The organism is Ruegeria sp. YKSF57, assembly GCF_059612585.1.
Genome location: NZ_JBXWQW010000003.1, coordinates 57,232 through 114,595 on the forward strand (window position 1 = coordinate 57,232; position 57,364 = coordinate 114,595).

Annotated in this window: 53 protein-coding genes and 1 tRNA gene (2 of these 54 running past the window's edge); 21 read left to right on the forward strand and 33 right to left on the reverse strand. The window is 60.7% G+C overall.

Annotated elements, in window-relative coordinates; translation table 11 throughout:
- Window positions 1-1,406, reverse strand: partial view of a magnesium-protoporphyrin IX monomethyl ester anaerobic oxidative cyclase gene (bchE, locus tag AC2FLX_RS01540; protein ID WP_496809993.1) — the 5' portion only. It extends 103 nt beyond the left edge of the window; 1,406 of the gene's 1,509 nt are visible here — the first part of the coding sequence; it begins with the start codon at window positions 1,404-1,406; its stop codon lies off the left edge, out of view.
- 122 nt (window positions 1,407-1,528) lie between these two features.
- Between bchE and AC2FLX_RS01545 the strand changes: the two genes are divergently transcribed.
- On the forward strand, window positions 1,529-2,146 hold the full coding sequence (locus AC2FLX_RS01545) for a (d)CMP kinase (RefSeq protein WP_496809992.1): 618 nt from the start codon (window positions 1,529-1,531) through the stop codon (window positions 2,144-2,146).
- Window positions 2,147-2,198: 52 nt separating this feature from the next.
- Here AC2FLX_RS01545 and AC2FLX_RS01550 read toward each other — a convergent pair whose 3' ends face one another.
- On the reverse strand, window positions 2,199-2,678 hold the full coding sequence (locus tag AC2FLX_RS01550; RefSeq protein ID WP_480747891.1) for a YHS domain-containing (seleno)protein: 480 nt from the start codon (window positions 2,676-2,678) through the stop codon (window positions 2,199-2,201).
- Window positions 2,679-2,898: 220 nt separating this feature from the next.
- On the opposite strand from AC2FLX_RS01550, the gene AC2FLX_RS01555 reads away from it, so the two are divergent.
- Window positions 2,899-3,429, forward strand: a complete 531-nt coding sequence (locus AC2FLX_RS01555) for a polysaccharide deacetylase family protein (RefSeq protein WP_480747890.1) — start codon at window positions 2,899-2,901, stop codon at window positions 3,427-3,429.
- Between the two features lies 1 nt (window position 3,430).
- On the opposite strand, the gene AC2FLX_RS01560 is transcribed toward AC2FLX_RS01555, so the two are convergent.
- Window positions 3,431-4,906, reverse strand: a complete 1,476-nt coding sequence (locus AC2FLX_RS01560; RefSeq protein ID WP_496809991.1) for a sulfatase family protein — start codon at window positions 4,904-4,906, stop codon at window positions 3,431-3,433.
- A 288-nt stretch (window positions 4,907-5,194) separates the two neighbouring features.
- Between AC2FLX_RS01560 and rpsA the strand changes: the two genes are divergently transcribed.
- The 5 genes from rpsA to trpB all read left to right on the forward strand — a co-directional run bounded on the left by rpsA (window position 5,195) and on the right by trpB (window position 9,850).
- Entirely contained in the window at window positions 5,195-6,871 is a 1,677-nt protein-coding gene (gene rpsA, locus AC2FLX_RS01565) for a 30S ribosomal protein S1 (RefSeq protein ID WP_480747888.1), read from the forward strand.
- Between the two features lie 271 nt (window positions 6,872-7,142).
- Window positions 7,143-7,427 carry an integration host factor subunit beta gene (ihfB, locus tag AC2FLX_RS01570; protein ID WP_480747887.1) on the forward strand — a complete coding sequence of 95 codons (285 nt, stop codon included), beginning with the start codon at window positions 7,143-7,145 and terminating at the stop codon, window positions 7,425-7,427.
- Between the two features lie 7 nt (window positions 7,428-7,434).
- Window positions 7,435-7,785 carry a lipopolysaccharide assembly protein LapA domain-containing protein gene (locus AC2FLX_RS01575; protein WP_480748086.1) on the forward strand — a complete coding sequence of 117 codons (351 nt, stop codon included), beginning with the start codon at window positions 7,435-7,437 and terminating at the stop codon, window positions 7,783-7,785.
- A 9-nt stretch (window positions 7,786-7,794) separates the two neighbouring features.
- A complete protein-coding gene (locus AC2FLX_RS01580; protein WP_496745635.1) occupies window positions 7,795-8,442 on the forward strand; it encodes a phosphoribosylanthranilate isomerase in 648 nt (215 codons plus the stop codon).
- A 160-nt stretch (window positions 8,443-8,602) separates the two neighbouring features.
- Complete coding sequence (gene trpB, locus AC2FLX_RS01585) at window positions 8,603-9,850, forward strand: tryptophan synthase subunit beta (protein WP_496745637.1); 1,248 nt, start codon at window positions 8,603-8,605, stop codon at window positions 9,848-9,850.
- A gap of 97 nt (window positions 9,851-9,947) precedes the next feature.
- Here the strand turns inward: trpB and AC2FLX_RS01590 are convergent, their stop codons facing one another.
- From AC2FLX_RS01590 to AC2FLX_RS01625, 8 genes are all read right to left on the reverse strand, one after another.
- On the reverse strand, window positions 9,948-10,322 hold the full coding sequence (locus AC2FLX_RS01590; RefSeq protein WP_496811131.1) for a DUF2237 family protein: 375 nt from the start codon (window positions 10,320-10,322) through the stop codon (window positions 9,948-9,950).
- Window positions 10,323-10,331: 9 nt separating this feature from the next.
- Complete coding sequence (locus AC2FLX_RS01595; protein WP_480747883.1) at window positions 10,332-11,495, reverse strand: serine hydrolase domain-containing protein; 1,164 nt, start codon at window positions 11,493-11,495, stop codon at window positions 10,332-10,334.
- A gap of 78 nt (window positions 11,496-11,573) precedes the next feature.
- Window positions 11,574-12,260 carry an aminoacyl-tRNA hydrolase gene (gene pth, locus AC2FLX_RS01600; protein ID WP_496811130.1) on the reverse strand — a complete coding sequence of 229 codons (687 nt, stop codon included), beginning with the start codon at window positions 12,258-12,260 and terminating at the stop codon, window positions 11,574-11,576.
- Between the two features lie 139 nt (window positions 12,261-12,399).
- The gene (locus AC2FLX_RS01605) at window positions 12,400-13,050 is read right to left on the reverse strand and encodes a 50S ribosomal protein L25/general stress protein Ctc (RefSeq protein WP_496745642.1); all 651 of its coding nucleotides are present in this window, start codon (window positions 13,048-13,050) and stop codon (window positions 12,400-12,402) included.
- A 138-nt stretch (window positions 13,051-13,188) separates the two neighbouring features.
- Window positions 13,189-13,779 (reverse strand): hypothetical protein, encoded by a 591-nt coding sequence (locus AC2FLX_RS01610; RefSeq protein ID WP_480747880.1) that lies wholly within the window; start codon window positions 13,777-13,779, stop codon window positions 13,189-13,191.
- Between the two features lie 106 nt (window positions 13,780-13,885).
- The gene (locus AC2FLX_RS01615; RefSeq protein ID WP_480747879.1) at window positions 13,886-15,052 is read right to left on the reverse strand and encodes an alpha-hydroxy acid oxidase; all 1,167 of its coding nucleotides are present in this window, start codon (window positions 15,050-15,052) and stop codon (window positions 13,886-13,888) included.
- Window positions 15,053-15,212: 160 nt separating this feature from the next.
- On the reverse strand, window positions 15,213-16,004 hold the full coding sequence (trpA, locus tag AC2FLX_RS01620) for a tryptophan synthase subunit alpha (RefSeq protein WP_496811129.1): 792 nt from the start codon (window positions 16,002-16,004) through the stop codon (window positions 15,213-15,215).
- A 79-nt stretch (window positions 16,005-16,083) separates the two neighbouring features.
- Window positions 16,084-16,569 carry an acyloxyacyl hydrolase gene (locus tag AC2FLX_RS01625; RefSeq protein WP_480747877.1) on the reverse strand — a complete coding sequence of 162 codons (486 nt, stop codon included), beginning with the start codon at window positions 16,567-16,569 and terminating at the stop codon, window positions 16,084-16,086.
- Between the two features lie 201 nt (window positions 16,570-16,770).
- Between AC2FLX_RS01625 and ychF the strand changes: the two genes are divergently transcribed.
- From ychF to AC2FLX_RS01640, 3 genes are all read left to right on the forward strand, one after another.
- Window positions 16,771-17,868, forward strand: a complete 1,098-nt coding sequence (gene ychF / locus AC2FLX_RS01630) for a redox-regulated ATPase YchF (protein WP_480747876.1) — start codon at window positions 16,771-16,773, stop codon at window positions 17,866-17,868.
- Window positions 17,869-18,043: 175 nt separating this feature from the next.
- Window positions 18,044-19,063 (forward strand): hypothetical protein, encoded by a 1,020-nt coding sequence (locus AC2FLX_RS01635; protein WP_480747875.1) that lies wholly within the window; start codon window positions 18,044-18,046, stop codon window positions 19,061-19,063.
- 179 nt (window positions 19,064-19,242) lie between these two features.
- Window positions 19,243-20,409: an amidohydrolase family protein gene (locus AC2FLX_RS01640; RefSeq protein WP_480747874.1), complete on the forward strand. Its 1,167-nt coding sequence runs from the start codon at window positions 19,243-19,245 to the stop codon at window positions 20,407-20,409.
- A 2-nt stretch (window positions 20,410-20,411) separates the two neighbouring features.
- On the opposite strand, the gene AC2FLX_RS01645 is transcribed toward AC2FLX_RS01640, so the two are convergent.
- From AC2FLX_RS01645 to AC2FLX_RS01680, 8 genes are all read right to left on the reverse strand, one after another.
- Window positions 20,412-20,837, reverse strand: a complete 426-nt coding sequence (locus AC2FLX_RS01645; RefSeq protein WP_496811128.1) for a MarR family winged helix-turn-helix transcriptional regulator — start codon at window positions 20,835-20,837, stop codon at window positions 20,412-20,414.
- Window positions 20,838-20,901: 64 nt separating this feature from the next.
- Complete coding sequence (locus tag AC2FLX_RS01650) at window positions 20,902-21,483, reverse strand: amino acid synthesis family protein (protein WP_496811127.1); 582 nt, start codon at window positions 21,481-21,483, stop codon at window positions 20,902-20,904.
- Window positions 21,480-22,061, reverse strand: coding sequence for an amino acid synthesis family protein (locus AC2FLX_RS01655; protein ID WP_496748326.1), 582 nt, complete (start codon window positions 22,059-22,061; stop codon window positions 21,480-21,482). Before AC2FLX_RS01655 ends, AC2FLX_RS01650 begins: the two co-directional genes overlap by 4 nt.
- Window positions 22,054-22,917, reverse strand: coding sequence for a UPF0280 family protein (locus AC2FLX_RS01660; RefSeq protein ID WP_496811126.1), 864 nt, complete (start codon window positions 22,915-22,917; stop codon window positions 22,054-22,056). Before AC2FLX_RS01660 ends, AC2FLX_RS01655 begins: the two co-directional genes overlap by 8 nt.
- A 1-nt stretch (window position 22,918) precedes the next feature.
- On the reverse strand, window positions 22,919-24,400 hold the full coding sequence (locus AC2FLX_RS01665) for a 6-hydroxynicotinate reductase (protein WP_496811125.1): 1,482 nt from the start codon (window positions 24,398-24,400) through the stop codon (window positions 22,919-22,921).
- Entirely contained in the window at window positions 24,390-27,140 is a 2,751-nt protein-coding gene (locus AC2FLX_RS01670) for a molybdopterin-dependent oxidoreductase (RefSeq protein WP_496811124.1), read from the reverse strand. Before AC2FLX_RS01670 ends, AC2FLX_RS01665 begins: the two co-directional genes overlap by 11 nt.
- Entirely contained in the window at window positions 27,124-27,966 is an 843-nt protein-coding gene (locus AC2FLX_RS01675) for an FAD binding domain-containing protein (RefSeq protein ID WP_480747868.1), read from the reverse strand. Before AC2FLX_RS01675 ends, AC2FLX_RS01670 begins: the two co-directional genes overlap by 17 nt.
- Before the next feature lie 93 nt (window positions 27,967-28,059).
- Window positions 28,060-29,913 (reverse strand): TPR end-of-group domain-containing protein, encoded by a 1,854-nt coding sequence (locus AC2FLX_RS01680; protein ID WP_496811123.1) that lies wholly within the window; start codon window positions 29,911-29,913, stop codon window positions 28,060-28,062.
- Between the two features lie 376 nt (window positions 29,914-30,289).
- Between AC2FLX_RS01680 and AC2FLX_RS01685 the strand changes: the two genes are divergently transcribed.
- The 5 genes from AC2FLX_RS01685 (at window position 30,290) to AC2FLX_RS01705 (ending at window position 36,785) form a co-directional block, all read left to right on the forward strand.
- Window positions 30,290-30,712: a hypothetical protein gene (locus AC2FLX_RS01685; RefSeq protein WP_496811122.1), complete on the forward strand. Its 423-nt coding sequence runs from the start codon at window positions 30,290-30,292 to the stop codon at window positions 30,710-30,712.
- Between the two features lie 103 nt (window positions 30,713-30,815).
- Window positions 30,816-31,697, forward strand: a complete 882-nt coding sequence (locus AC2FLX_RS01690) for a LysR family transcriptional regulator (RefSeq protein WP_496811121.1) — start codon at window positions 30,816-30,818, stop codon at window positions 31,695-31,697.
- A gap of 86 nt (window positions 31,698-31,783) precedes the next feature.
- Window positions 31,784-33,487: an NAD(P)H-dependent oxidoreductase subunit E gene (locus tag AC2FLX_RS01695; protein ID WP_496811120.1), complete on the forward strand. Its 1,704-nt coding sequence runs from the start codon at window positions 31,784-31,786 to the stop codon at window positions 33,485-33,487.
- Between the two features lie 14 nt (window positions 33,488-33,501).
- On the forward strand, window positions 33,502-36,282 hold the full coding sequence (gene fdhF / locus AC2FLX_RS01700) for a formate dehydrogenase subunit alpha (protein ID WP_480747862.1): 2,781 nt from the start codon (window positions 33,502-33,504) through the stop codon (window positions 36,280-36,282).
- Between the two features lie 356 nt (window positions 36,283-36,638).
- Complete coding sequence (locus AC2FLX_RS01705; protein WP_480747861.1) at window positions 36,639-36,785, forward strand: DUF3489 domain-containing protein; 147 nt, start codon at window positions 36,639-36,641, stop codon at window positions 36,783-36,785.
- A 159-nt stretch (window positions 36,786-36,944) separates the two neighbouring features.
- Here the strand turns inward: AC2FLX_RS01705 and AC2FLX_RS01710 are convergent.
- From AC2FLX_RS01710 to AC2FLX_RS01720, 3 genes are all read right to left on the reverse strand, one after another.
- Window positions 36,945-37,019, reverse strand: a tRNA-Gln gene (locus AC2FLX_RS01710).
- A gap of 90 nt (window positions 37,020-37,109) precedes the next feature.
- Entirely contained in the window at window positions 37,110-38,102 is a 993-nt protein-coding gene (locus AC2FLX_RS01715) for an NADPH:quinone reductase (protein WP_480747812.1), read from the reverse strand.
- 83 nt (window positions 38,103-38,185) lie between these two features.
- Window positions 38,186-38,674, reverse strand: a complete 489-nt coding sequence (locus AC2FLX_RS01720; protein ID WP_480748083.1) for an SH3 domain-containing protein — start codon at window positions 38,672-38,674, stop codon at window positions 38,186-38,188.
- 172 nt (window positions 38,675-38,846) lie between these two features.
- Between AC2FLX_RS01720 and AC2FLX_RS01725 the strand changes: the two genes are divergently transcribed.
- From AC2FLX_RS01725 to AC2FLX_RS01740, 4 genes are all read left to right on the forward strand, one after another.
- Entirely contained in the window at window positions 38,847-39,833 is a 987-nt protein-coding gene (locus AC2FLX_RS01725; protein ID WP_480748082.1) for a 2-hydroxyacid dehydrogenase, read from the forward strand.
- A 113-nt stretch (window positions 39,834-39,946) separates the two neighbouring features.
- Window positions 39,947-41,740: a gamma-glutamyltransferase gene (gene ggt, locus AC2FLX_RS01730; RefSeq protein ID WP_496811156.1), complete on the forward strand. Its 1,794-nt coding sequence runs from the start codon at window positions 39,947-39,949 to the stop codon at window positions 41,738-41,740.
- An 89-nt stretch (window positions 41,741-41,829) separates the two neighbouring features.
- Window positions 41,830-43,227: an FAD-binding oxidoreductase gene (locus AC2FLX_RS01735; protein WP_496748038.1), complete on the forward strand. Its 1,398-nt coding sequence runs from the start codon at window positions 41,830-41,832 to the stop codon at window positions 43,225-43,227.
- A gap of 170 nt (window positions 43,228-43,397) precedes the next feature.
- Entirely contained in the window at window positions 43,398-45,905 is a 2,508-nt protein-coding gene (locus AC2FLX_RS01740) for a GcvT family protein (protein ID WP_496811155.1), read from the forward strand.
- 175 nt (window positions 45,906-46,080) lie between these two features.
- On the opposite strand, the gene AC2FLX_RS01745 is transcribed toward AC2FLX_RS01740, so the two are convergent.
- The 8 genes from AC2FLX_RS01745 to AC2FLX_RS01780 form a co-directional block, all read right to left on the reverse strand.
- Window positions 46,081-46,854, reverse strand: a complete 774-nt coding sequence (locus tag AC2FLX_RS01745) for a VOC family protein (protein WP_496875367.1) — start codon at window positions 46,852-46,854, stop codon at window positions 46,081-46,083.
- Window positions 46,841-47,677: a ribosome small subunit-dependent GTPase A gene (rsgA, locus tag AC2FLX_RS01750; RefSeq protein ID WP_480747807.1), complete on the reverse strand. Its 837-nt coding sequence runs from the start codon at window positions 47,675-47,677 to the stop codon at window positions 46,841-46,843. Before rsgA ends, AC2FLX_RS01745 begins: the two co-directional genes overlap by 14 nt.
- A gap of 784 nt (window positions 47,678-48,461) precedes the next feature.
- Window positions 48,462-48,998, reverse strand: coding sequence for a hypothetical protein (locus AC2FLX_RS01755; protein ID WP_480747806.1), 537 nt, complete (start codon window positions 48,996-48,998; stop codon window positions 48,462-48,464).
- Between the two features lie 89 nt (window positions 48,999-49,087).
- Entirely contained in the window at window positions 49,088-49,513 is a 426-nt protein-coding gene (locus AC2FLX_RS01760) for an EF-hand domain-containing protein (protein WP_480747805.1), read from the reverse strand.
- Between the two features lie 83 nt (window positions 49,514-49,596).
- On the reverse strand, window positions 49,597-49,932 hold the full coding sequence (locus AC2FLX_RS01765; RefSeq protein WP_496748050.1) for a carboxymuconolactone decarboxylase family protein: 336 nt from the start codon (window positions 49,930-49,932) through the stop codon (window positions 49,597-49,599).
- Between the two features lie 74 nt (window positions 49,933-50,006).
- Complete coding sequence (locus AC2FLX_RS01770) at window positions 50,007-50,660, reverse strand: DUF938 domain-containing protein (protein ID WP_496811154.1); 654 nt, start codon at window positions 50,658-50,660, stop codon at window positions 50,007-50,009.
- On the reverse strand, window positions 50,657-51,730 hold the full coding sequence (locus AC2FLX_RS01775; RefSeq protein WP_496811153.1) for an NAD(P)/FAD-dependent oxidoreductase: 1,074 nt from the start codon (window positions 51,728-51,730) through the stop codon (window positions 50,657-50,659). The genes AC2FLX_RS01770 and AC2FLX_RS01775 overlap by 4 nt, the downstream gene beginning before the upstream one ends.
- The gene (locus AC2FLX_RS01780; protein ID WP_496811152.1) at window positions 51,727-52,662 is read right to left on the reverse strand and encodes an aldo/keto reductase; all 936 of its coding nucleotides are present in this window, start codon (window positions 52,660-52,662) and stop codon (window positions 51,727-51,729) included. The genes AC2FLX_RS01775 and AC2FLX_RS01780 overlap by 4 nt, the downstream gene beginning before the upstream one ends.
- Before the next feature lie 118 nt (window positions 52,663-52,780).
- On the opposite strand from AC2FLX_RS01780, the gene AC2FLX_RS01785 reads away from it, so the two are divergent.
- Together AC2FLX_RS01785 and AC2FLX_RS01790 are read left to right on the forward strand one after the other, a co-directional pair.
- A complete protein-coding gene (locus AC2FLX_RS01785) occupies window positions 52,781-53,203 on the forward strand; it encodes a hypothetical protein (protein WP_480747800.1) in 423 nt (140 codons plus the stop codon).
- On the forward strand, window positions 53,196-54,431 hold the full coding sequence (locus tag AC2FLX_RS01790) for an HlyD family secretion protein (protein ID WP_496748161.1): 1,236 nt from the start codon (window positions 53,196-53,198) through the stop codon (window positions 54,429-54,431). Before AC2FLX_RS01785 ends, AC2FLX_RS01790 begins: the two co-directional genes overlap by 8 nt.
- Window positions 54,432-54,482: 51 nt before the next feature.
- Here the strand turns inward: AC2FLX_RS01790 and AC2FLX_RS01795 are convergent, their stop codons facing one another.
- The 3 genes in view from AC2FLX_RS01795 to AC2FLX_RS01805 are tightly spaced (at most 35 nt apart) and all read right to left on the reverse strand, a layout consistent with a single transcriptional unit that may run on beyond the window.
- Entirely contained in the window at window positions 54,483-55,556 is a 1,074-nt protein-coding gene (locus AC2FLX_RS01795) for a BMP family ABC transporter substrate-binding protein (protein WP_480747798.1), read from the reverse strand.
- Between the two features lie 35 nt (window positions 55,557-55,591).
- Window positions 55,592-56,512, reverse strand: a complete 921-nt coding sequence (locus AC2FLX_RS01800) for an ABC transporter permease (RefSeq protein WP_480747797.1) — start codon at window positions 56,510-56,512, stop codon at window positions 55,592-55,594.
- 3 nt (window positions 56,513-56,515) lie between these two features.
- On the reverse strand, window positions 56,516-57,364 hold the 3' portion of the coding sequence (locus AC2FLX_RS01805; RefSeq protein WP_496748158.1) for an ABC transporter permease. 234 nt of this gene lie beyond the right edge of the window; 849 of the gene's 1,083 nt are visible here — the last part of the coding sequence; its start codon lies off the right edge, out of view; it ends in the stop codon at window positions 56,516-56,518.

Sequence of the window (57,364 nt, forward strand, 5' to 3'; positions counted from 1 at the left end):
AATACAAACTCGCGACCTTCATGAAGCAGGACACGCAACCCCATTTTCGAATACCAGCGCATCGCGTGACGCAATTCTGGATCAACCTCTCTAAATTGTCTCATCAGATGCGTCGGGCGAAGAGAGATCAGAATCTCGATGGTCTTGACCCAAAGGAAAACGCGCCAAGGCGGAACGAACGGAGTGTCCAACACCTGATGCTTGTAGTCCCAATTGCGTAGATCGGTTTCTACAACTTTTTTGTCCCTGACGTCTTCGAAAAAAGGTGTCCACCGGTGAGGGGTTGCATAGATGAACATGATTTGATCAGGGTCATACCTCAGTAATTGCCTGAACAATCGCAGGTAGTCTCTATCTCGCTCATCTGCAAAGCCCACGGCAAAGGTGCATAAGCCAATCATGCCGTGAGAACGCAACAGGCGGATCGCCTGCATGTCCTTTTGCGTATTTGCCCCCTTGTTGATCGACAACAAGGTCGCTTCGTCGGTGCTTTCCAGACCCAATAGGAACCGCAAGACACCAGCTTTTTTGTATAACGGCAACAAGTCCCTGTCCCGTACAATATCATCCGCACGAGTGGACCCGATCAACGTAACTTGTACATTCTCGGCGATCAGAGCCTCAAGAAACCTTTTCCATTGCCGGCGGGAAGAGGTCGGATTCTCGTCGGCAAGATTGACCAGTTCGACACCATGTTCACGAGCAAGCCAAGCAATTTCCTTGGCTAATTTTTCTGGATCCCGATGGCGCCACTGGGTCCAGAAACCCCTCTGTCCGCAATAGCTACAAAGATGTGGGCAACCACGCGAGAATTGAAGGATGACCGACCTGCGCCCTCCCCAATATGAGTAATCATCGAAATTGATCAGTTCCCATCCAATTCGGTTCGAGTCCAAATCATTGATCATCGGAGCGGGGCGTGTAGACACGGGCTGATTGGAGTTATCACGAAAGGCGATTCCGGCCACCTGTTCCAGATCAGTTCTCAGTTGGATTGCAGCGATCAAGTTAGAAGTGGTCTCTTCGCCTTCACCACGAACAACAAAGTCGATTTGCGGGCACTCGGATAAGACCGAACGCCAATGATACGTGGGATATACACCGCCATAAACGATGACTAGCCCCGGTTTTTGGCGCTTCAACAGCAGCGAAAGGGTTTTTACAGTCGGATGTGCGGAACTTGACCCGGAATGGCCGATCAGAACGATGTCTGGCTTGGTCTCGAGCGTACGTTCTACGCATTCATCAAAGCCTAATGGGGCAAGATCGCCGTTAATCAACGTGACGTCGTGCCCGCGGTCAATAAGTGGACCGCCAATACACAATAATCCGAACGGGGGCAGGTTTTCCTTGGGAATTCGGCTTCCAATTGCGGTATGGGGCGGGTGAAGAAGTGTAATGCGCAATTTATCAATGCTCTGCTTTTGGTTGAAACTGTTTCACCTCGTTCCAGGACTTTCAATCGGTTTTTTGCTGTCGGAAAGTTCGAACATGAACTATGCCCATGGCAGGTAGAACGGGATAGAAGATGAGCTTTACAATTGCCATCGACGGCCCCGCTGCGGCGGGAAAGGGTACGATCTCCAAGGGTGTTGCGGCACATTACGGGTTCGCGCATCTCGACACCGGGTTGCTGTATCGGGCTGTTGGACGGCGTGTGCTGACCGGTGAAGACGCTGTTGAAGCAGCGCAAACGCTGCGGCCCGAAGACTTGCGGCGCGATGATCTGCGTAGCGCGGATGTGGCCCAGGCGGCATCAAAGGTGGCAGTCATGCCCGAAGTGCGCGCAGCTTTGGTCGAATTTCAACGACACTTTTCCCGCCAAGAGGGTGGCGCCGTTCTGGATGGGCGCGACATTGGGACGGTTATCTGCCCGGGAGCTGACGTAAAGCTCTTCGTCACCGCCAGCCCCGAGGTGCGCGCCGAGCGTCGGTATATCGAGCTAACCGCGAAAGGCGAAAATATCACTCGCGAACAGGTGCTTGCGGATGTCAGGGAACGTGATGCGCGGGACATGGGGCGCAGCGAAGCGCCGATGAAACCCGCTGATGATGCCGTGCTGCTGGACACATCCGAGTTGAGCATCGAAGAGGCTCTGGAGCGCGCCATTGCGGTGATCGACAAAAAGATGCCCGCGAAAACCTAGGCTTTCGCGGGCAATTGCCGGAGTGAGTGGAACTGACACCGGCAGCGCGGGATTACAGTTCGCCCACGGCGATGTGCTTGATCTGCGCCCATTGATTGTCGGCTGTCGTTGCCGTGGCTGCCACGTCTTCGAGGAACTTCTCACGGGTTGCGGTGTTCAGGAACAGAAAGAGCTTGCCGTCAGCCAGAACATATTGATCCGGGTCGCCGTCGAATTTCTTGCCAACCGAGACACCGTAAGAGCAGAACCCGCCATGCTGCGGCAAGTAGGCTGCCGGGTTTGCCTGGAACGCGTCGAGGTTTTCTTCGGAGGTGAAATAATAGGACGCGCCGTCATATGTGGCGGAATGGGTGGCGAAGCCTTCGACCGGGTTGCCACTGGTGACCAGCGCAACCAGGTCCACACCATGCGCCGCAAGCGGGGCGCCACCTGCCGAGATGCCGTTTGAGACGTTGATCTCGTCTGCGGCAAATGCGGGTGCGGCGGCCAAGGGCAGGGCGGCGATGAGGGCGATGAGTACGAGCGATTTCATTATTGATTTTCCTTGTTGATGAATGTGTTTCCGGGCCGGTTCTGGCCGGTATGACGAAGGTAGGGACAAAAAATCGGACGTGTTATCGCAGATAGACCGCAAGACATTGCCGATCGTTCGGGAAATGGGACGATCCTGTCGTGAATTTGATCACCAAGCTTTGAATCGTTTGATCGGGCATGCCGGCCTAGACTGTACGGAAATGAACCGGAGTTCCCGAATGATCCGCCTTGCCGCCATCCTGATATGCCTTGCCAGATTCTGTGTCGCACAGGAGGAAACCGCCCCAAACACGGAACCACCCATGACTTATGAAGAACTGGGACGTATCATCTTTACGCTGGACCCGGAGGCAAAACCGCAAGGCCCCGGGTTTCAGATGATGGTCGCCGATGTTCCGGTTTTGGTGATTACCGACATAAATGCGGACCGGATGCGCGCAATGGTTCCGATCCGCAACGCGGCGGACGTATCGCCCGACGATATGCGCCGCATGATGCAGGCCAATTTCGACAGCGCCCTTGATGCCCGCTATGCCATCGCAAACGGAACCTTGTGGGCGGTGTTCATTCACCCGCTTTCCCCGCTTGAAAAGAATCAGTTTATCTCGGGCCTTGGGCAAACGGTGAATATCGCCAAGACCTATGGCACACTCTACACCGGGGGTGCTGTGCAGTTTGGCGGCGGCGACAGCAACGATCTTCAGCGCACTCTGATCGACGAACTCCTGAAAAAGGGAGAAGAACTCTGATCTACAACGCAGATCCCTCACGCAGTTTGTCCTGCTCGTCGGGCGTGGGGGTGTGGTTGAAGACAAAGGCGGTGCGACAGGCCTCTTCGCCGCCCAGTGCCTCGATCTTGCGACGTTGATCGGCAAAAGCGCGGGCGTTGACGTCGTCCGGATCGCAGATAATGCGCAAACGGCGCTCGCCTTCGGCCAGCGCGGCGCGGACGTTTGGGTCATTTTCCCCGTCCATGGCGCGGTTCACCAATTCATGCGGGTCATTTTTCAGATCAAAAAGTTGGGGCGGATGGCCGACATAGTGGACGTATTTCCACCGGTCCCAGCGCACCATGAAGGTGCCGGTCTTTGACCCGCCATCATGGTATTCGCTGAACCCGGTTCGATCCGGATCGTAAGGCGTATTGGCAATGTGGCGCAGGGATTTTCCGGGTTGGGTCACGTTGTTCTCGTCGTCAGCGATGCCACAGACCTCGCGAGCGGTTGCGGCGATATCGGTCAGGTTGGTGCAGGTAGAGACCCTGTGGCCAGCTGGCACTCCCGGCCCCGCCGCGATCATCGGGACCCCCGCGCTGGCTTCGTACATCACCTGTTTGGTCCAGAACCCCTGATCTCCCATCATGTCACCGTGATCCGAGACATAAACCACAACGGTCTTGTCAGTCTGCCCGCTGTCTTCCAGCGCCTTCAGCACACGGCCTGCGCAATCATCCATGAACGACGTCAGCCCGTAATAGGCCGCCTTGGCCTCACGTACTTTCTGTTCATCGAAATAGTCTCCGTAATTGAAGAACCCGGCAATATTTTGCAGCTCTTCGTGGTCCACCGGGCGGGCTTCATATCCTACAGGCATGTCCATTCGCGCTGGATCATAAAGCGCATACCATTCCTCGGGGCAGGTCAGGGGATAGTGTGGGCTGACCAGTGACACGAAAGCGGCCCAGGGCTGTTGATGACGATTGGGATCCTTCAGCCAGCGTTCTGCTGCGGCTGTGATATCGCGGTCATAGTCGGTATAGGTGCTTGTGCCGACACCCACATCTGCCGCCAATTCGGCGGCAGAGTCGTAGGGAGGAGGGTTTTCGCGCAACAGCCCGACAGCCCAACCTACGCCACCCACCACATGCATCGGCAGGATCTCCTGTGAAAACCCGTTGTCATCCTCGCCTGAGCGGAAGTGAAGCTTGCCAATGGAAATAACTTCTCTTCCGCAATCGCGCAGCTGTCGCATCCAACTGCGTGGCTCCCCGGCATAGGGCGTGGCGCTGTCCCAGTGGCCCGTCCTGTGCACCCAGTCGCCAGTGGCCAATGCCGCGCGGGTCGGCACACACATCGGAGAAGGGGTATAGGCCGCCTCGAACATCGTGCCCCGCGACGCAAGTACATCAAGATTTGGGGTTTGCACGAACGGATGACAGGCGCATCCCATTGCGTCCTTGCGATGCTCATCCGAAATGATGACGAGAAAGTTCAGGTTATCGGGCATTCCATTTCCTTGTTAATCGTGAAAGCATTCCGGCCAAGACACAGTGTTGCGCGACCAACCGCGTCACGAAAGCCGTTTTTGGCTTTTTCCTTGCGGGGTGCGGACAGACCCGTTATAGAGCGCGCGTCGACAAGGCGATTTGAGCCATAGAAAAAAGAGACGAGCAGGGTCGGGACAACCGGCCCTCTTTGTTTTATGGCACGAAACCGGGTCGCCTGACCAACTCCAAGACCGGCGGAGACAACCGCTCGGCCAGAAAAATCGATGTGAAAAGGAAAACAACGCCACATGGCTAACGCAACCATGGAGGAATTCGAAGCCCTCCTGAACGAAAGCTTCGAAATGGACACCCCCGAAGAGGGTTCGGTTGTCAAAGGCAAGGTTCTGGCGATCGAAGCCGGCCAGGCCATCATCGACGTAGGCTACAAGATGGAAGGCCGCGTCGATCTGAAAGAATTCGCAAATCCCGGCGAAGCCCCTGAAATCACGGTTGGCGACGAGGTCGAAGTCTTCCTGCGCGCCGCCGAAAACGCCCGCGGCGAGGCCGTCATCTCGCGCGAGATGGCCCGCCGTGAAGAGGCATGGGACCGCCTGGAAAAAGCATATGCCGACGATGCACGCGTCGAAGGCGCGATCTTTGGCCGCGTCAAAGGTGGCTTTACCGTCGACCTGGGTGGCGCAGTTGCATTCCTGCCCGGCTCGCAGGTTGATGTCCGCCCCGTGCGTGATGCCGGCCCGCTGATGGGTCTCAAGCAGCCGTTCCAGATTCTGAAGATGGACCGCCGCCGTGGCAACATCGTCGTGTCGCGCCGCGCCATCCTGGAAGAATCGCGTGCCGAACAGCGCGCTGAAGTCATCGGCAATCTGTCCGAAGGCCAGAACGTGGACGGCGTCGTCAAGAACATCACCGAATACGGTGCGTTTGTTGACCTGGGCGGTGTTGACGGGCTGCTGCACGTCACCGACATGGCGTGGCGCCGTGTTAACCACCCGTCCGAGATCCTGACGATCGGCGAAACCATCAAGGTTCAGGTCATCAAGATCAACAAGGAAACCCACCGCATCAGCCTGGGCATGAAGCAGCTGCAGGAAGATCCGTGGGATCTGGTTGGCGCCAAATACCCGCTGGGCTCGGTTCACAAAGGCCGCGTCACCAATATCACCGATTACGGCGCGTTCGTCGAACTCGAAGCTGGTGTCGAAGGTCTGGTGCACGTCTCGGAAATGTCCTGGACCAAGAAAAACGTCCATCCTGGCAAGATCGTTTCGACCAGCCAGGAAGTCGACGTTATGGTTCTGGAAATCGACGGCGCCAAGCGCCGCGTGTCCCTGGGCCTCAAGCAGACGATGCGCAACCCGTGGGAAGTGTTCGCGGAAACTCACCCCGAGGGAACTCAGGTCGAGGGCGAAGTCAAGAACATCACCGAATTCGGTCTGTTCATCGGCCTCGAAGGCGACATCGACGGCATGGTCCATTTGTCGGATCTCAGCTGGGACGAGCGTGGCGAGGATGCCATCCAGAACTATCGCAAGGGCGATGTCGTTCAGGCGGTCGTCTCGGAAGTGGATGTTGAGAAAGAGCGTATCTCGCTGTCGATCAAAGCCCTGGGTGGTGACAAGTTCGCCGAAGCCGTTGGCGGCGTGAAGCGTGGCTCGGTTATCACCGTGAACGTTACCGCGATCGAAGATGGCGGCATCGAGGTGGAATACGAAGGCATGAAGTCCTTCATCCGCCGTTCCGACCTGAGCCGTGACCGCGCCGAACAGCGCCCCGAGCGCTTCTCGGTAGGTGACAAGGTTGATGTTCGCGTCACCAACGTCGACAGCAAGACCCGTCGTCTGGGTCTGTCGATCAAGGCACGCGAGATCGCCGAAGAGAAAGAAGCCGTGGAGCAGTACGGTTCGTCGGACTCGGGCGCGTCGCTGGGCGATATCCTGGGTGCAGCGCTAAAGTCGGGCGACTAAGCCCGCAACGCCTGACGGTTATCAAATTGCGGCCCCGTGCATCTGTGCGGGGCCGTTTTTGTTGCGAATCAACGCGTTCCGTTTCTGCATGTGCAAAGGCCCCACTATCGGGAAACAGGTGTTAATTCGCTGATGGATGGCGAAAATTTGTGTTTTCGGGCCTCAAATTGAAGCGTCCGCGCAAAGACTCTGCGTTCCCCCGCCACAGGTTTTTCCCTATACTCCCAACCAAATAGAACAAAACAACCCGTGACCTGGGAGGGTATTCCGAATGATCCGTTCCGAACTGATTCAAAAAATCGCCGATGCAAACCCGCATCTTTATCAGCGTGATGTCGAGCGGATCGTGAATACTATCTTTGAAGAAGTGACTGACGCCATGGCCCGCGGCGACCGGGTTGAACTGCGCGGGTTCGGCGCGTTTTCGGTGAAAAAACGGGACGCGCGGATTGGTCGCAATCCCAGAACCGGCGAAACCGTGCAAGTGGAAGAAAAGCACGTGCCCTTCTTCAAGACCGGCAAGCTGCTTCGCGATCGATTGAACGGAAAAGCCTGAACATATGATGCGTTACATTCGCTATGCCTTTTTGGCCGCACTTGGGATCGTTTTGATTTCTGTGTCGCTGGCCAACCGGGCACCTGTCACCCTGAAACTCATCCCCGATGATCTGGCTGATCTGTTGGGTTTCAACTTTACGCTGTCGTTGCCGCTGTTTCTTGTGGTTCTGGGCGGCGTTGTTGCCGGGCTGGTGATCGGATTCATCTGGGAATGGCTGCGCGAGCACAAACACCGCCGTCAAGCCGATGTGAAGCACCGCGAAGTGCGCAAGCTTGAGCGTGAGGTCTCCAAGCTCAAGAAGCAGAAGAACGAAGGCAAGGACGAAGTTCTGGCCCTGTTAGAAGAGACCAGTTAAGGGTCATTCATGCCCGACCAAGTCAGCGTGAAAATCTGCGGTCTGACCGCGCCCGAACATGTGCGCGCCGCCGTTACGGCTGGTGCGCGCTATGTCGGCTTCGTGTTCTTCGAAAAATCGCCACGTCACCTGATGTCAGAAAAAGCGGCGAAGCTTGCCGCCGAAGTACCTGCTGGTGTGGCCAAGGTGGCATTGGTGGTAAATGCCTCGGATGAGGAACTGGACCGGATCACCGGCGCTGTGCCGCTCGACATGTTGCAGCTGCATGGCAAGGAAAGCCCCGACCGGGTGACCGAGATCAAAGGCAGGTATGGCCTGCCGGTCATGAAGGCGATCGGCATCGGGGACGAGACGGATTTGTCGCAAATTGATCTGTACTCGGATGTAGTCGACCAACTGCTTATAGACGCCAGGCCGCCGAAGAATGCGGTGTTGCCCGGCGGCAATGGACTGGCATTTGATTGGCGGCTGTTGGCGGGGCGTAAATATTGGCGGCGCCCCTGGATGCTGGCGGGTGGTCTGTCGCCCGAAAATGTGGGCGAGGCGGTGCGGATGACAGGTGCGCGTCAGGTCGATGTGTCCTCCGGGGTGGAATCTGCCCCAGGCGTCAAGGATGCGGGCCTGATTCAATCCTTTATCAAGGCAGCCCACCGTTAATACCTGCGCAAATGTCGTGACATCGGGTGTCGCTGTTTGACAACCTGATTGGCTTCATCGCCTGACAAACCCGGTTTTGGATAGCAATTCGAATTGCCTTGGCTTGCTCTCATCGCGCTGGCGCTCTAGGACAGGTAAAACCCAACAGAGGGCGCGACACATGGCAAACGATCTTTTCAATTCCTTCATGTCCGGTCCGGATGAAAACGGCCGCTTTGGTATCTTTGGCGGTCGCTTTGTCAGCGAAACCCTGATGCCGCTGATCCTGTCGCTGGAAGAGGAATATGAAAAGGCCAAGGTCGACCCCGGTTTCTGGGCCGAGATGGATGATCTCTGGGCCAACTACGTGGGCCGTCCGTCACCGCTCTATTTCGCCGAGCGACTGACCGAAGAACTTGGCGGCGCAAAGATCTATATGAAACGCGACGAATTGAACCACACCGGTGCGCACAAGATCAACAACGTGCTGGGTCAGATCATTCTGGCGCGCCGCATGGGCAAGACCCGGATCATCGCGGAAACCGGCGCGGGGCAGCACGGCGTGGCCACTGCCACGGTCTGCGCCAAGTTTGGACTGAAATGCATCGTCTATATGGGTGCGCATGATGTGCGCCGTCAGGCACCAAACGTGTTCCGCATGCGCCTGCTTGGGGCCGAAGTGATTCCGGTGACATCAGGCCGCGGCACTCTGAAAGACGCGATGAACGACGCCCTGCGCGATTGGGTGACAAACGTGCGCGATACGTTTTATTGCATCGGCACCGTGGCCGGACCACATCCCTATCCGGCGATGGTCCGCGACTTCCAGTCGATCATCGGAAAGGAAGCCAAGGAGCAGATGATGAAGGCCGAGGGCCGTCTGCCCGACACAATCATTGCCGCCATCGGTGGTGGTTCGAACGCGATGGGCCTGTTCTATCCGTTCCTCGACGACAAATCGGTCAGCATCATCGGGGTCGAGGCGGGCGGCAAAGGTGTCGACGAAAAGATGGAGCATTGCGCCTCGCTAACCGGCGGCCGTCCGGGCGTATTACACGGCAACAGAACCTATCTGCTGCAGGATGACGACGGCCAGATCCTCGAAGGTTATTCGATTTCTGCCGGTCTCGACTATCCCGGCATCGGGCCGGAGCATTCCTGGCTGCATGAGGTCGGCCGCGCCCAATATGTCTCGATCACCGACAAGGAGGCGCTTGACGCGTTCCAGCTGTGCTGTGCCACCGAAGGCATCATTCCCGCGCTGGAACCCAGCCACGCCTTGGGCCACGTGATCAAGATCGCGCCTGATCTGCCCAAGGATCACATCATCTGCATGAACATGTGTGGCCGGGGCGACAAGGATATCTTTACTGTCGCCAAATACCTGGGCTTCGATATGTCCGACACCGAAGGCCGCGACGCGGATTGATCGGTCAAACCACGCGTAATACGCGACAAATGGAACTTCGGAACCGAGGTTCCGTTTGTTTTGTCCGGGCCGTTGCTGCCTTGCGAACCCGTGATGACTACACCGGTGCCCGTTGCGCGATCAGTATCGACAGGGGCACAGTGTCCAGTGCCCGTTTGTGCGTGGCTTCCAGATTGACCCTGGGGGCACAGCCCTCGTCATAGGCTTGCAGGAACCGCGCGGCGCACAAACACCAGCTGTCGCCCGCTTTCAGCCCCGGAAAGTGGAACTCTGGCCGGGGCGTGCTCAGATCGTTGCCTACGTATTTGGAATAGGCCAGAAACTCGGCCGTCATCACTGCACACACGGTATGGCTGCCATGGTCTTCGGTGCAGGTATTGCAGACACCATCCCTGAAAAAACCCGTCAGGGGATCATCCGAACACGGGGCCAGTTCGCCGTCGAGAACGTTGATGCTTTCGCTTTTGATCATACGCCCAGTCTACAGGCTTTCAGCGATCTTGCGGAACATTTCGATATTTTCTTCGTTCACACCTTTGTCACGAAACTTGCGATCAGCTCCGGTAGTGACGATCACGACATCCCGCGCCTGATCGATATACAGGTATTGCCCGTAAACCCCACGTCCCAGAAACTCGCCTTCGTGTGCGCCGACGGGAATCCACCATTGATACCCATAGCCGATTTTTCCCGGTTCAGTGGGTGCGGTCGGAACTGTGGAGGCCTTGATCCATTCGGCGGGAACGATCTGCTGTCCGTTGTATTGCCCGTCTTGAAGGATCATCTGCCCGAATCGGGCAAAATCGCGAGTGGTAAAATTCAATCCGCCCAACACAAAGGCGGTGCCGGAACCATCGGTGATGTAATAGCCGTCATGTTCCAGCCCAAGCGGCGCGATGATCCTTTCAGCCATCAATTCGCCAATGCTGCGACCCGTTGCGCCCCGGATTACCATGCCGATGACATGGGTATCGATGGACACGTATTGCCAGGTCTCGCCCGGCTCTGCGAAGCGTTCCGTGAAGCTTGCCGTGAAATCGTCCAAAGTGCCGCCCAACGCCACCACGCGCCCCATCCGGTTGATGTCCGAGCTTTTGTCCAGATAGTCCTCATCAAACGTGACGCCGCTTGCCATATTCAGAACGTTGCGGATCGTGGTGCCGTCATAGGCGGTGTCGACCAGATCGGGCACGTATTTGGTAACCGGATCGTCGATCGAGGCAATGGCGCCTTCCTCCAGCAGAATGCCGAACAAGGCAGAGAGATAGCTTTTTGCAATTGACCAGGAAATTCGCCGGTCCTCGGCGCTGGTACCCAGATAATACTCTTCGAACCGCACCTTGCCGCCCTGCAGCACCAGCAGCGACGTCACCGCCCGTTCGTCAATCCAATTCTCCGCGCCTTGCGGCAGTTCATATTCATCGCCATGAGGCAGCTCGACAGTCGGTCCGTCGCCGCGCGGCAAAGGCGCCGTCAGAAACGCCGCATCCATATGAGAGAAATTTCCAACGATTTTTTCCTCGGAGAACAGTGAATTCACCGCCATCAGCCGCAGAATTTCTTCCCGCTTCCAAAATCCCACGACTGTAGCCGCCAGAACGAGCGCCAGCAAAACGCGGCCTAGCCATTTTCCGATATTGCGCATCTCGAATTCTCCCTCAAGTGACCATTGCATCGCCATCTTGCGCGTGAGGCAATCGCAACGTTGCGGAAGGCAGGGAACTTACCTGAACTTGTTCAGCAGCCTTTGCATCGGTGACAAAGCTTCGTCCTGCTTTTCGTCCTGCGATTCGACTTGCTGCCGTGGATCGGTCTTTGGTTTGGGTGTCGTCGACGAGCGTGGCGGTGCAGAGCGCAGAGACACCGCATTCATGAACTTGCCGCCATCTTCTTCGGCCAGATGGTGCGCCCCGTCCGATACCCCACGCAGGACGTTCTCCAACCAGTCCTGATCGGCCTTGGCAAAATCGTGCAGGACATAGCCCGACACCAGTTCCTTGCGCCCCGGATGACCGATGCCCAGACGGACGCGGTCATAGGCCGCTCCGATATGGTCATGGATCGAGCGTAGGCCATTGTGCCCTGCATGCCCGCCGCCTGCCTTGACCCGCACCTTGCCAGGGGCGAGGTCCAGTTCGTCATGCAGCACGGTCACATCTGTCGAGTCCAGCTTGTAGAAACGCATGGCCTCGCCCACCGACTGGCCCGAACGGTTCATGTAAGTTTCCGGCTTGAGCAGAATGACCTTTTCGTTGCCCAGCTGCCCCTCGGCAATCTGGCCCTGAAACTTTGACTTCCACGGCCCGAAAGCATGATCCTCGGCAATGCGATCCACCGCCATGAAACCGATATTGTGCCGGTTCCGGGCGTATTTCTGTCCCGGATTTCCCAATCCGACAAAAAGTTTCATTCCGGCACCCCACATGATTGTCGTGTTTGCCGGTCTAGATGCCCCGAAATACGTCGAGAATCCAGATCGGAAGCAGGCCAAAAGAAAACGGGGCTCCAAAGGAGCCCCGTTTCACATTCCGGATCAGTGAGTTCCGGGTTTATTCTTCGTCTTCGCCGATAACTTCAACTTTATCAGCTGCGACCTCTTCACCGTCTTCTTCGTCATCGCTCGTCGACAGACCTGTCGGGGCCGAGATGTTGGCAATCACGAAGTCACGGCTGATGGTCGGCTTGGTGCCTTCGGGCAGATCAACCGACGAAATGGTGACCACGTCGTTGATGTTCAGTCCGGACAGATCGACGGTGATCTTTTCCGGAATGTCACCGGCGGTGCACACCAGCTCCACCTCGGGGCGAACAACGGTTAGCACGCCGCCCTTCTTGATGCCGGGTGCAGCACCTTCGTTGATGAATTCGACCGGGATGAACAGGTTGATCTTGGTGGTCCGGCGCAGACGCATCAGGTCGAGGTGCGTGGGCAGGTCCTTGACAACATCGCGCTGAACGTCGCGGCAGATCACGCGTACGTCGTCGTGGCCGTCGACCTTCAGGTTGAACAGGGTCGATTTGAAGCGGCCTGCTTTCAGCATCTTCAGCAGCTTGTTGAACGGGATGTTGATCGGCAGAGGCTCTTTGTCGCCACCGAATACAATGCCCGGAACCATGCCGTCGCGGCGTGCCTGACGAGCGGCGCCCTTGCCTGTCCCCGTCCGTTCCAGAGCTTCGAGATCAGGAATCTCACCAGCCATGTTTAATCTCCAATGTTAGGGCAGGGTGCCTCCAAGGCTGTCACCCCGCATGAAGCGCTGCCCATACAGCGGATTTGCGGATTTGAAAAGGGCGATTCGGGCCGAAAGCGCCAATTGGCGGCCATTTCTCCGCCGCGATCACTCCAGGGGGCGTAAATATCCCCCGGCTTCGCGCAGTCGATCAAAAAGCGCGAAATCTCGGGCGTGTACCTTGCGCAAGCTTTGTTCGGCCTCGTCGGACAATGGCGTTGGAACAAAGGGCGAGACGTTGCGGACGGGAAATTCGATGTCTTCGTGAAACCGGTCAGAGAAAAATGTCTGAATCCGTTCGTGTTCGTCATAGTCGAACAGGTGGTGGACCGGGACGCTCTCATCTTTGAGCATCAGATAGTGGGATTGGTTGCGGATCGCGGCAAAAACGGGTTGCGGGTCTTGCGTCGTTCCAATGGCAAAGGATTCGAAGCTGATGTTCTTAAGAGTCCTTGGGTTTTCAGGGTCCGTCAACCGTGACCTATAGCGATACCAGCTTCGGATGTACTCGATTGGATCGCGCATCAAGGCCACGATTTCGGGTCGGGCACCGCTGAACTGGCGCAAAAACGGCGCGACGCTGTTTTGATATTGCGCGGCTGTCGTGTGTTTTCGCATATTTGCAAAGACAATATCGGCATGAGTTCTCAGCGCCGCCTCTATGGCGGTCGTACCGGTTTTCGGCACTGCGAGAAACACGAGGTTCTGTTTCAGATAGACTTGCAGGACGGGTTGCCTTGTATTTTTTGCCGAATATCCTGTGGTTTATCCGGATTGTCAAAACAGGGGCAGGATCGCCAATCCGTCACGCCTGCCAGCGCCCACCGAAGTCCTCGGGTATCAGCAGGTTGTGGCGCCCAAGCGCCGCTACTGATTTTTCACCGCACAGCGCCATGGTCGTGTCCAGCTCCTTCCGGATCACTTCCAGCGCGGTGCTCACCCCTTTTTGGCCCATGGCGCCCAGACCATAGACGAAAGCCCGCCCGATATAGGTACCCCTGGCCCCCAAAGCCAAAGCCTTGAGCACGTCCTGACCCGAACGGATACCACTGTCCAGATGCACTTCGATATCGCTTCCGACTGCATCCATGATTTCCGGTAGAACGCGAATCGAACTCAATGCGCCATCCAACTGGCGTCCGCCATGGTTTGATACAACTATGGCATCGGCCCCGATCTTTGCGGCCATTTTGGCATCCTCGGCATCCAAGATACCCTTAAGGATCACCTTGCCGCCCCATTGCTCCATCAGCTTCTCGACCTTGCCCCAGTCGAGGCTTGGGTCGAATTGTTCCGCAGTCCACGCACCCAGTGACGAGGTGTCGGATATGCCGTGCACATGGCCCACGATGTTGCCAAACTCGCGCCGCTTGGCGCCCAGCATCTCGATACCCCATGCCCATTTCGTCATCAGGTTCGCGATGGTTTTCGCGGTCAGTTTCGGCGGAGCTGACAGGCCGTTCTTCAGATCCTTGTGCCGCTGACCGAGAATTTGCAGATCCAGCGTGATTACCAGCGCCGAGCATTTGGCATCCTTGGCCCGCTGGATCAGACGGCGGACATAGTCCTCGTCCTTCATCGTATAAAGCTGAAACCAGAAGGGCGTGGAGGTGTATTCGGCCACGTCCTCGATCGAGTTGATCGACATGGTGGACAGGGTGAATGGTACACCGAATTCTTCCGCTGCCTTTGCCGCCTTCATCTCGCCGTCTGCATGCTGCATCCCGGTTAACCCGACCGGAGCCAGTGCAACCGGCATCGTAACGTCCTGCCCGATCATCTGTGACGCGATGGATCGGCCCGACATGTCAACCGCCACGCGCTGGCGCAGCCGGATCTGCTCGAAATCCGAGGAGTTCTCTCGGAACGTCTGCTCTGTCCAGCTGCCACTTTCGGCATAGTCATAAAACATCCGTGGCACACGGCGCTCATAGATACGTCTAAGGTCGTCGATATTGGTGATGACGGGCATCCGTCCAAACTCCCGGTGAGGTGGTAAAAAGTTTTTACCAATTTATCTCTCCGCGCGCAATACACCCATGTGCGCAGGAATGACGCAGCATAAACGGCACGAATAAACAGACACCCGGCAAGGTGTCCGTACATGATTTATCAGTCAGAAAAATGCCGTGTCAGACCGAGTGCGCCCCGTCTGCCAGCGATTTGACGAACGCCAGTACGTCAGCAACTGGCTTTCCCGCCCCGATCTGGCCGACGATGGCAGAGCCCACAACTGCGCCATCCGCAATAGATGCGATTGCACGCGATTTTTCCGGCGTATTGATGCCAAAGCCGACGATAACCGGCAGGCCGGTCGCCGACTTGATCCGTGCCACTTCGGGGCCAACATCGCCAGCCTCGGCCTCGGCGGCACCGGTGATGCCTGTAATCGAAACGTAATAGACGAAACCGGAGGTGTTCTGCAGCACACGCGGCAGGCGCTTGTCGTCCGTGGTGGGGGTCGCAAGCCGAATGAAATTCAAACCGGCTTTTTGCGCGGGAATGCACAGCTCGTCATCTTCCTCGGGCGGAAGGTCCACGACGATCAGGCCGTCGATCCCGGCAGACCTGGCTTTTTCCAGAAAGGCATCGACGCCGCAACTGTAGATCGGATTGTAATAACCCATCAGCACGATCGGCGTCGTATCGTCGGTTTCGCGAAAACTGCGCGCCAGCTCCAGCGTCTTGTCCAGCGTCATGCCGCCGTCCAGCGCCCGCTGACCAGCTGCCTGAATGGTCGGTCCGTCCGCCATTGGATCGGTAAAGGGAAGTCCCAGTTCGATCACATCGACGCCCGCACCCGGCAGCCCCTTGACCACCTGCAGCGAGGTTTCATAGTCGGGATCACCCGCCATGATATAGGCGACAAAGGCTTTCTTGCCCTCGGCTTTCAGGGCAGCGAATTTGGCGTCGATACGGGTCATCGGAAGTCCTTGCACTCGGGTTTCGACCTGATGTGCAGAAACTTGGTGGGAAAATCAATCCCGCCTTGGCCCGGAACGCCTAGAAAGATTTGTGAAACCGGATCAGGGCCGAGTTCACACCGGGATTGAAGTCGTTGGTACTGGCATTCGATTTGTGTGTGATGGCCAACGACAACCGATTGCCACTGTCAAAGCGGTAACCGACCGCAAACAGACTACGGATCTGGAATTCACCGCCCAGATCATTCAACTCGTCGGATTCCGAGAAGAATCCGGGCATCACGCTGCCTTCCAGAAACCAGTTGCTGTCGAAATCATAGATACCGTAAAGACCCACGCCGACATGAACATCGCCGTTTTCGTGAACCGACAACGCACCGCCCCAGCCCGCACCGAAATGCGTGGCTTGGTGAAAGGGTTTATGTTGATATTCTAAAGAGATTACACCCTGATCCAGGGATCGGCTGTCGGAAAAATCTGCATAACCGGCGCCAAATATCACAGATTGGGCCTGTGCCGCGCCAGCGCCGACGACCAGGAAGATTGAGACAACAAGAGATTTCATCCGCGTGTTCCGCTACTTATTACCTGTTTAAAGGTTAACTGATCATTACACCCTGTCAATTTCAATGTTCAAGGATGCACAATGCTTTCGCAACGTGTTGACCTGTCAAAACCCACACGCAATTTCTATCTGTGAATGTCAGCTTGCGCATTGTCCAGGACCCGCCTAAAAGCGCCCGTCGAATGGCATCAGGAGGCCGGTATGGGCTTTAAAATGGGAATCGTGGGGCTGCCCAACGTGGGCAAGTCGACCCTGTTCAACGCGCTGACGAAAACGGCTGCGGCGCAGGCGGCGAACTTCCCGTTCTGCACCATCGAACCCAATGTGGGCGATGTGGCGGTGCCGGATGACCGCCTGGACAATCTGGCGGCCATTGCCAAGTCGCGTCAGATCATCCCGACCCGGATGACCTTTGTCGACATTGCCGGTCTGGTGAAAGGCGCGTCGAAGGGCGAAGGGTTGGGCAACCAGTTTCTGGCCAACATTCGTGAAACCGACGCCATTGCCCATGTGCTGCGCTGCTTCGAAGATGGCGACGTGACCCATGTGGATGGCCGGGTCGACCCTGTGGCCGATGCCGAGACCATCGAAACCGAACTGATGCTGGCCGATCTCGAAAGCATCGAAAAACGACGTGCCAACCTGGTGCGCAAGCTCAAGGGCAACGACAAGGAAGCCCAGCAGCAGGATCGCCTGTTGGCAGCCGCGCAAGCGATGCTCGAAGACGGCAGGCCCGCCCGTATGGTCGAGGTCAGCGACGAAGACGCCAAGGCGTGGAAAACGCTGCAATTGCTGACCACCAAGCCGGTGCTTTATGTCTGCAACGTGTCCGAGGAAGAGGCCGCCGAAGGCAACGACTATTCACGAGCTGTGGCTGAAATGGCCGCGGCGCAAGGCAATGCGCATGTGATCATCTCGGCCAAGATCGAAGAAGAGATCAGCCTGCTGGAACCGGACGAGGCGGAAATGTTCCTGTCTGAGATGGGCCTGTCCGAGCCGGGTCTCGACCGCCTGATCCGCGCCGGATATGACCTGCTCAAGCTGGAAACCTATTTCACCGTCGGCCCGAAAGAGGCCCGCGCATGGACCATCCGAAAAGGTACCGCAGCGCCGCAGGCTGCCGGGGTCATTCATGGCGATTTCGAAAAAGGGTTCATCCGCGCCGAGACCATCGCTTTTGACGACTATATCGCCTGCAACGGCGAAACTGGCGCCAAGGATGCGGGCAAAATGCGGGCCGAGGGCAAGGGGTACATCGTCAAGGATGGCGATGTAATGCATTTCCTGTTCAATACCTAGACAAGAAACTGACGGACACTACCGCCACAATTCGCCTCGGCGCGGCGGGTTGCGGGTAGTTCTTGGCACTGACGCAAACTGTTTGACGACAGCGATTGGGACCAAACCAATGCGCTCCGGGCAGATTTGTGCTAGATAGTCAAATGTGACTTTGGATCAGATTATGAGGTCGGCAGTGACCATCAGGCGAGTAAAGCCGCGCTATTTTTTCATAGCGTTGGTGCCGGTGTGCATCTTTTTGATCAACAAGCTGATCACTGGTCAGTTGATGGCCACCGATTTGAACGTGCCGTCAAATATCCTGCAGGATGACCGCCCCTGGCTGGAGGGAGTAGGGCGATTCAGATTCCTCGCCACTTCTTGGTTCTTCGCATCCCTCGCAGTGCTTGCCGTGTCAATACTGGTCCGCACTCTGGCGCGCCCGACAGCGAGAGAGACAAGGATTTTGGCCGCAGGAACGGTTTTCGTCATATTCTTGTTGGCCATCATTCCACCCATTCAGCAAAACATGTCGCCTGACACGCCACGGGCCTACTACCGCCTTGGCGCCGCGTTTTTCGAAACGGCCTTGTCGCGAGGCACGCTGCCAGCGTGTCTGGAACCGGATGACAAATGGCTGCTCGGGCGGTGTGGCGAAGTACCGGTCATTTCCTTGTTCAATCGCGTGTTGGACATAATAACCGCACTTGCCGGTCTTGCGGTGGGTGCTCTGATCGTTGGAATGATCCTGTGCCTCGACACCTGCGAGGCCGACGACCTGGAACAGGAGGCTGCGCGGCTGGCCAAAAACATGCTTCAGATGCGGCATCAGCTGTACCTGTCCAGTTTGGTACTGACGTTCGGAATGCTTTTTGCAACCAGTTGGATGCATTGGCCGCTTCCGATGGTCGCAGATTCACACAGGGCGGCCTACGGGTCGGTGGTGTTGGCCTCGTCGCTGTTCACCGGAACCTATTTTTCCTTGCTTCTTCTCAGTTTCTACTTGCCCGTGGCCCTGATCTTGGATGGCTGGGTCAAGACCCTGACCGATAAGGCGGACCATTGTTCCAAGAGCGGAGAACAGCTCGATTTCGACGCCTGGAAAACGTCGCATGGACTGAAAGTGGGACTCAGCGAGCACTTGCGTTCGGGCTTTGCTTTGACCGCGCCAATTGTTGCAGCCTTTGCGGGTGGGATTTTTCCGGTGTCTCTGTGAAGTCTGACTAACGGCAAGCTTGGGGGTGTTTCTTTTGCCGCTCGATGGCGCATCCAAGTTCGAGCTTTGGACAATTGTGCCGGACGTTTCGAGGTGCGCCAAATCAACACTATGCTTGACGCACGCCCCAAAACTATTGGTATGCTAACAAACACCGGCCTATCGCAAGGGAGGAAGCGATGTCTGCCAAACTCGTCATCAGGAACATTGGCCTTATCCTGTCCGGCAAGATGGAGCACCCGATCTATGACGGCGACTGTCTGATCGCGGTCGACGGTAAAATCGCCGATTGGGGGTATGAGGCCGATCTCGATACCGAAGGCGCGGATACCGAAATCGATGCACATGGCGTGACGCTTGCACCGGGTCTGATCGACAGTCATGTGCACCCGGTCGTGGGTGACTATACCCCGCGCCAGCAACAGCTTCACTGGATCGACTCGACGTTGCATGGCGGGGTGACAACGCTGATCTCGGCGGGCGAGGTGCATATGCCGGGTCGGCCCAAGGATATCGTTGGCCTCAAGGCGATGGCGATTGCCTCGCAGCGCTGGTACGAGAATTTTCGTCCCTCGGGTGTCAAGGTGCACGCGGGCGCGCCGGTGATTGAACACGGCATGGTCGAACAGGATTTCAAGGAGATGGCGGACGCCGGCGTCAAACTGTTGGGTGAGGTGGGTCTGGGCACCGTCAAGGACGGTAAGACCGCCAGACAGATGGTCGACTGGGCGCGGAAATACGGCATCCAGTCCACGATCCATACCGGGGGGCCGTCGATCCCCGGCTCAGGCCTGATCGACGCGGATATGGTGTTGGAAACCGGAACGGACGTGATCGGACACATCAATGGCGGGCATTCCGCGCTGCCGGATGATCAGATCATGTGTTTGTGTGAAAACTGTACTGCAGGTCTTGAGATTGTACACAACGGCAATGAACGTGCTGCTTTGCTCACGCTCAACACGGCGCGTGAACTCAGGCAGATGGACCGGATCATTCTGGGCACCGACGGTCCTGCCGGATCGGGCGTCCAGCCGTTGGGAATTCTGCGCATGGTGGCGATGCTGTCGTCATTGGGCGACGTTCCGGCCGAAATCGCTTTCTGCTTTGCCAATGGCAATACGGCCCGCCAGCGTGAGCTGGACACTGGGTTGATTGAACGCGGCTATTGTGCGGATTTCGTGCTGATGGATCAGGCGCAGCACGCGCCGGGCAAGACCATCCTTGAATCGGTTCAACTGGGCAATTTGCCCGGCGTGGGCATGACCATCATTGATGGTGTCGTCCGTTCAGAGCGCAGCCGCAATACGCCGCCGGCAACACGACTGCCGCAAGTTTTAGCCTGATTTCAGGCGATCTTGCGCAGCAGCCTGTTGAGGCTTCGCTGCTCGGAGGCAGTGAGCGGGGCCAATGTTTCGGCGGTGATCCGGCGGCCCACTTTTTGCATCCGTTCAACCAGAGCCGCGCCAACTGGAGATAGCGAAATAAGTGTACGCCGTTTGTCGGCAGGGTCGGGTTCGGTAAGCGTCAGGCCCTTGTCGCGTAACCGGTCCACGACACCCTTGATCGTCGCAACATCCATGGCCGCCAGACGTCCAAGGTGGTTCTGCGAGCACTTGCCCTTTTCCGAGATCCGCACCAGCGCCGCGAACTGCGTGGCGGTCAGCCCCTCGATCGTGTGGGCCTGAAAGATCGCCGCGTGACGCTGACTGGCCAGGCGCAGCAAATAGCCGACCTGATCGTCCAGAACATATGCCGTGCCGTCTGTTGCCATTTCACTTCTGCACTGGGTGCCGCCGGGTTCAATTCGTGCCGGTTCCAATATTCTTTCTAACGGTTTAACGCAACCCGTCCTTGCCTTCGGCCTCGCCTGCCGTCAACCCGCCAACGCGGGGCAGGGGGCGGCCGCTGTCGGTGACGGCGACGGCCACCATGATTTCGTTGGCACGAGGGGCGTCGTTCAGCCGGACCTCGATACCGTCGAAATGACTGCGGACATAGGCGGCGTCCTTGTGGCCCAGCGGCACGTCCAGCACTTGGCCCGGGCTGCCCATCTTTTTGGAGGATGGCACCAGCGCCGCACCCTTTTCGACCTCCTTGCGCAGGGGCGCGCCAAGCTTGGGATGCAGGATCGCGGCGGCATGTTCCAGCTCGCCATTCTCGCCAACCATCGCAGATTTTCCATAACTTTCAGCCTGTTGCGGGGCAATCCCCAGCGCCTCGACACAGCGGCGGCCCAGCAGTTCACCCAGTTCCGCGCCGGCTTCGATCAACTCGCTCAGGTCTTCCACGTAACGTCCGGCAAAGGGGTTTTCGATCACCGCGACGGCGACAGCCTTGCGTGTTGGTGGATTGATACCGCGCCCGGATTCAATGTGGGTTTCTTCGACATTTACGGCAATTTTGCGGATTTTTGTCATCTCAATCCATCCTCTCCCTTGATCTGCCAGGCTTCCAGCCCGCCTGAGCGGGAATGAATGCGCGGGCCGGTTGTCATTACCAGCGCAAAAGCCATCTCGTCGGCGCGTGGGGCGTCGTTGCAGCCGACCTCCATACTGTCGAAATGGCTGCGCACATAGGCGGCGTTGATATGGGTGATCGGGACATCGAGTCTTGCGCCTAACCCACTGACTTTCTTGGAAGAAGGGACGATTGCGTTGGCCTTCCCAAGCAGCTGGCGCATTGCATAGCCGCCAGGGGCGTGCCAGAGCGCGCCGTGTTCCAACTCGCCACCTTCGCCGATCAGCGAACCCTTGCCGTATCCTTCGACATTCCCGGGCCCGCCCAGCATGTCGATCAGCTTTTGCGCCATTTGCAGTCCGAGGGGTTTGAGATCTTCCATAAATCCTTGAATATCAGTTACATAACGCCCCGCAAACGGGTTCCTGATGATCGCCAGAACCGAGGCGCGGCGCAGCGGTGTGTCCGAGGCCGGGCCGCCTTCGTGATAGATTTCCTCCAATGAGGATACGGTTTTCCGCAATTCAACTTTATGCAATTTCCAGAACCTCCTGCCGGGTTGCCGAGACCATTCCACAACTGCCCACCAGACGGGACTGATCGCGCAGGGTCAGGTGTGCGGCGCGCAACTTGTCCGTTTTGTACATGGTTTCAGCCACCTGTTGTCCGTTTTGTACAGCCTGGCAGACCTCGTTTTCGCTCAAATCGCCGCAGCCTGTCACCACCAAACGGTCACCCAGATCGCTGTCATCCTGCACCTGATTGGCGGGAACCCGACGGATGGCCGGGTGACCGGGCAGGTCAACCGCGTTGGCGATGAGGGTCGCTGCGACATCCGCCGAGGCCGCGTTGCGGGCGAGGACGGTGACGCTGTCGGCGATGCCGAAGGAAAGGCTGCGCCCACCGAGGCCCGAGGTGGCGAGACCGCCAATGCCATCAGACGCGTGAACGGTGATGCGGCCAAGGTTGCGCCCGTGCAGATCCTGCATCGCCATCGAAAAGCGCTCGTCTCCGGCCAGATGTATGGCGATGTCGCCGCCATTGTTGACATAGGCGCGGCGCAGGTCGGCGGCGGACAGCATCGCGCCCAGTACTTCGTCGGCGACGGCCCCGGCGACCGCGGCCATGCGGGTGACAAAACGGGCGCAGTGGGGAAGGGTCGCGGCATGCATCCTGCGGGCGGTTGGCCCCGAGGGTCCGGGCCTGTCCGGTGTCATGGGCGCACGCAGTGTTTCCAGTTCGTCCACCAGTTCCTGAAGAATGGTGTCGAACCGGGCGCGGGCGGCATCAAAGGCGCGGTCGCGTTCGCCGTCCGCGCCGATGATCAGGTCGATGGGGCCGTGCTGCAGGTGCAGCCGGGTTCCGCAGGGGAGTATGGCGGCAACCGGCCCCATGTCAGCGCGCCCACCGGAAATGCTTGCGGTCGGTCGGGTCGGTGTGATGTTCGTCGGGCGGCAGGACGCGGGCGTTTTCGGAGACGACCTGAGCGACCGGTTTCACCTCGCCCATATGCCCGCCAAGTGCGGCATAGTCGCTGATCCGCATGGTGAACTCGATGGGCGCGACCAAAGCGGGTGTCGGCACATAGCCGAAGGATTGCGTCGGCATGTCCAGCACGTCGACCATCACGGTGATGCCGCCACCGGGCCAGACATAGCTTTCGGCGCCGCCGCAGGTAACAAAGGCCAGCGCGTCCTTGACCGACTTGGTCAGGCGCACCGGGTTTTCGGTGACGCCGGCGCGCAGCGACCCGCCCGCGCCGCCCATGAACAGCACCGAACAGACCGAGGGTTCGCAGTTTTCGGCAATCAGGTCGGCCGAAGCTTTCAGCCGGTCGGGGATTTGCACCGGTTGCGGGGTGAGCGTGTCGTCAAGCTCGAAATAGGCATATTGCTCGCCCGTGGTGGACACCATCAGCAGGCGCAGGCCGGGCCAGGCGACCTCGGGCTTGAACTCGCCCAGGATCACCAGCGGGTCGGTGATGTCGGTGCCGCCCCAGCCGGTGCCGGGCTCGGCCACCTGGAAATAGCGGCCCGGTGTCGAGCGACGACCCTTGATGCGGATGCCCGTGTGCGGCACGTCAAGCATCCGGCCTGCCTGATGTTCGCTGAGCACGCCGGTGATGTGATCGTCGACCACGACCACTTCGTCCACATGGCCCGTCCATTGCTTGGCGAACATGCCGATGGCGGCAGAACCGCAACCGACGCGCATCAGCTTTTCCTCGACCCCGTTGATGATGGGGGCTTTGCCGGCCTGAACCACAACGGTGGTTTCGTGACCCGGCTCGCCGATGACCATTTCCACCGCTTCGCGATTGCAGAGCTTCAGGAGGGCATCGCAGGTCACGCGGCCCTCTTTCTTGGAGCCGCCAGTCAGGTGTTCGACTCCGCCCAGAGACAGCATCTTGGAGCCGTATTCGCTGGTCATCACATGGCCGATGGGTTCGCCGTCGACCCGCACCACATCGCGTTCGTGGCCGATATGGCGGTCGGTGTCGATCTTCACCTTGACCCCGCAATAGGAGAAGATGCCTTCGGTCACCACGGTGACCATGTCGACGCCTTCGACCTGCTGGCTGACGATGAAAGGGGCGGGTTTGTAGTCGGGATAGGTGGTGCCCGCGCCCACGGCGGTGACAAAGGGGCGGTGACCCTGCAGGATGTCGCCATCCCAGTCGCCGGGGGTGCCGCCCTCCATGAAGGGCACCAGTTTCTGGTTGGTGTGTTCGATCACGGTCAGCGCGTCGAGGCGCACCAGCTCGCCGCCGTGGTTGGCATAGCGGTCGCAGGCGCCCGAACGCCCGTCGGCGATGTAGCAGAGTACCGGGCAGGCGTCGCAGCGGATTTTCTCGGGTTTGACGCGTTCAGTGGCCATTGGCGTGGTCTTTCAATGCTTCGCGCAGGCGCGATGGCGTGGCGGGCCCCTGATAGAGGCGCACCCCGCAGGCATCCTTGATCGCGTTCAGGATTGCGGGCGCGGTGGGGATCAGGGCGTGTTCGCCCAGCCCCTTGGCACCATAGGGGCCGTGCGCGTCAGGTTCTTCGATGATCAGGGTTTCGACCGGGGGCATGTCGCCGATCGTGGGGATCAGGTAGTCGTGCAGGTTCTCGGTGCGGCCGGGAATGTATTCTTCCATCAGGGCCATGCCCAAACCCTGTGCGATGCCGCCTTCGACCTGACCCTCGACCATCATCGGGTTGATGGCGCGGCCCACGTCATGCGCGGCGGTGAAGCGCAGAGGTTTGACGGTGCCCATCCGGGTGTCGACCTCGACCACCACCAGATGCGCGGCATAGCCGAATTGGGCATAGGGGATGCCCTGGCCGTTTTCGTCAAGCGGTTTGGTGGGCGGATCATAGGTCTCTTCGGCGCGCAGGACGTAACCTTGGGCATCGGCAGGCAGGGGGGCGAGATCGATCTCGTGGGTGCGGTCGCCGTCGGTGATCTGCAGGGTCGGGCCGGTGAGGGTCAGTTCTGCCTCGGGGCTGGCGTTGACGCGCGACAGGATTTCCGCGCGCAGGGCTTCGCCCGCCAGCTGCGCGGCCTTGCCGGTGACGTAGGTCTGGCGCGAGGCCGAGGTTTTGCCGGCGTCGGGCGTGACGTCGGTGTCGGGGCCGACAAGGGTCAGCTGCGTGGTGGGCAGGCCAAGCGCGGTGGCGAAGATCTGGGCGATGACGGTGTTTGCGCCCTGCCCGATATCGGCCGCGCCCTGATGCAGAACCAGCGTGCCGTCGGCGCGGATGCCGCCCTTGATGGTCGAGGGGTTGGGCAGCGAGGTGTTGCCGCAGCCGTACCACCCGGCGGCGATGCCGACACCGCGTTTGAGGGTCCGGTTTTCGGCGTTGAAGGCGGTGGCCTGTTCGCGTTCGGTTTTCCACGCGGGCCGCAGCGCTTGGAGGCAGGGACGGATGCCGACGCCCTGATCGAAGACCTGACCGCAGATTGTCGGTACGCCGTTTTCCAGCGCGTTCGAGATGCGGAATTCCAGCCGGTCGATGCCCAGCCTGTCGGCCAGTTCGTCGAACAGGCTTTCCTGTGCCAGCGCCGATTGAGGAACCCCGAAGCCGCGGAAGGCGCCGGAGGGGGCGCAGTGGGTGTGGATGCCCTTGGCCTCGGCCCGGTAGTCGGTGAACCGGTAGGGGCCGGAGGCGTGGACAGGCACGCGGTTGGCGACGGTCGGCCCCCAGCTGGAATAGGCGCCGGTGTTGAAAAGACCGTCAAAGGTCATGCCGCACAGCTTGCCATCCTTGGTGGCGCCGATGCGCAGGCGCATGTCCGAGGGGTGGCGCTTGGTGGTCGATTGCATCGACTCGGTGCGGGAATAGGTCAGGCGCACCGGCTGGCCGGTCTTGAGGGCGGCGATGGCGAGATAGGGCTGCACCGAGATATCCAGCTTGGCCCCGAACCCGCCGCCGGTGGCGGTGGGAACGATGCGGATCTGGTCGCGCTCCATGGCGAGGATGTCGGCAAGGCTTTCGAGATCCATCACCGGGGCCTGGGTGCAGGCGTGGACATGCACGCGCCCGTCCACGACATGGGCAAACCCGGCCTCGGGTTCGATATAGGCGTGTTCGACAAAACCCGAGCGGAAGCGGCCCTGGACCACGATATCGGCGCGGGCCAGCGCCGCCTCGGCATCGCCATGTCTGACGAAGCCCGAGGTCATGACATTGCCCGCGCGGTCAGGGTGCAGCAGGGGGGCGCCCCTGGCCATCGCCTCGGCCATGCCCGTGGTCGCGGGCAGTTCCGTCCACGTGACCGGGAAGCTGCGCGGATCGAAGGCGGCGATGGTGTCGGGTGTTCCGACGATGGCGGCCACGGCCTCGCCCCGGAACCGGGTCTCGCCGGTGGCGAAGACGGGCTGGTCGACAAAGCCCGGAATGGTGCCGAAGAGGTTGCGCCCCGGCACATCCGCCGCCGTCAGCACCGCGGCGATGCCCGGAGTGGCGGCAAAGGCGTCGAGGTCGCCAAATTCGAAGGCGTCACGGTGATGGGGAGAGCGGATCACGTACAGTTCGAGCGTGCCCGCCGGGGCCACATCGTCGCCGAAGGCTTCGGTGCCCGCGACCTTGGGCAGCCCGTCGAGGCGGGGGATGGCCGCGCCGATATGGTCGTCGTGGTATTCGCGCCTGATCGGCTCACGATAGGTCTGCACCACCGCATCGATGATCTTGCGATAGCCGGTGCAGCGGCACAGGACACCGCCGAGCGCATCCTTGACCTCGTTCTCTTCCGGGCGCAGGTCGCGGCGCAGAAGGGCGGTGGCCGAGACCAGCATGCCGGGTGTGCAGATACCGCACTGCGCCGCGCCGTGGGCGTGGAAGCTGTCGGCAAGGCGCTGGGTTACCGGCTCGTTCCGGGTCAGGCCGGTGAGGGTTTCGACCGTTTGTCCCGCCGCCTGATGCGTGGGCGTGAGGCAGGCACAGACGGCCTCGCCATCGACAAGCACGGTGCAGGCCCCGCAATCGCCGGCGTTGCAGCCGATCTTGACGTCGCGTGCCGACAGGCGTTCGCGCAGTGTCTCGGACAGGCGTTCCCCCAGGCGGGGGCGCACGGCAACGGATTCGCCGTTCAGCCTGAACTGGATCAGTGCGTCATCAACCCGACCGTCCATCGGAACCTCCGGCCTTGTGAATTGCGCGCAGGATCTGTTCGGCCACCGCATCCGCGCGATAGGCTGCGCTGCCGCGGATGTCGTCGATCGGGGTGAGCGGGGCGAGGTGGGCGTCGCGCACATCCACCTCGGCAATCGTCTTGCCGGTCAACTCCTGTTCCAGTGCGGTCAGGCGCTGCGCCACGGGCGAGCAGGCGCCGACCGCGATGCGGGCCTCGGCAATCCTGTTGTCGTCATCCAGCGCGATCAGGGCCGCGGTCATGGTGATCGAGATCACCAGATAGCGCCGCGCGCCCAGCTTTTCAAAGCTGCCGGTGGCGTTGTCGGGCGGGGCGGGGATCAGCACCGCCGTCACCATCTCGCCCGGTTCGAGCGCGGTTGCGCGGACACCGGTGATGAAGTCGGACAGGGGCAGGCTGCGGGTCGCCCGGATCGAGGTGATCTCGACCTGCGCGTCGAGCGTCAGCAGGGGTGGCACGCCGTCGGCGGCAGGTGAAGCGTTGCAGAGGTTGCCCGCGACGGTTCCGGCGTTCTGAATCTGGATGCTGCCCACCTCGCGCGCGGCCGCCTGCAGGCCGGCAAAGGCGGGGGGCAGTTGCAAGCGGGTGATATCGCTCCACCGTGTGGCCGCGCCGATGCGCCAGTGGCCATCTTCGCGCCGGATGCCGCGCAGGCCCCCGATGCGGGTGATGTCGAGAAGGTCGGTCTGCAACGCGCCCTGCGGCTTGGACGGATAGAAATCGGTGCCGCCCGCAACGATTCTGGCCCCGCCAGCGGCCAGGGCATCAAGTGCTTCGCTAAGTTCAGTCGGTGCGAGATACCTCAAACAGCCGCCCCTCCCCGGATGCCCATTCTTGTTTGTGTACGAATGATATTGAAGGATTGCGATTCGAGTCAATGATGTGCGGGCTGCCGCCCGTCACGTTTGTGCGGGCGGGCGGCTCATCCGTGCGCGCCATATCTTCATCAGGTCGTCGAACCGGGGGTCCTGGCGCAGGGGGGCCAGATCGGGGTCTTCGGTGGCCCATTTCATCATCCGGATCGGCCGGCCCTCCATGATCGATTTCCCGAGATACGCGAGGGCGTTGTCGCGATCCCCGAGCATCGAATAAGCGCAGGCGATGTTGTAGGTCGAGCGCGGATCGGCGGGGGCGACATCAACGGCCTTTTGCAGCCAGTCCAGCGCCCTGTCGCGATCACCGAGATGGATCAGGGCGAACGCGCCGATATAGGCGGCGTGCACATTGCGGTCGTCATATTCGAACAGCCTGCTGGCGATCGAGAATGTCTCGTGCGCGAGGGTCAGCATTCTGTCCCTGTGGCCAAGTTCCTTCCACAGGGTCATCAGCATCATCTTGGATTGCAGATCGTCGCCCCGCACCCTGGCGGCCTTGTGGAACAGGTCTGCCGCGGTCTCGAAATCATTGTGGACCACATGGAACATGCCGAAGTTCCAGAATGCCTCGTACAGCATGGGGTCGATTTCAAGCGCGGTGTTGAATTCGCGGATTGCACCAGCGGCGTCGTCCTTGAGCATCAACACGAAGGCGAGTGAAGCGTGGGCCTCGGCCATGCCCGGCGCGACCTCGAGCGCGCGGCGGCTGTTGGCTTCGGCGGTATCGAGCATCTCGAGTTCGGACGAGTAGAAATGGTAATAGGTCGCGTCGCAGTCGGACAGGCCGGTCAGCGCGATTGCATAGCCGGGGTCCAGCTCTACCGCCCTGAGGAACAGCTTGCGGGCATTTTCGAGGTTGTCACGGCTCATGCTGTGCATCAGTTGCCGACCCTGAAGATAGCAGTCATAGGCCTGAAGGTTGCGCGTGGGCACTCGTTCGATGGCCTTTTTCTCTTTCGGGGCGATGACGATTTTCAGGGCGTCGACGATGTTGCGGGTGATTTCGTCCTGCACCTCGAACACGTCGGTGAGGTCGCGGTCATAGCGTTCGGCCCACAAATGGCCGCCGGTCTGGCCGTCGATCAACTGGGCCGTCACCCGCACCCGGTTGCCCGACTTGCGAACGCTGCCTTCGAGGATGAACATCGCGTCCAGATCGGTGCTGATCTGGCGGACGTTCACCGACTGGCCCTTGTAGGCAAAGGTCGAGTTGCGGGCGACGACGAACAATCGCGAGATCCTGGACAGGTCGGTGATGATGTCCTCGGCGATGCCGTCCGAAAAATATTCCTGTTCGGTATCGCCGCTCATGTTCGAAAACGGCAGCACTGCGATGGAGTAGCGTTCGGGGGTGGCGGGCGCAGATGAGTGCGGCGCGGGTGATCCGGAGGCGATCTGGAACACATGAACCGGCTTGGCGATGTTTTTCAGCTGTTTCAGCCCCAGGTCGCGGAAGGCGCAGTCGACCTTGCCGACAACCATATCGTGGGCGGGACCCGAAAGGCAGATGCTGCCCGGTTCCGACAGGCTTTCCAGCCGGGCCGCAACATTGACCCCGTCGCCATAGATGTCGTCGCCATCGACAATCACATCGCCGAGGTTGATGCCGATGCGCAGGGCGAACGCGTCGTCGATGAGCGACAGGGTCTGCTGGATCGCCAGCGCGCATTCCACCGCGTCCACGACCGAGGTGAACTCGGCGAGAAATCCGTCGCCCACGAGTTTGACGATGCGACCGTTGCGGCGGGTGATCTGGGGGTGAAAATGGTCGGCATGATGCTGCTTGAGCGTGGCAAGCGTTCCGGCCTCGTCCGAGGCCATCAGGGCGGAAAACCCCACCACATCCGCAATCATGATCGCTGCAAGCCGGCGCGTCACCTTGTTTCCCCCTTCTTCGTACGATCATACGACGTCCGCAGAAGGGGCGGAACTGCTTATCTGAGCGCCGGTTCGTCGTTTAGCGAGGAAAGCCGTGCTGGCGGATCTCGGCGGATCATCGGTTTAAAACCGGCGCTCGGTATCGCGCGTCAGGGTATAGGTCTGGCGCCAGATCTTTTCGAACAGCGGCAGGGATCGGGTGCGATAGACCTCGTTTGCCTGCAGGTCCTGGTGTTCTCATGGTCCGCTCAGCCAGGCTGCGCATGATAGCAACGCCAGGTTTTCGTGTTAGAGTCGGCGGAACTTCGCAGATGCCCGTGCCCTGAATTGTCCGGATTTCACGTATATGATAGCGAAACGATATCGGGACGGCGCAATGTCGGCAATCAGTCTGCCTTGTGCCCGCCCCCAAAGAATAAAAGCACAAACCGAAGGTTCAGGTGTTTCGACCACAGTTCTGACAGACGGTATCAAAACTGTCTGGCAATGGTTCCTGAGTAAGATTTTATCGACGCGGTCGACGTTCCTGCCTTTGTCCCTGATCGCAGCAGTGTCTTATGGCAAGGGATCGCAAAAGATGTTGATGGCACGTCAGCTGGCGGATGTCGAAGACCTGTATCGGCGGGAACGGGAGTTGCGCCTGATCTTTGTCTCGCAACAACGCGACCCCCTTTTGCTGGGCCTTATGATTGCAATGTGGGGCATGCTCGGGCTCATTGTCCTGCGTATTGCCGACTATCATTTTTCGGTGCTGGCCAAAGCCGCGTTTCTTTGGGAATTCATCCTGTCGATTTGTTAGGCCTCGGACAGGTATCGTGTTCTGCCGGAGCCATTGCGAGGGCTTACACTTGGTGCGTCGGGCGGTATGTTGATGTACCCGCACTTTGGACCAAGGACCGCTCATGATCGAATTGCGAGACCTGCAACTGCTGAGTGCCCTTGCGCGGCATCGCCATTTTGCCAAGGCGGCCGAGGAATGCGGGATCTCTCAGCCCGCGTTTTCGATGCGCATCCGCAATCTGGAGGAGCGGCTGGGCATCACCATCGTGCGCCGGGCCAACCGGTTTCAGGGTCTGACCGACGAGGGTGAGATGATCGTGCGCCGGGCGCGGCGCATTCTGGGCGACACCAAGGCGCTGGAACAGGAGGTCGCGTCGATCCGGGGCGAGATTTCCGGTTCGCTGATTCTGGGCGTTATCCCGACGGCGCTGGCCTTTACCGGGCGGCTGGTGCGGCGGCTGCATCAGGCGCATCCAAAGATCGTGGCGCGGATCGACTCGATGTCCTCGACCGCGATCCAGCAGGGGCTGGACGAGGGGACAATCGATGCGGGCATCACCTATGGCGATAGCATCGGCACCGATCTGCGCCATGTGCAGCCGCTTTACGAGGAAAGCTATGTGCTGTTGGTGCCCGGACACATGACCGACGAAACCGGGCCGATCCCGTGGGCGCGGGTGGCCGAGTTTCCGCTGTGCCTGCTGGAACCGCAGATGCAGAACCGTCGCATCCTCGACCGGATTTTTGCCGAGCTGGGCCTGCATCCGCGCGTGGTGGCCGAGACCAGCGGCTTTACCGCCGCCATGGTCATGGCGCGCGAGGGGCTGGCGGCGGCGGTGGTACCGCGCGTGCTGATCCGGGCGCTGGGCGACCCGGAGGGCACAAAGGTGCTGCCGCTGGTCGAACCCGAGGTGTCGAAACCGATCTGTCTGGCAACGCTGGAACGCGATCCGGAACTGCCGACGGTGGCGGCGCTGCGGCGGGTGGTAACCTCTTTACGGTGATAATTTGTCGTTATCGTGCGATTGAGATTTGCGATTTGACGATATGATGAGCTGATGAGAGACCGAGGCGTCAGTCGGAGGGCATCATGGCACCATTGGATACCAAGCCAGCAGGCGCGCCAAAGGGCGTCTGGAAGTCAGGTAAAGGCAAGGGGCGGCGCACGCCCAAGGGCCGTCAGTTCACGGATGAGGCACAGGCCGAGATTGCGCGCCTGCTGGGCGACCGCCCGCGCCGCCGCGATCTGCTTATTGAATTCCTTCACTTAATTCAGGATGCCCACGGCCATATCAGTTCCGATCATATCGCCGCGCTGGCGGTGGAAATGCGGATCGGTCAGGCCGAGATCTATGAGACCGCGACCTTCTATGCCCATTTCGACGTGGTCAAGGAAGGTGAGACGCCGCCGCCCGCGCTGACCATCCGGGTGTGCGATTCCCTGTCCTGCGAGATGGCTGGCGCCCAGCAGTTGCAGAAGGCGCTGGAGGACGGGTTGGACCGGTCACAAGTGCGTGTGCTGCGCGCGCCCTGCATGGGGCGTTGCGACACCGCGCCGGTGCTGGAGATCGGCCACAACCATATCGATCACGCGACCCCCGAAAAGGTGCAGGCCGCGATTGCCGCGGGTGACACCCATGCACATCTGCCCGAATACGAGAATTATGCCACCTATGAGGCAAACGGCGGTTACGCCAAGCTGAAAGAGCTGCGCGACGGCGGCAACTGGGAAGAGGTACAGGAAACGGTTCTGGCCTCGGGCCTGCGTGGTCTGGGCGGCGCTGGTTTTCCGTCTGGCAAGAAATGGGGCTTTGTTCGCATGAACGAAGGGCCGCGCTATCTGGCCGTGAACGGGGACGAGGGCGAGCCGGGTACGTTCAAGGACCGCTACTATCTTGAGCGCACGCCGCATGTCTTTCTGGAAGGGATGCTGATCGCCGCATGGGCGGTCGAGGCCGAGACCTGCTTTATCTACATGCGCGACGAATATCCGGCGGTACTGGAGATTCTGGCAAAAGAGATTGCCGCGCTGGAACAGGCCGGGATCGTTGCCAAGGGTTACATCGACCTGCGCCGGGGCGCTGGCGCTTATATCTGCGGCGAAGAATCCGCGATGATCGAGTCGATCGAGGGCAAGAAGGGCCTGCCGCGCCACCGCCCGCCATTCGTGGCGCAGGTCGGGGTCTTTGACCGTCCGACCCTGGTTCACAATGTCGAGACGCTTTATTGGGTGTCGAAGATCTGCCGCGAGGGGCCGCAGATCCTGAACTCGGTTGAAAAGAATGGCCGCAAAGGGCTGCGCAGCTATTCGGTCTCGGGCCGGGTGGCGAAGCCGGGTGTATACCTGCTGCCTGCAGGGTCGACCATTCTGGACGTGATTGATGCCGCCGGGGGCATGGCCGAGGGCCATGTGTTCAAGGCGTATCAGCCGGGCGGGCCGTCGTCGGGTCTGTTGCCTGCAAGCATTGACGACGTCCCGCTCGACTTTGACACGCTGCAGCCGCTTGGCACCTTTATCGGGTCTGCCGCTGTTGTGGTTCTGTCCGATCAGGACACCGCGCGGGATGCGGCGCTGAACATGCTGCGGTTCTTCGAGGATGAAAGCTGTGGCCAGTGCACGCCCTGCCGGGCGGGCTGTGAAAAGGCGGTCAAGCTGATGCAGGCCGACAAGTGGGACACCGATCTGCTGGAGGACCTGTGTCAGGTGATGGCCGATGCCTCGATCTGCGGTCTGGGGCAGGCGGCCCCGAACCCGATCCGTCTGGTCATGAAACATTTTGCCGACGAAATCTGAGGGGAGACAGAGCCATGCTTGACGCAAGCCCAACCAAGACCGTCACCTTCAGCCTGAACGGCGATGACGTCACCGTGCCCGAGGGCACCACGATCTGGGAAGCGGCCAATGGCCGGGGCCTGGTGATTCCGCACCTGTGCCACAAGCCTGCACCTGGCTATCGCCCCGACGGCAACTGCCGCGCCTGCATGGTCGAGGTGGAGGGCGAGCGCACGCTGGTCGCCTCGTGCATCCGGCCTGCGGCGGACGGTATGATTGTGAAGACCGACAGTGACCGCGCCGAGAAATCGCGCGCCATGGTTATGGAACTGTTGGTTGCCGACCAGCCCGAGCAGCCGCATGACGTATCCAGCCATTTTTGGGATATGGCCAGGCTGAACGAGGTCTCGGGCAGCCGCTTTCCTGCGAAAGAGGCCGAGAAAATCCCGCTGCTGGATGACAGCCACGTCGCGATGCGTGTCAATCTGGACGCCTGCATCAACTGCAACCTCTGCGTCCGCGCCTGCCGCGAAGTGCAGGTCAACGACGTGATCGGCATGGCCGGTCGCGGCCATACGGCGCAGGTGGTGTTCGACCAGAACGACCCGATGGGTGCGTCGACCTGTGTTGCTTGTGGCGAATGCGTTCAGGCCTGCCCGACCGGCGCGCTGATGCCCGCCACCGTGCTGGATGACCAGCAGCGCGGCGACAGCAAGGATTACGATTCCGAGACCGAAAGCGTCTGCCCGTTCTGCGGCGTAGGCTGCAAGGTGTCGCTGAAGGTCAAGGACGGCAAGGTCAAATATGTCGAGGGCATCAACGGTCCCGCAAACGAGGGCCGCCTGTGCGTCAAGGGTCGCTTTGGCTTTGACTACATCCACCACCCGCACCGCCTGACCAAACCGCTGATCCGGCGCGAAGATGCGCCCGCCAAGGGGCTGAATGTCGATCCGGGCGACCTGTCGACCCATTTCCGCGAAGCGACGTGGGAAGAGGCGATGGATCTGGCAGCCACCAGGCTGATGGCCCTGCGCGCCGAAGACCCACGTTCGGTTGCCGGTTTCGGCTCGGCCAAATGCACCAACGAAGAGGCGTATCTGTTCCAGAAATTCATCCGTCAGGGTTTCCGCCACAACAACGTCGACCACTGCACCCGTCTGTGCCATGCGTCGTCTGTGGCGGCCCTGATCGAGAATGTGGGTTCGGGCGCGGTGACGGCGACCTTCAACGAGATCGAGAACGCCGATGTGGCGATTATCATCGGCTCGAACCCGATCGAGAACCACCCCGTCGCGGCGACCTATTTCAAGCAGTTCGCCAAGCGTGGCGGCAAGCTGATCGTGATGGACCCGCGCGGCGTCGGCATGCGCAAGTTTGCCACCGAGATGCTGCAGTTCCGCCCCGGTGCCGACGTCTCGATGCTGAACGCGATCATGAACGTGATCGTCGAGGAAGAGCTGTACGACAGCCAGTACATCCACCGCTGGACCGAGAACTGGGAGGCCGAGAAGGAACATCTGCGCGCCTTCACCCCCGAGAAGATGTCCGAGATTTGCGGCATCGAGCCCGATCAGCTGCGCCGCGTCGCGCGCATCTTTGCAGGCGCCAAGGCCGGTCTGATTTTTTGGGGCATGGGCGTCAGCCAGCATATCCACGGCACCGACAATTCGCGCTGCCTGATCAGCCTTGCGCTGATGACCGGCAACGTGGGCAAGCCGGGCGCCGGTCTGCACCCGCTGCGGGGTCAGAACAATGTACAGGGCGCATCCGATGCGGGCCTGATCCCGATGTTCCTGCCGGATTATCAGTCGGTGACCGATGACGGCATCCGCGCCAGGTTCAACAGCGTGTGGAACTCGGAGGACTTCTCGAACGAGAAAGGCCTGACCGTGACCGAGATCATCGATCACGCTTATGCGGGCAAGATCCGGGGCATGTACATTCAGGGTGAAAACCCCGCCATGTCCGACCCCGACGCGGGCCACGCGCGCGAGGCGCTGGCCAAGCTGGACCTGATGATCGTGCAGGATATCTTTCTGACCGAGACGGCGAACTATGCCGACATCATCCTGCCCGCCTCGGCGCTTTACGAAAAGAATGGCACGGTGTCGAACACCAACCGTCAGGTGCAGCGGGTGCGCCCCGCCGTGCCGCCGCCGGGCGAGGCGCGCGAGGACTGGAAAATCACCGTCGAACTGGCGCAGCGCATCGGGTTGAACTGGGATTACACCGACGTGTCGCAGGTGTTCGACGAGATGAAGCTGACGATGAAGTCGCTCAACAACATCACTTGGGAGCGACTGAAGACCGAAACCATCACCTATCCGTCGCTCAGCGAGACCGATCCGGGTCAGGCGATCGTGTTCGGCGACGGCTTCCCGCGCCCCGAGGGCCGCGCCCGGTTCACACCCGCCAGTGTGATCCCGCCCGACGAGGCGCCGGACGCGGATTATCCGATGATCGCCACGACGGGGCGCCAGCTGGAACATTGGCACACCGGGTCGATGACCCGCCGGTCGCTGGTGCTGGACGCGGTCGAGCCCGAGGCCAACTGTTCGATGAACCCGCGTACGCTCAAGCTGATGGGGATCGAGCCGGGCGAGATGGTGCGCCTGACCACCCGGCGCGGATCCATCGAGATCATGGTGCGCGCCGACCGGGCCATTGCCGAGGACATGGTGTTCATCCCCTTCGCCTATGTCGAGGCGGCGGCGAACATCCTGACCAACCCGGCCATCGACCCCTATGGCAAGATCCCCGAGTTCAAGTTCTCGGCGATCCGGGTCGAAAAGATCGAGGCTATCGCGGCGGAATAACTCTCCTCCTCCTGCCGCGTGACGGGCGGTCCCTTCGGGGGCCGTCCTTTTTTGTTCGGCCATGTGCCGACTTTCAGGTTTGCGGTTTTCTGGTTCGTCAAACCAACGCGGTTTTCCCCCTTGGCGCTTTATGCGGGCATCGGTCAGGAGCGCGTCGGGAATCCAGCAACGAGTCAGATGCCCACAAAGCACGGCCGAAGCCATCCGCAAACACGTGCGGGGCGTTTGTTCTGAGGTAAAAACAGGAACTCGGCAGGACACCTGTGAGGTCGCCCAACCTTCACTTTGCCCAAAGATGAGGATGATAACGATGGCAATTGCATCCGGAACAAAAAACTAAAACGTGACCTGGCAAATTGGCCCGGAACAGCCCCGGGGGTCAGCAACAATTACAGAGACTGCTGTCCCGCAAGACCGGCGCCACAACTGCGCAGATTCAGAACGCCTTTGGCTGGCAGCCACATTCTGCGCGCGCGGCGATTTCGATGATGTGCAGGATGTGACAAACCGTTGAGCGATCAGGATATGACAAAGGAACGGTCTACCAGATCCCTGAACGGGAAGAGTGTATCCCACCTTGTATCTCATCTGTCGGACGACTGAGATACACAGCCGGAGAAAGGGGAGGATTTCCCCTTGTTTTGCGGGTCTTTCAGAGAAAGTGGCTGGGGTGGTAGGATTCGAACCTACGGTACGCGGTACCAAAAACCGTTGCCTTACCACTTGGCTACACCCCAACGGTGAGCGGCTATCTACGACTCTTGTTGGCGGGGTTCAAGGCCCATTTCGCAAAAAATGTGAGCCTTGGCATTCATTTTTTCCGGTGCTCAATCCGCGGTTTTCAAAAGCACCGCACCGGTGCGTTTTCCGGCCTCGACGGCCTCATGCGCAAGGTGGCAATCGGCGAGGCCGTGGATGGATTGGACGGGGCAGCGAAGGGCATTTGCGTTCAGCGCGCCGGTCAGTTTCGCAATGGCCGCGGCGCGCAGGGCAGGCGGCAGAAGATAGATCAGCGTCATCTCAAGCGTGACCGCTTTGAACATCAGCGGATAGAACGGCAGGGTGGGCGACATCTGCGCCGCCGAGCCATAGGCGTTGATGCGGCCGTTCTCGGCAATGACTTGGGTGTCCGTCCGGACGTTGAGGCCGAATTCGACCTCGACGATCCGGTCCACGGACCGGCCGCCATTGGCGGACAGAATCTGTTGCGGCAGATCGGGGTCCGAATAGTCGACAACGGCATCCGCCCCGGCGTCACGCACGCGGTCGAAACTGGCGGGCGCGGCAGTGGCGATCACCTTGGCGCCGCCCCATTTGGCAAGCTGCACCGCGAGATAGCCGACGGTGCCTGCGCCGCCCTGAACAAGAACGGTCTGCCCCGCCACGTCGCCGCCGGAAAACACCGTGTGACATGCGGTGAGGCCCGGAATGCCCAGAACCGCCCCGGTTTCCAGCGACACTGCATCGGGCAGGCGTACCGCCTGTTCCGTGGGCAGCGCGATCTGCTGGGCAGCGGTTCCGAAAGCGCGCTGCCACTGGCCGTTCCAGATCCACACGCGCTCGCCGATGCGGGTCTGCGGCACGCCGTCACCTACGGCGGAAATCACTCCTGCGCCATCACTGTGCGGAATGATGACGGGAAAGGGCGGCCTGGTGACGCCGGGCCGGGCCCCGGCGCGGGCCTTGACGTCGGACGGGTTCACGCCGGAATACTCCAGATCGACCAGCACCTCGCCGGGGGCGGGTTTGGGCGGATCCAGTTCGGTGAGTGTCAGGACGTCCTTCGCCGGGCCAAAGCTGCTGTAGGTGATGGCTTTCATGTGGTCTCTCCGCAGGGGCTGAGACCGGCACGATAACGCGATATGCGGCGAAGGCCAGACCCCACGGCGCGGCGATTTCGGCCCTATTCGCGGATCTCGTCAGCCGCCACGCCCCAGAGGTTGGTTTTCGGCGTCCAGCCGCGATAGCCCCCGGCCGAGATCCGGCACCAGTCGATGGTGCAGGTGCCAAGTCGGGCGACGACGCCGGTCTCGAACCGGGCGTTGACCTGCGAAGCGGGATCGGGGCGGGAATGGATCGGAACCATGTCCTGTTCGATCAGCACCGTCCTTGCGCCTGACAACAGCGCGTAATGCACCCAGCCACCGGCGCCGTCACGGTCCTGCACGCGGCGCCAGTTGCCGAATTCGGCGGTGATCTGCAGCGGCATGTCGCGGCGTTTGAACACCCAGTCGATTCGGTGGGTCAGCGACGGGCCACGCCGGACGTTGCCCTCGTTGGCTTTCATCGACACGAAACGGGGCAGCGGCAGGTTGGTGACCTGACCGCGTTTTTCCTCGGCGCTCGCGGCGGAAATGCCGAACGCGATGAGAAGAGTCGAAAACAGCGCCAGATACTGGCGTTTCACCGATACCGAATGCCTCACTGCCTGCCTGCTCTTATGCCTGTTGATCCGGTTTTGAAAAAAGGCTGCGTCAATTCAGCTTGGGGTTCTTGTGCCCCGCCTGATCCTGCGCCACGATGCCATGGCGCGCGCAGGATTGCAAAGCAGTGGGAGGGCCGAAGTGCCAAGAGAACGTCTGAGTGTTGTCGTAACGCGACGGTTGCCCGAAGCCGTCGAAACCCGGCTGAGTGAACTCTTTGATGTGCGTCTGCGCGAAGATGACACGCCGATGACCCGAACCGAGCTTGTCGAGGCGGTGAAAACCGCCGATGTGCTGGTGCCGACCGTGACCGACACGATCGATGCAGGATTGCTGGGGCAGGCGGGTGAACAGTTGCGGCTGATCGCGAATTACGGGGCCGGGGTGGATCATATCGACGTATCGACCGCACGGCAGCGGGGAATACTGGTGTCGAACACGCCCGGCGTTCTGACCGACGATACCGCCGACATGACCATGGCGCTGATCCTCGCCGTCACGCGGCGCATTCCCGAAGGTCTGGCGGTGATGCAGAAAGGCGACTGGACAGGCTGGGCGCCGACCGCTTTGCTGGGTGGCCGCATCGGTGGCCGCCGCCTTGGCATTCTGGGCATGGGGCGGATCGGTCAGGCCGTCGCCCGACGCGCGCGGGCCTTTGGCATGCAGGTGCATTACCACAACCGCCGCCGCCTGCGCCCCGAGGTCGAGGAAGAGCTGGAGGCGACCTATTGGGACAGCCTTGATCAGATGGTGGCGCGGATGGACGTGATCTCGGTCAACTGTCCGTCGACGCCGTCCACCTTTCATCTGATGAACGCGCGCCGTCTGAAACTGATGAAACCGTCTGCCGTGATCGTGAACACCTCGCGCGGTGAGGTGATCGACGAAAATGCCCTGACCCGCCTGATCCGTGCGGATGAAATCGCCGGGGCGGGGCTGGACGTATATGAACACGGCACCAACGTGAACCCGCGCCTGCGGCAATTGCCGAACGTGGTGCTGTTGCCGCATATGGGATCGGCCACCATCGAGGGCCGGATCGAGATGGGCGAGAAGGTCATCATCAACATCAAGACCTTCGAGGACGGCCACCGTCCGCCCGATCAGGTCGTGCCGTCGATGCTTTGAACGACCCCGGCGCCCGGCCATTTGTGCCGGGCGTTTTGGTTTTGTTGACAGGCCGGGCCGTTCTGCGGCGCCGGTCAAGGGTATTTGCACAGTCTGATTGTCAGGAGGAAAACATGCGCACACACTGTATTTCCAGTTATTTCATGGCCGCCATGCTGTCGGTTTCGCCGGCTTTGGCGCAGCAGACCGCTGATGCCGTGGCCCCGGAACTGGCAACCTCGGGTCAGGTCGAGACGCTGTCGCAGGCCGCAAAGGATGCTCTGGCGGCCAAGGACGCCGGTCAACCGGTCGAGGCAGCGAACTGGATGGTGGCGGCCGCCAATCCACTGGCGGTCGAAGCCGGGGCGCGGGTGCTGCGCGCGGGTGGCACGGCGGCCGATGCGATGGTGGCGGTGCAGGTCGTTCTGGGGCTGGTCGAGCCGCAATCCTCGGGGTTGGGCGGCGGGGCGTTCCTTGTCTGGTATGACGCTGCAAGCGGCGAGCTGACCACGCTGGACGCCCGCGAAACCGCGCCGCGCGCGGCGACGCCGACCTTGTTTCAGGACGAAAATGGTGAACCGCTGGGGTTCTTCGATGCGGTTGTCGGCGGTCTGTCCGTCGGCACCCCCGGCACGCCCGCGCTGCTGGAGGCGGCGCACCGCCGCTGGGGCGGCAAGCCGTGGCCGTCGCTGTTCGATGATGCGATCGGGCTGGCCGATGGCGGTTTTGCCGTCTCTCCGCGCCTCGCCGGTCTGGTTGCCGCCGATGCCGAGCGGCTGGCCCGGTTCCCGGCAACTGCCGACTATTTCCTGCCGGGTGGGCAGCCCGTTGCCGAAGGCGACACGTTGAAAAACCCTGCCTATGCCGAAACCCTGCGAACACTGGCCGCCGAGGGATCGGCGGGGTTTTACGGCGGTGACATCGCGGCGGGCATCGTCAGCGCCGTACGCTCTGCCCCCGGCAATCCCGGTGTCCTGTCCGGTGTCGATCTGGTGCTCTATCAGGTGATCGAGCGTGCGCCGGTCTGCGCTGCCTATCGCGCCTATGAGGTCTGTGGCATGGGGCCGCCTTCGTCGGGGGCGCTGACGGTGGGACAGATCCTGGGGATGCTCGACAGCTATGATCTGGCAGCGCTTGGTCCAACCAGCGCCGAAGCGTGGCGGCTGATCGGCGATGCCTCACGCCTCGCCTTTGCGGATCGGGGCCGGTACATGGCCGACAGTGATTTCGTGCCGATGCCGACCAAGGGGCTGGTCGATTCCGCCTATCTGAGCGGGCGCGGCGCGCTGCTGGACACCGGCGCGGCCCTGTCCGACGTGGCCCCCGGTACTCCCGAATTCGATCACGCCCTGATCTGGGCCGATGATCAATCGATCGAATTTCCGTCCACCTCGCATATTTCGATCGTGGACGCGCAGGGCAATGTCCTGTCGATGACCACGACGATCGAAAACGGCTTTGGCTCGCGCCTGATGACGAACGGGTTTCTGCTCAACAACGAATTGACCGATTTTTCGTTCCGCACCCATGCTGACGGTGTACCCATCGCCAACCGGCTGGAACCCGGAAAGCGGCCACGTTCATCGATGAGCCCGACCATCGTGATGAAGGACGGCAAGCCGGTGCTGGCCATCGGCTCTCCGGGCGGCAGCCGGATCATCGGCTATGTGGCCAAATCCATCATCGCGTGGGCGGATTGGGGCATGGATGTGCAACAGGCGTTGGCCCTGCCGCATCTGGTCAACCGATTTGGCACCTATGACGTGGAACAGGACACCGCCGCGACCGAACTGACCGAACCGCTGACCGCGCTGGGCTATGAGGTCAACGCGCGCGATCTGACCTCTGGCCTGCACGCCATCGAGATCGGCGAGGTGCTGAAAGGCGGGGCGGACCCGCGTCGCGAAGGCATCGCGCTGGGCGAATGAACCGCTACCGGGTTGTGGGTATTGTCCGCGACGCGCACGTTTCGTAGCAATGCGGGGCGGTCACGCAGACCGCAAAGGGGAGAAACACCATGGTTCAGGCCACGGCGCTGCCACGCAACGAGACCGGCATAGAAACCGTCATCGGCATCCTGAAACAACGATTTGGCGACAGGTTGCAGACCGGTGCATCGATCCGCGAACAACACGGCCACACGACGACCTGGATCAACAACCAGTCCCCCGACGCGGTGGTGTTTCCCGAAACCACGTCGGAAGTTTCGGACATCGTCAAGACCTGCGCCCGACACAGGGTTCCGGTCATTGCCTTCGGCACCGGCACCTCGCTGGAAGGGCATGTAAACGCGCCCGCTGGCGGGATTTCGGTTGATCTGATGCGAATGAACAAGGTTCTTGCGGTTCATGCCGAGGATCTGGATTGCGTGGTTCAACCCGGCGTCACCCGCGAGGACCTGAACACCTACCTTCGCGATCAGGGCCTGTTCTTTCCAATCGATCCCGGCGCCAATGCCTCGCTGGGCGGCATGGCCGCGACGCGCGCCTCGGGCACCAACGCGGTGCGCTACGGGACGATGAAGGACAACATCCTGAGCCTTGAGGCGGTGATGCCCGATGGCCGGATCATCCGCACCGGCACCCGCGCCAGGAAATCCTCGGCAGGTTACGACCTGACCCGCCTGCTGATCGGCTCCGAGGGGACGCTTGGCCTGATCACCGAAATCACCCTGCGCCTGCAGGGCATCCCCGAGGCGATCAGTTCGGCTCGCTGTTCCTTTCCCTCGGTCGATGCCGCCTGCCGCGCGGTGATGACGACGATCCAATACGGCATTCCGGTGGCCCGGATCGAGCTTCTGGACGAGCTTTCGGTTGCCGCCGCCAATGCCTATTCCAGGCTGGACCTGCCGGAAACGCCGCTGCTGCTGTTGGAATTTCACGGCTCCGAGGCCGGGGTGGTCGAACAGGCGGAAACATTCGGGGCCATCGCCGAGGAATTCGGCGGCACCGATTTTGCCGCCACCACCTCGACCGAAGACCGCAACAAGCTCTGGCAGGCGCGCCACGACATGTACTGGGCGTGCCTGCAACTGCGTCCGGGGGCGCAGGGGATTTCCACCGATGTCTGCGTTCCGATCTCGCGGCTGGCCGAAGCGGTGACCATGGCACAGGCCAAGACGGCAGAGCTTGGGCTGCTGGCCCCCGTCGTCGGCCATGTCGGTGACGGGAATTTCCACACGCTCGTGCTGTTGGACATGGCCAATCCCGACGAGGTTGCCAAGGCCGAAACCTTTGTCGGCTGGCTGAACGAACTGGCGATATCGATGGACGGAACCTGCACGGGTGAGCATGGAATCGGGCAGGGCAAAAAGCCCTATCTCGAAAAAGAACTCGGCCCGGCCACGCTTTACATGAAAGCGGTCAAGGCGGCGCTTGATCCCGACAACATCATGAACCCGGGCAAGATTCTCTAACTTTGCAAAGCCGCGAGTTTCGCGCCCTTGCCGGCGCTGCAAGCCGTCAATCGTCGGCTTGTGAGTGGCCTAGGTCGGTTTTGCGCAATTTTAAGTCGGATGGACTTGGCGCTGTGCCCTGCCGTTCGGCATAAACCATCCCAAACAGACTCAATCCGGAGAGCGGGCAAATGAAAACCCAAGTCAAAGCACTGGTCGTCGGCGGTGGTGCCGTCGGGACCTCGATTGCCTATCACCTGGCCAAGGCGGGCTGGGACGACGTCATGCTGATCGAGCGGGACGAACTCACCTCGGGTTCGACATGGCACGCGGCGGGTCTGCTGCCGCTCTTCAACATGTCTTACGCGACCACCCACATTCACAAATATTCGGTCGATTTCTACAAGACGCTGGAAGAGGAAACCGGGCTGAACGCCGGTTTCGCCGTCGTTGGCAACTTGCGCATGGCGCAGACGCAAGAGCGTATGGACGAATACATGCTCTATGCCTCGACCGCCGAAACCTGCGACGTGAAATACGAGTGGCTGACCCCGGACCAGATCAAGGAGCGCTGGCCACTGATCGAAACGGGCGACTTGAAGGGCGCGATCTATCACACCGAGGATGGCTATATTAACCCCGCTGACGTGACCCAGGCGATGGCCAAGGGTGCCCGCCAGCGCGGTGTCGATATCGTGCGCAAGATGCAGGCCGATGCCTTTCACTGGAACGGCACCCATTGGGAGGTCACCTGCACCAAGATGGTCGAGCAGGGCGGCAACCTGGTGCCTTCGGACGAGCAGGTGGTGATCACCGCCGAGCATGTCGTGACTGCCAGCGGCAACCATGCGCAGCGCACCGCCAAGATGCTGGGCATCAAGATGCCCGCGATCCCGGTCGAACACACCTTTATCGTCATGGACAAGGACCCCGAGCTGGTCAAATGGCGCGAAGCGGGCAACCCGGAGCACCCCGTCGTGCGCGACGCTGACAACGAATCCTACGCCCGCGAAGAGCGCGGCGGCTGGATTTTGGGCATTTATGAACACGGCGCGCCCGCGCGGTTCGAACATGGCGTGCCCGACAGCTTCCGCGCCGATCTGTTCCCGCTGGAACTGGACCGGATTGCCGAACAGTACATGGCGATGGCCGAACGCGTGCCGTCCTGTGCCGAAAGCGGCCTCAAGGACGATTTCAACGGCCCGATCTGCTATACCCCCGACGGCAACCCGCTGGTCGGCCCGGCACCGGGCCTGCGCAACATGTGGCTGGCCGAGGGTTTCAGCTTTGGCATCACCGCCGCGGGCGGCACCGGCTATTACCTGGCGCAGATGATGGTGGACGGCGAGGCCGAGATCGACATGGCGTCGCTCGACCCCAAGCGATATTCGTCGAACTGGATGACCACCGAATTCGCGGCCCGCAAGAACGAAGAGTGCTATGAGCACGTCTATATCCTGCACCACCCGGACGAAGAGCGTCAGGCCTGCCGTCCGCTGCGTACCGCGCCCGCCTACGACCGCCAGAAGGCCCGCGGTGCACAGTTCGGCTGGGTCAACGGCTGGGAACGCCCCAACTATTATGGCCCGCTGGACGCACCGGAAAACTTCGACCACGACACCCGCTCCTTCCGCCGTGGCGGCTGGTGGCAATATGCCGTCGAAGAAGCCAAGGCGATCCGCAACGGTGTTGGCCTGATCGACGCGACCGCGTTCACCAAGCACGTCGTCAAAGGCCCGGGTGCCACCCAGTTCCTGGATTGGTTCACCTGCAACAAGCTGCCCAAGGTCGGCCGCATCAACCTGACCTATGCGCTGACCTCGCACGGCACCACCCGCACCGAATACACCATCGTCCGCAACGGCGAGAACAACTACTATCTGGTCTCTGCCGGTGCCTGGTCCGAGTATGACGCGGACTTCCTGCGCAAGGCCGCCGAAGACAAGATGGAAGAGTTCGGCTATATCGAGATCCAGGACGTGACCACCCAGTGGGGTGTCTTCGCCATCGCCGGGCCGAAATCGCGTGATGTGCTGAAAGAGGTGATCGTCGACGCCGATCCGGCAACCGCGCTGTCGAACAAGCGATTCCCGTGGCTGTCGGCCAAGCAGATCGAACTGGGCATGTGCCCGGTGAACGCGATCCGCGTGGCCTATACCGGCGAGCTGGGCTGGGAGCTGCATCACCCGATCGAGATGCAGAACTACCTGTTCGACCTGCTGGAGAAGGCTGGCGAGAAGCACGGCATGAAGCTGGTGGGGGCACGCGCCCAGAACTGGTTGCGCCAGGAGAAATCCTATCGCGCCTTCGGTAACGAACTGGGCCGCGACGCGACCCCGCTGGAAGCCGACCTGCCGCGCTTTGTTGATCTGGAGAAGGACTTCAACGGCAAAGCCAAACTGGAAGAGACCGGCGTCCGCGTCAAATGCTGCACCCTGCTGATCGACGGCCCTGCCGATGCCGATCCCTGGGGCCGCGAGGCGCTTTATGCCGAAGACGGCACCCGTGTGGGCCGCCTGACCTCGGGCGGCTACTCGGTGGCGTTCGAGAAATCCATCGGCATGGGCTACGTGAAGCCCGACTACGCAGTGGAAGGCACCAGGCTGCAGGTCAAGATCCAGGACAAGCTGTGGGATGCGGTCGTCACCTGCGACAGCCCCTATGATCCCAAGAACGAAGTCATCCGCAAGGACGGCTGATCAAACAAGGCCCCGGAGAGATCCGGGGCCTTTGCCTTTCTGGGCAACAGCCAACCGATGGCGACGCAACGGTTGCACTGACCGATTTCGATGAGCGGTTCCAGCCTACATCTGGCAGATGCTGAAAAGCGAAGAATTGAACGCTCTCAAAGTCCCATCTGGTGAGCAAGGATCGCTAGAGCTCTTCGATCAGTGAAAAAAATGCGCCGTCCGGATCACTAAAGACGACCTTGCGGCGTTTTCCAGCCATTGTTTCGCTGTCACTTACCCGACGCGCCCCATTGTCTTCGGCAAGGTGGCAAGCATCTTTGGTTGACTTGACCCTGATGCTTGGAACCCATGTTGCCGTCGAACCGTCTGGTCGATGCCTTCGATGTTGCGTAGCGACCGGGGTGCCCGACGGTCCGATTATGGTAACATCTTCCTGTTCCCTCTTGGGACAGACTCGCCAGCCAAAGAGCTCGGCGTAGAACAGTTCCGGGAATTCTTTCTCTTCGGTGAAGTAGACCTCGGGGCCGAATTGTCGGCAAGGCACCGGGAAACCATGCCTGGATAGTGAAATCCCCAGAAGCGCTCCGAGTGGATCTCGAATGAGCGCATTGCGCCCAACGCCTGGTACCTCGAATGGGGCCCGGACGTTCGTTCCTCCAAGCGTTTTGGCGCGCTCCACCGCCACGTCCACATCCGGGACTTCGGTGTAGGCGATCCAACCATTCGACTGCTTGGACGGGGTTTCGGCAAGTCCGGCGCCTGCTTCGTCATCGGAAAAGGCCAGGACAAAATCCTTCTCACCGCCACCCCAGGCAAAATCCGTTGCCCGCTCGATCTGGTACGTCCAATTGGTGATACGCTGGTAGAATGCCATCGAGCGCTTCCTGTCAGACGTGAAGAGATCATGCCATACGATTTGACCGACTTTCGACTGCGTCATCATCCTATCTCCTGACATCTTTGTGCTTCTTGACGCTTCGGACCATCTTACCGAAGGCCTTGTCGCGTGACCTGCGTTCGGCGAGGCTGGCAGAGTTAAACGCGTCTTCGGCCAAGAGTTTGCGCCATCTTTCCAGCCGCGAAGCATCTAGGGCACCTTCTTCGATAGCCTCCAGAACGGCGCACCCCGGTTCGGTTCTGTGCTGACAATCCTTGAAACGGCAGTTTGCGGCCAACTCCTGGATATCGGAGAAAAGGTTACTGATCCCCTGAACCGCGTTGGTGAGCTGCAACTCCCGCATACCAGGGGTGTCCAGAATCAGACAGCTATTGGGCATCGGATGAAGCTCGCGCCTTGTCGTGGTGTGCCGACCTTTTGCGTCATCCTCGCGGATGGCCTTGGTTTCGATGGCTTGGCTGTCGAGCAGCGAATTGGTCAGCGTCGACTTCCCGACTCCGGACGAACCGAGGAAAGCCACCGTCTTGCCCGGCTTGCACCAGTCGGCGAGTTCCGCCCGGGGCGCGCTGCCACGAGCATCGAGTGCAACTATGTCGATCAGGTCCGACACAGCACGGGCCGCGTCGATGTAGCGTTGCGGGTCTGTAGCCAGGTCGGTCTTCGTGAGCACGATAACCGGCGTGATCCTTGCCTCGAACGCCAGTGCGACATAGCGTTCGAGCCGGGCAATGTTGAAGTCCTGATTGCAAGACGTGACGATGAAGGCCGTGTCGATGTTTGCAGCGATCAGTTGTTCCTGGCGGTCGGTGCCAGGTGCGCGTCGTTTGATGAGGCTTTGACGCCCGAGCACCTGACTGGACCTCGGGCGATCCGGGTCCAGCATCAGCCAGTCTCCGACAGTTACATCGTGTCTGGGCGGAAGCATTGTTTCAATGTTCTCGCCAATGACGTGTACCGCGTTGCGATGTATTTCGACCACCCGGACTGGTGGTGTCGCGGCCAATTCGTCGACGCTTATTTGCTGGGCGAAGAAGGGCTTCCAACCCAGTGCCTGAAGAGGGCTGAGTTTTGCCTTGATATCGGTGTCACTTTGGCGCGGTGAAAGGAAATGGGAATAATCCCGTATCATTGCGTGTCAACTTTCATGTCTTGGCCGCAAGTTGGGCTTGGGCGCTGATGGTTTGGAAAAAGATTGCAACCCAACAGTCGCCGTCAAAAAAAGAGTGACGGCGTCATCTATCGAGGTTGGATTTGCACCGGGAGGCTCACTGCCTCCCTTCCTTACCGGGACATGAAATCTCCATTTCGGATGGCGGCTGTATAGGTTCAAATGATGCCAGACGCAACCGTATGCATGTGACAAAGACCGTTCCGTACATTCAAGAGAGCGGTTAATCGACCAGAGGAAAGGAATAAGCGTTTCGTTCGCTGACCCGCCTCTGATTTGGTTTCGCAATTGCCAAGTCGTTCCGCGTGTGGTGCCGCCGTGTCGAGGTCGTACAGCTTGTGTTCTCAGACCCGGGTTGACCGTTTCTTATCAACGTCCGTTTGAACCAGGCACCCCAATGACCGATTCAGGTAGCAACCTCCAGTTGGTCGACGGCGCCGTATTTAACTAGATGGCGACCGAAACCACGCACCCTCAATCCGTTGCGTAATGCTTTGACTTAATTCAACAGCTTCAGGCGGGCCAGCACGTCGTCCATGGCGTTCACATAAGGATGGCAGGTCAGCGAGACGACCTGTGTGAACTGTCCGCTGACATAGGTCCGGACAAAGTGGCCCTCCCAGGCGTCGCCCTTGCATCGCTTGATGTTCAGCTGATCGTGGCCCTTGTAGTTCACCGAGTACTTTCCAAGCGACACTTCGCTGAACGCGGTGCGATATTCGGCCTTGTTGGTGATGCTCGACACGCCCTTGAAGCTGCTTGCCGGAAACGGCTCTTCGATCAGGACATTCGCCCTGTCCGGCTCGCCCATATAGATCGACAGGCCGGTGGCCGGGTCATGAGTGTAATCGACGATGAACGTCGCGCCGGGTGAATACTCCTCGGCCTGACCAACATGTGTGTCCGAGCGGTCACCGTGAGTGGGGACAAAGCGATTGGCCAGCACCTCGCAGATCATGCGCCCCCTGATCGGGTCTTGTTGTGCCAGCACTTGCGAAGACAGCAAGATCAGCAGAATGGCGGCTATGGTCTTCATGGCAGGTATACTCCCAATCAGGAGTGTACCATAAAACCGCCTTCAGATCATCCGAGGGCTTCCAAACCTCAATTTGCCTTGCTGCCCCTTCACCCCCCGAAATCGGCCGATGTGACCTGACCGTCACCATCCTTGTCGACCTTGGCAAACCAGCTTTCGGTGCCGTTCAGGAATTCTTCCTGGCTGACCGATCCGTCGCCATCGACGTCGTTGAATTCGCGGCGCAGGCCGTTCACCGGGCCTTTCAGCCCCTGTGGGGCGTCGTTGGCCGCCATGTCTGCTGCGCGGGTTTCGTCGAACAGGTCGTATTCCGAGGGGTCCAGCACCTGATTCTCGTCCGCGTCGAACATATAGAACACGTCCGCGCGCTTTTCGCGGGCTTCTTCCAATGACACGGCACCGTCCCCGTCGTTGTCCCAGTTCTCGATGAAATGTGCGCCCGGAACCGGCGTTTCGGCCAGTGCAAATCCAACCACCAGAATGAATGCAGGTCCTGCTAGCAATGCGGGTTTCATGGCGTGATCTTCCTTTTCGTTTTCATGCCCTGAATGTGAAACGGATCAGCGCCGGATATCCGGCGCTGCCAGAATGACGCAGGTCATCCGGTCAGTTCATCAAAACATTCCAGGGCCTTGGCCGCATACATCATCGACGGCCCGCCACCCATCTGGATCGACATGGCCAGAACGTCGGCGACCTCTTCCCGCGACGCGCCCGCATTGACCAATGCCTCGACATGCAACGAGATGCAGGGTTCGCACCGAACCGCCACCGAGATGCCAAGCGCTACGTATTCCTTGGTCTTGTAATCCAGCGTGCCGCCTTCCTTGACGGCCTTGCCCAAAGCCCCGAAGGCGCGCGCGGTGTCGGGGATAGCCCCGTTCAGGTTCCGCAGGCCGGACCGGGTTGCGGACAGTTTCTCTTGCCAGTTCATGCAGGGTGCCCCTTTGCAAACATATCATTGTTTGCATGTGTAGGGCGCTGACCGGGCCGTCTCCTTGATCTTGATCAGGTGCGGGGCCTTTCCGCGATCAGGGCGAGGTTGTTTGCGGGCATCTCCACCACTTCGACCATCTCAAGGCCCGAGGCCTGGATCAGGTCGATCATGTCGAAATCGTCCTTGTAGCCGATCTCGGGGTCCTGCGCGGTCAGGGCCGCGTGGAACCTGGCATCGCCCTCGCTGGTCAGCTCTCCGGCGCGCATGAACGGCCCGTACAGAACGAATCGCCCACCGGGGGCAAGGGCCGCTGCAACCTCGCGGATCAGCGCCGTGGTTTCGGGCTGGCTGATGAGGTGCAGCAGGTTGATCAGGATGATCAGGTTCTGCCCGCCGTGGCGGGAGCCCCACCCCCCGGCCGTCGCATTCAGGTTCCGCGCGGGCAGGACATTCGCCAGATCCGTAGCATAGGCGTCGATGCTGGCCCGGCGCTCGGCGTCGACCTCGGTCGGCTGCCATGTGGTCTGCGGAAACCGCTCGGCAAAGGCGGCAACATGCTGTCCGGTGCCGCTGGCCAGTTCCAGCGCCTTGCCTTGGCTCGGCGCCACATGGGCCAGCAGGTCGCACAGCGCCTGCGCGTTGCGGCTGGCGGCCGGCGCCACCAGCCTTGCGCCGTCGCCCTGTTCGGCAACGCCGGCATTCGCGGGCAGCTTGCGCCGGGTCATGACCGCAACCTGTCCGGCCGCAGCGCGGCGACCACCTGTGACTCCAGTTCCGGCGCGTTGCCGACGGTCAGATCCGCCACCAGTCGCGACGCGGCAGGGGCGGATTGAAACCCGTACCCGCCCTGACCGGCGCACCAGACAAAGCTTGGCCGGGCCGGGTCGGGGCCCAGCACCAGCGATTTGTCGGGGGCAAAGCTGCGCAACCCGGCCCAGTTGGTTTCGACCCGCGTCACCGGTTCGGTGACCATTTCTTCGTACCGCGCCAGCCCCTCGGCCAGAACCATGTCGTCGGCATAGGCGTCATGCGGTTCAACCGGATCGGCATCGGCGGGCGAGACCAGCAGCTTTCCCGCGTCAGGCTTGGCATACCACGTCTCGCCAACCCCCATCAGCAGGGGCCAGCCGGTCACGTCATGCCCGCCCGGCGCGGGCAGGCGCGCCATCGAGCGGCGGCAGGGTGTGATGCCGATGGGATCGATCCCGGCCAAGCGGGCGATCTGATCCGCCCAGGCTCCGGCAGCATTCACGAGTGTGCGGGCCTCATACCGGCCGTTGGCGTCGACCCGCCAATGACCGTCACTGACGATACCGGTCACCTGTTTCCGGGTCAGAACCGACCCGCCATTGGCGCGGATCTGCCGCGCGAAATCCTGCAGCATCCGGTCGGTGTCGATATCCTGCGCCCGGCCGCAATAGGCGGCAAATGCGACAGTATCGGGATTCAGGATGGGCACGCGCGCAAAGGCGTCGTCCAGCCCGATCGGCTCCAGCCCGAGATCCAGACAGTCGGCATCGAATTGCGTCCTCTGATCGTGCCCGCCAATCAGCATCAGACCGCGCGGGCTCAGGTAACCGCCGTTTGCCGTGGTGTGGTATTCCGTGCTGGCCATGCTCAGGGCGACCACCGGCGGCAGGCCATAATTCGGCTCGAACAGGGCCGCCGACCGGCCTGACGTGTGATAGCCCAGCGCGTCCTCGGCCTCCAGCACGGTGACCGAGCCATGCTCGGACAGCCGCGCACCCGCGCTCAGCCCGGCAATTCCGCCGCCGATCACCAGAAAATCGATCATGCCTGTTCCTCCGTGCGGTCGGTGGCGGGCGGCGGTGTTTGGCTCAGCGCGGCGATCCGCGTGTAAAGTTCGGGTGACAATTCATCCGAAATCGCCGCCAGCGAGGGCGCAAGCTGTTCCGCGCTGCGCGCCGAGATGATCGGCAGCAGGCCCGCCGGATTGGCCGCGACCCACGCTACCGCAAGGGTCGCCGGGTGGGTTCCCAGCTCTGCCGCCAGATCGGCCAGCGCCCGTGCGGTGTCGTACATCCAGCTTTGCCCATACCGCACGGCATACCCCTTGTCCTCGGTCAGCCGCCCCTGACCCGAATTGGCGTATTTGCCGGTCAACAACCCCCCGCCCAGTGGGGAATAGGGCGCAACCGCGATGCCCTGATCGGCGCAGGCGGGCAGGATCTCGACCTCGGCCTGGCGTTTGACCAGATTGTACATCGGCTGCAACAGGTCGATACGCAGGTCGAACCCGGAGGCGACGCCCGCGGCCTTCATCACCTGCCATGCGGCAAAGTTGGACAGGCCGATATAGCGGATCTGCCCTTTTCGTTTGAACTCGGCAAAACAGGCCAGTGTCTCGGCCAGATCGGTGCCGGGATCGAAGCGGTGCAGGTACAGCGCATCCACCATGTCGAGGTTCAGCCGCCTGCGGCAGGTGTCGAACTGCGCCCGGATATTGTCGGGCTTTGCACTGTCATAGCCCACCTTGGTCGCGATCATCAGCCTGTCGCGATCCTGCATGATCATCTCACCCAGAAGCGTCTCGGCCTGACCGTCGGTATAGACAAAGGCAGTGTCGAAATGGGTGATGCCCGCGGCGCGGCTGGCCTCATACATCCTGCGGCTTTCGGCGGCGTCCGCGCGCCCGCCAAATTGCATCGTGCCAAAGGCGAACCGGCTGATCGGGGTTCCGTCGGGGGTGGTCAGTCTGGTGGTCATGGCCGGACCATTGCATGCCGGTGCTGGGTGGGAAAGAGCTAAGATTTTTCGCGATAACTTGCCTTTGCTCGATGCGGCGTCCCATAGTGCGCAAAAGAACATCTCAGGGGGAGAGAACGTGGACAGTCAGGCACTGCACCCGATCGCAACCGCACATATACCCGGTTACATGCCCGGTCCCGATGGCAGCGATCCGCTTTTCATCGGCGTCGCCATCGTGACCATCGGACTGATCGTGTTCATCGGCGCGATGTATTTCACGCTGCACTCCCTGCCCGAGCGAATGGCGCATCACGGCAATCACACACAATTCCAGGTCATCGGCATCCTCGCCCTGATCGCACTGTTCACGCATAACAACATCTTCTGGGTCGCGGCGCTGTTGATCGCGGCATTCCGGATGCCCGATTTCCTGACCCCGCTGCAGTCGATGGCGTCGTCGCTCAGCGGCATCCTCAGCCGCATACCGGGCGGGGCCGCGGCCGCGCCGGAACAGGCGGAGCCGCAGCCCCAGGCAGAGGAGGGTCAGCGCGATGTTTGAGCTTCTGATCTGTTCGCTTGTCACCATCCTGCCCGATTATCTCTATCGCCGCTATCGCCAGGGCAAGCGCTGGGGGCATGAGATCACCTTCTTCTCGATGTGGTACGAGTTGCGGCATGGCATAACGCTCTGTGCGGTTCTGACCATTTCCCTGATCACGCTGGTGTTTTTCTATCATCCGTCGGCCACCTCCGTGCAGTCTTTCTTTCGCACGGTGACGATCCTGCCCGAAACCGGCGGGCGTGTGTCCGAGGTGCATGTCGAGAACAACCAGTTCGTCGAGGCAGGCACGCTGCTGTTCCGGCTGGACGATGCCAGCCAGCAGGCAGCGGTTGAAACGGCCGGGCGCAAGGTCGAAGAGGTCGAGGCCTCCAAGGTCGTGGCACAGGCTGATCTTGCCGCCGCCATGGGCTCGGTCGCGCGGGCCGAGGCATCGTTGCAGCAGGCCAATGACGATCTGGCACGCGAGCAGGAACTGCTGGATCGCGGATCGAGCGCTGCGCGGGAAAAAGAGGTCGAACGTTTCACAAATCTGGTGGATATCCGCGAGGGTGAACTTTCTGCGGCCCGGGCGCAGCAACAGGCGGTCGAGGAAAACATTCGCGTGCTGATCCCGGCGCAGCTGGCCAGCGCAAATGCCGCGCTGGAACAGGCAGAGGCCGAGCTTGCCAAGACATCCGTCTATGCGGGCGTCTCGGGGACGATCGAACAGTTCACGCTGCAAGTGGGCGATTACATCAATCCGATCCTGCGCCCCGCCGGAATTCTGGTGCCCAGGGAATTCATCGACCGCCACCGCTATGTCGCCGGGTTCCCGCAAATCAGCGCCAGCGTGATCAAGCCGGGCATGTATGCGGAAATGGCCTGTCTGGCAAAACCCTTCACGGTCATTCCGATGGTCATTGTCGGGATTCAGGATGTGGTGCCGTCGGGCCAGCTGCGGCCAAGCGATCAACTGGTCGATCCGCAGGATTATCCGCGCCCGGGAACCGTGACCGTATTCATGGAGCCGATCTATGAGGGCCAGGCCGACGGCATACCCGCAGGTTCGACCTGCATGGCCAACGCCTATACCAACAACCACGACATCCTGCACCACGAGGATCTGAGCACCGGGCGCTGGGCATACCTGCATGTGGTCGACACGGTGGGTCTGGTCCACGCGATCCTTCTGCGTATCCAGGTGCTGCTTCTGCCCGTCAAGACGCTGGTGCTGAGCGGGCATTGAAAAAGGCCCGCCGGGTATCGGCGGGCCTTGGTTTTGCGGTCGCTTGGAACGTTACTGCGGAATGTCGCCTTCGATGCCTTCGACATAGAAGTTCATGCCGGCCAGCGTGCCGTCATCGGCGGTCTCGCCCTCGGCCAGCCAGTCGGAGCCGTCCTGCTTCTTCAGCGGGCCGGTGAACGGGTGGTAGGAGCCGTCGGCGATCGAGTCCTTCAGCGCCAGCGCCGAGGCCTTGACTTCGGCCGGAACCGCGTCCGTGATCTCACCGATGCCAACCATGCCTGCGCCGATGCCGTCCCAGGTGTTCACGGTTTCCCAGCTGCCGTCCATCACCGCCTTGGTGCGCGCGATATAGTAGGGCGCCCAGTTGTCGATGATCGAGGAGACACGCGGTTTGGGAGCGTATTCGCTCATGTCCGAGGCCTGGCCAAAGGTGATCACGTTGCCCGCGGCCTGCGCTGCGGCCTGCGGTGCGGTCGAATCGGTGTGCTGCAGGATCACGTCGGCGCCCTGTTCGATCAGCACCTTGGCGGCGTCGGCCTCTTTCGCCGGGTCGAACCAGGTATAGGCCCAGACGATCTTGAACTCGACATCCGGGTTCACCTTCTTGGCGTGGATATAGGCCGAGTTGATGCCCCGGATCACTTCGGGGATCGGGTAGGAGCCGATATAGCCGACGATGTTCGATTGCGTCATGTTGCCCGCAATATGGCCCTGCACCGCGCGGCCTTCATAGAAGCGGGCGGAATAGACCGACACGTTCGGCGCGGTCTTGTACCCGGTGGCGTGTTCGAATTTCACGTTCGGGAATTTCTTGGCCACGTTGATTGTCGGGTCCATGTAGCCGAACGAGGTGGTGAAGATCAGGTCGGCCCCTTCCAGTGCCATCTGGGTCATCACCCGCTCGGCGTCCGGGCCTTCGGGTACCGATTCGACAAATACCGTTTCGACCTTGTCGCCGAACTCGGCTTCGACGGCCTGGCGGCCCTTGTCGTGCTCATAGGTCCAGCCGCCGTCGCCCACCGGGCCGACATAGACGAAACCGACCTTGGTCTTGTCCTGCGCAACGGCGCCGGTCGCCAGACCGATCGCCACTGCGGCTGTTGCCAGAAGTGAAGTGATTTTCATGTGGTTACTCCCCAAGTTGGTTCAGTTGGCCACTCTTAATGAGTGGCGTGGAAGGACCGGCCGAGCGAGGCAGGCGCGCTGCTCTTGTCGGCCGAAAGGATCACAAGCACAAGGATCGTGATGAGATAGGGCGACATTGCCAGATACTCGACCGGGATGGCAACGCCCGCCGCCTGCAGGTTCAGCTGCACCACGGTCACGCCGCCAAACAGATAGGCCCCCAGCAGCACGCGCCACGGTTTCCAGCTGGCAAAGACCACCAGCGCCAGCGCGATCCAGCCGACGCCCGCCGTCATGCCCTCGGTCCACTGCGGTACGCGGATGAGGCTGATATAGGCCCCGCCCAGACCGGCGCAGGCGCCGCCGAACATGATTGCCAGAATGCGGATCTTGATCACCTTGTAACCCAGCGCATGGGCGGCATCGTGGTTTTCGCCCACCGCGCGCAGGATCAGGCCGACGCGGGTGTATTTCAGCACGTACCAGACCGCCGCGATCAACGCGATGCCGAGATAGAGGATAAGGTCGTGGCTGAACAGAATCGGGCCCACGACCGGCAGATCGCTGAGGACGGGAATGTCCAGCCGCCCCATCTGCGGCGGTTTGATGCCGACATAGGATTGCCCCATCAGCGCGCTCAGGCCCAGACCGAACAGGGTCAGCGCCAGACCGCTGGCAACCTGGTTGGCCAGCGCGATCTGGGTCAGGATCACGAACAGCAGCGACAGGATCGCGCCGCCGATGGCCGCCGCGACAAAGCCCAGCCAGGGCGAGCCGGTTTCGACCGAGATGGCAAAGCCGCAGATCGCGCCGACGATCATCATGCCTTCGACGCCAAGGTTCAGAACCCCCGCTTTTTCCACCACCAGTTCGCCAATGGCGGCCAGCAGCAGCGGGGTGGCGGCGACCATCAGCGAGGCCACCAGCAGGACGGGATTGATTGCAGACAGGTCCATGGATCAGGCCACCTCTTTGCGGGCCGCGCGAACGCGGTAGTTGGTCAGAAGATCAAGCGCCAGCAGGAAGAACAACAGCATCCCCTGGAACACCTGGATCGCGGCGGCTGGCAGGCCCAGGCTGCCCTGGGCGATCTCGCCGCCGATATAGGTCAGCGCCATCAGGCCCCCAGCCAGCAGGATGCCCACCGGATGCAGGCGGCCCAGAAAGGCCACGATGATCGCGGTAAAGCCATAGCCGACGTTGAAGTCGATCGAGATCTGCCCCGATGGGCCGGCCACCTCGAACAGTCCGGCAAGCCCAGCCAGCGCCCCCGACATTCCAAGGCAGAACAGGATCAGCCGCGCCGGGTTGACACCTGCGAATTTCGCGGCGCGCGGCGCTTCGCCGGTCAGCCGGATGTGGAACCCGGTCATGTGACGGTTCAGCAGCACATAGGCAAAGATCACCGCGACAAAGGCCGCGACCACACCCCAGTGCATGCCCGATCCGGCAAAGATCTCGGCGTTATGCGCGCTGGCATAGGATTGCAGGTTGCGCGAGCCGGGAAAGCCGAACCCTTCGGGGTTCTTCAACAGACCCAGCGAGACCGAGGCCAGCATCTGTTCGGCCACATAGACCAGCATCAGCGAGACGAGGATCTCGTTGGTGCCGAAACGCACCTTCAGAAAGGCCGGGATCATCGCCCAGAGCCAGCCGCCGAATGCGCCGGCGATCACCATGATCGGAAAGATGTAAAAGGCCTCCATCGGGTAAAAGGCCAGCCCCGCACCGGCGCCGAAAATGGCGCCCATGATGTATTGGCCTTCGGCCCCGATGTTCCAGATACCGGCGCGAAATCCCAGCGAAAG

Coding starts and splice junctions, on each gene's coding strand:
- AC2FLX_RS01545 (WP_496809992.1), top strand. CDS start 1,529: ATGAGCTTTACAATTGCCATCGACGGCCCCGCTGCGGCGGGAAAGGGT.
- AC2FLX_RS01550 (WP_480747891.1), bottom strand. CDS start 2,678: ATGAAATCGCTCGTACTCATCGCCCTCATCGCCGCCCTGCCCTTGGCC.
- AC2FLX_RS01555 (WP_480747890.1), top strand. CDS start 2,899: ATGATCCGCCTTGCCGCCATCCTGATATGCCTTGCCAGATTCTGTGTC.
- AC2FLX_RS01560 (WP_496809991.1), bottom strand. CDS start 4,906: ATGCCCGATAACCTGAACTTTCTCGTCATCATTTCGGATGAGCATCGC.
- rpsA (WP_480747888.1), top strand. CDS start 5,195: ATGGCTAACGCAACCATGGAGGAATTCGAAGCCCTCCTGAACGAAAGC.
- ihfB (WP_480747887.1), top strand. CDS start 7,143: ATGATCCGTTCCGAACTGATTCAAAAAATCGCCGATGCAAACCCGCAT.
- AC2FLX_RS01575 (WP_480748086.1), top strand. CDS start 7,435: ATGCGTTACATTCGCTATGCCTTTTTGGCCGCACTTGGGATCGTTTTG.
- AC2FLX_RS01580 (WP_496745635.1), top strand. CDS start 7,795: ATGCCCGACCAAGTCAGCGTGAAAATCTGCGGTCTGACCGCGCCCGAA.
- trpB (WP_496745637.1), top strand. CDS start 8,603: ATGGCAAACGATCTTTTCAATTCCTTCATGTCCGGTCCGGATGAAAAC.
- AC2FLX_RS01590 (WP_496811131.1), bottom strand. CDS start 10,322: ATGATCAAAAGCGAAAGCATCAACGTTCTCGACGGCGAACTGGCCCCG.
- AC2FLX_RS01595 (WP_480747883.1), bottom strand. CDS start 11,495: ATGCGCAATATCGGAAAATGGCTAGGCCGCGTTTTGCTGGCGCTCGTT.
- pth (WP_496811130.1), bottom strand. CDS start 12,260: ATGAAACTTTTTGTCGGATTGGGAAATCCGGGACAGAAATACGCCCGG.
- AC2FLX_RS01605 (WP_496745642.1), bottom strand. CDS start 13,050: ATGGCTGGTGAGATTCCTGATCTCGAAGCTCTGGAACGGACGGGGACA.
- AC2FLX_RS01615 (WP_480747879.1), bottom strand. CDS start 15,052: ATGCCCGTCATCACCAATATCGACGACCTTAGACGTATCTATGAGCGC.
- trpA (WP_496811129.1), bottom strand. CDS start 16,004: ATGACCCGTATCGACGCCAAATTCGCTGCCCTGAAAGCCGAGGGCAAG.
- AC2FLX_RS01625 (WP_480747877.1), bottom strand. CDS start 16,569: ATGAAATCTCTTGTTGTCTCAATCTTCCTGGTCGTCGGCGCTGGCGCG.
- ychF (WP_480747876.1), top strand. CDS start 16,771: ATGGGCTTTAAAATGGGAATCGTGGGGCTGCCCAACGTGGGCAAGTCG.
- AC2FLX_RS01640 (WP_480747874.1), top strand. CDS start 19,243: ATGTCTGCCAAACTCGTCATCAGGAACATTGGCCTTATCCTGTCCGGC.
- AC2FLX_RS01645 (WP_496811128.1), bottom strand. CDS start 20,837: ATGGCAACAGACGGCACGGCATATGTTCTGGACGATCAGGTCGGCTAT.
- AC2FLX_RS01650 (WP_496811127.1), bottom strand. CDS start 21,483: ATGACAAAAATCCGCAAAATTGCCGTAAATGTCGAAGAAACCCACATT.
- AC2FLX_RS01660 (WP_496811126.1), bottom strand. CDS start 22,917: ATGGGGCCGGTTGCCGCCATACTCCCCTGCGGAACCCGGCTGCACCTG.
- AC2FLX_RS01665 (WP_496811125.1), bottom strand. CDS start 24,400: ATGGCCACTGAACGCGTCAAACCCGAGAAAATCCGCTGCGACGCCTGC.
- AC2FLX_RS01670 (WP_496811124.1), bottom strand. CDS start 27,140: ATGGACGGTCGGGTTGATGACGCACTGATCCAGTTCAGGCTGAACGGC.
- AC2FLX_RS01685 (WP_496811122.1), top strand. CDS start 30,290: ATGTCGGCAATCAGTCTGCCTTGTGCCCGCCCCCAAAGAATAAAAGCA.
- AC2FLX_RS01690 (WP_496811121.1), top strand. CDS start 30,816: ATGATCGAATTGCGAGACCTGCAACTGCTGAGTGCCCTTGCGCGGCAT.
- AC2FLX_RS01695 (WP_496811120.1), top strand. CDS start 31,784: ATGGCACCATTGGATACCAAGCCAGCAGGCGCGCCAAAGGGCGTCTGG.
- fdhF (WP_480747862.1), top strand. CDS start 33,502: ATGCTTGACGCAAGCCCAACCAAGACCGTCACCTTCAGCCTGAACGGC.
- AC2FLX_RS01715 (WP_480747812.1), bottom strand. CDS start 38,102: ATGAAAGCCATCACCTACAGCAGCTTTGGCCCGGCGAAGGACGTCCTG.
- ggt (WP_496811156.1), top strand. CDS start 39,947: ATGCGCACACACTGTATTTCCAGTTATTTCATGGCCGCCATGCTGTCG.
- AC2FLX_RS01735 (WP_496748038.1), top strand. CDS start 41,830: ATGGTTCAGGCCACGGCGCTGCCACGCAACGAGACCGGCATAGAAACC.
- AC2FLX_RS01740 (WP_496811155.1), top strand. CDS start 43,398: ATGAAAACCCAAGTCAAAGCACTGGTCGTCGGCGGTGGTGCCGTCGGG.
- AC2FLX_RS01745 (WP_496875367.1), bottom strand. CDS start 46,854: ATGTCAGGAGATAGGATGATGACGCAGTCGAAAGTCGGTCAAATCGTA.
- rsgA (WP_480747807.1), bottom strand. CDS start 47,677: ATGCTGGACCCGGATCGCCCGAGGTCCAGTCAGGTGCTCGGGCGTCAA.
- AC2FLX_RS01755 (WP_480747806.1), bottom strand. CDS start 48,998: ATGAAGACCATAGCCGCCATTCTGCTGATCTTGCTGTCTTCGCAAGTG.
- AC2FLX_RS01760 (WP_480747805.1), bottom strand. CDS start 49,513: ATGAAACCCGCATTGCTAGCAGGACCTGCATTCATTCTGGTGGTTGGA.
- AC2FLX_RS01765 (WP_496748050.1), bottom strand. CDS start 49,932: ATGAACTGGCAAGAGAAACTGTCCGCAACCCGGTCCGGCCTGCGGAAC.
- AC2FLX_RS01770 (WP_496811154.1), bottom strand. CDS start 50,660: ATGACCCGGCGCAAGCTGCCCGCGAATGCCGGCGTTGCCGAACAGGGC.
- AC2FLX_RS01775 (WP_496811153.1), bottom strand. CDS start 51,730: ATGATCGATTTTCTGGTGATCGGCGGCGGAATTGCCGGGCTGAGCGCG.
- AC2FLX_RS01780 (WP_496811152.1), bottom strand. CDS start 52,662: ATGACCACCAGACTGACCACCCCCGACGGAACCCCGATCAGCCGGTTC.
- AC2FLX_RS01790 (WP_496748161.1), top strand. CDS start 53,196: ATGTTTGAGCTTCTGATCTGTTCGCTTGTCACCATCCTGCCCGATTAT.
- AC2FLX_RS01795 (WP_480747798.1), bottom strand. CDS start 55,556: ATGAAAATCACTTCACTTCTGGCAACAGCCGCAGTGGCGATCGGTCTG.
- AC2FLX_RS01800 (WP_480747797.1), bottom strand. CDS start 56,512: ATGGACCTGTCTGCAATCAATCCCGTCCTGCTGGTGGCCTCGCTGATG.